Source organism: Stenotrophomonas sp. PD6, assembly GCF_049199305.1.
Classification (GTDB): Bacteria; Pseudomonadota; Gammaproteobacteria; order Xanthomonadales; family Xanthomonadaceae; genus Stenotrophomonas.
The window spans coordinates 61,745-117,977 of record NZ_JBLZQD010000011.1 but is presented as its reverse complement, the minus strand read 5'-3'; the positions used below and the strand labels follow the sequence as shown (position 1 = coordinate 117,977).

49 protein-coding genes, 7 tRNA genes and 1 pseudogene (2 of these 57 cut by a window edge) are annotated in these 56,233 nt (G+C 67.3%); 10 read left to right on the top strand and 47 right to left on the bottom strand.

Features of this window, described 5'->3' with window-relative positions; genetic code table 11:
• The 4 genes from ACOZHM_RS15290 to ACOZHM_RS15275 all read right to left on the bottom strand — a co-directional run.
• Positions 1 to 433 carry the 5' portion of a glutathione S-transferase family protein gene (locus ACOZHM_RS15290; protein WP_421570161.1) on the bottom strand. The gene continues 260 nt to the left of window position 1, outside the view, so only the first 433 of its 693 coding nucleotides appear in the window; the start codon lies at positions 431 to 433; its stop codon lies beyond the left edge, outside the window.
• Positions 434 to 498: 65 nt separating this feature from the next.
• Positions 499 to 585, bottom strand: a tRNA-Leu gene (locus tag ACOZHM_RS15285).
• A gap of 68 nt (positions 586 to 653) precedes the next feature.
• On the bottom strand, positions 654 to 2,063 hold the full coding sequence (gene hemN / locus ACOZHM_RS15280; RefSeq protein WP_421570160.1) for an oxygen-independent coproporphyrinogen III oxidase: 1,410 nt from the start codon (positions 2,061 to 2,063) through the stop codon (positions 654 to 656).
• 44 nt (positions 2,064 to 2,107) lie between these two features.
• On the bottom strand, positions 2,108 to 2,545 hold the full coding sequence (locus tag ACOZHM_RS15275; protein WP_421570159.1) for a group III truncated hemoglobin: 438 nt from the start codon (positions 2,543 to 2,545) through the stop codon (positions 2,108 to 2,110).
• Between the two features lie 104 nt (positions 2,546 to 2,649).
• Between ACOZHM_RS15275 and ACOZHM_RS15270 the strand changes: the two genes are divergently transcribed.
• Positions 2,650 to 2,946 (top strand): hypothetical protein, encoded by a 297-nt coding sequence (locus tag ACOZHM_RS15270; protein WP_421570158.1) that lies wholly within the window; start codon positions 2,650 to 2,652, stop codon positions 2,944 to 2,946.
• Between the two features lie 2 nt (positions 2,947 to 2,948).
• Entirely contained in the window at positions 2,949 to 4,025 is a 1,077-nt protein-coding gene (locus tag ACOZHM_RS15265) for a 4Fe-4S dicluster domain-containing protein (protein WP_421570157.1), read from the top strand.
• 19 nt (positions 4,026 to 4,044) lie between these two features.
• Here ACOZHM_RS15265 and ACOZHM_RS15260 read toward each other — a convergent pair whose 3' ends face one another.
• From ACOZHM_RS15260 to uvrB, 18 genes are all read right to left on the bottom strand, one after another.
• Entirely contained in the window at positions 4,045 to 4,281 is a 237-nt protein-coding gene (locus tag ACOZHM_RS15260; protein ID WP_421570156.1) for a hypothetical protein, read from the bottom strand.
• A gap of 294 nt (positions 4,282 to 4,575) precedes the next feature.
• A complete protein-coding gene (locus tag ACOZHM_RS15255) occupies positions 4,576 to 4,797 on the bottom strand; it encodes a hypothetical protein (RefSeq protein ID WP_421570155.1) in 222 nt (73 codons plus the stop codon).
• A gap of 316 nt (positions 4,798 to 5,113) precedes the next feature.
• Positions 5,114 to 5,187 (bottom strand) — tRNA-Cys (locus ACOZHM_RS15250).
• A gap of 47 nt (positions 5,188 to 5,234) precedes the next feature.
• Positions 5,235 to 5,310 (bottom strand) — tRNA-Gly (locus tag ACOZHM_RS15245).
• A gap of 146 nt (positions 5,311 to 5,456) precedes the next feature.
• A tRNA-Gly gene (locus ACOZHM_RS15240) sits at positions 5,457 to 5,532 on the bottom strand.
• An 85-nt stretch (positions 5,533 to 5,617) separates the two neighbouring features.
• Positions 5,618 to 6,724 carry an NAD(P)/FAD-dependent oxidoreductase gene (locus tag ACOZHM_RS15235; RefSeq protein ID WP_421570154.1) on the bottom strand — a complete coding sequence of 369 codons (1,107 nt, stop codon included), beginning with the start codon at positions 6,722 to 6,724 and terminating at the stop codon, positions 5,618 to 5,620.
• A 137-nt stretch (positions 6,725 to 6,861) separates the two neighbouring features.
• A tRNA-Gly gene (locus ACOZHM_RS15230) sits at positions 6,862 to 6,937 on the bottom strand.
• Positions 6,938 to 6,983: 46 nt separating this feature from the next.
• Positions 6,984 to 7,607 (bottom strand): CDP-diacylglycerol--glycerol-3-phosphate 3-phosphatidyltransferase, encoded by a 624-nt coding sequence (gene pgsA, locus ACOZHM_RS15225; RefSeq protein ID WP_399636812.1) that lies wholly within the window; start codon positions 7,605 to 7,607, stop codon positions 6,984 to 6,986.
• A 9-nt stretch (positions 7,608 to 7,616) separates the two neighbouring features.
• Positions 7,617 to 9,464: an excinuclease ABC subunit UvrC gene (uvrC, locus tag ACOZHM_RS15220; protein ID WP_421570153.1), complete on the bottom strand. Its 1,848-nt coding sequence runs from the start codon at positions 9,462 to 9,464 to the stop codon at positions 7,617 to 7,619.
• A complete protein-coding gene (locus tag ACOZHM_RS15215; RefSeq protein WP_421570152.1) occupies positions 9,461 to 10,876 on the bottom strand; it encodes a hypothetical protein in 1,416 nt (471 codons plus the stop codon). The genes uvrC and ACOZHM_RS15215 overlap by 4 nt, the downstream gene beginning before the upstream one ends.
• Positions 10,877 to 10,956: 80 nt before the next feature.
• Positions 10,957 to 11,730 (bottom strand): 3-deoxy-manno-octulosonate cytidylyltransferase, encoded by a 774-nt coding sequence (gene kdsB / locus ACOZHM_RS15210; RefSeq protein WP_421570151.1) that lies wholly within the window; start codon positions 11,728 to 11,730, stop codon positions 10,957 to 10,959.
• A 44-nt stretch (positions 11,731 to 11,774) separates the two neighbouring features.
• A complete protein-coding gene (gene lpxK, locus ACOZHM_RS15205; RefSeq protein ID WP_421570150.1) occupies positions 11,775 to 12,797 on the bottom strand; it encodes a tetraacyldisaccharide 4'-kinase in 1,023 nt (340 codons plus the stop codon).
• A complete protein-coding gene (msbA, locus tag ACOZHM_RS15200; RefSeq protein WP_421570149.1) occupies positions 12,797 to 14,545 on the bottom strand; it encodes a lipid A export permease/ATP-binding protein MsbA in 1,749 nt (582 codons plus the stop codon). Before msbA ends, lpxK begins: the two co-directional genes overlap by 1 nt.
• Entirely contained in the window at positions 14,542 to 14,964 is a 423-nt protein-coding gene (locus ACOZHM_RS15195) for an ExbD/TolR family protein (RefSeq protein WP_421570148.1), read from the bottom strand. The genes msbA and ACOZHM_RS15195 overlap by 4 nt, the downstream gene beginning before the upstream one ends.
• A 3-nt stretch (positions 14,965 to 14,967) precedes the next feature.
• Complete coding sequence (locus tag ACOZHM_RS15190; protein ID WP_421570147.1) at positions 14,968 to 15,642, bottom strand: MotA/TolQ/ExbB proton channel family protein; 675 nt, start codon at positions 15,640 to 15,642, stop codon at positions 14,968 to 14,970.
• A gap of 3 nt (positions 15,643 to 15,645) precedes the next feature.
• Positions 15,646 to 18,012 (bottom strand): DNA internalization-related competence protein ComEC/Rec2, encoded by a 2,367-nt coding sequence (locus ACOZHM_RS15185; RefSeq protein WP_421570146.1) that lies wholly within the window; start codon positions 18,010 to 18,012, stop codon positions 15,646 to 15,648.
• Positions 18,013 to 18,232: 220 nt separating this feature from the next.
• Positions 18,233 to 18,307, bottom strand: a tRNA-Val gene (locus ACOZHM_RS15180).
• Positions 18,308 to 18,413: 106 nt separating this feature from the next.
• A complete protein-coding gene (gene uvrB / locus ACOZHM_RS15175; RefSeq protein ID WP_421570145.1) occupies positions 18,414 to 20,438 on the bottom strand; it encodes an excinuclease ABC subunit UvrB in 2,025 nt (674 codons plus the stop codon).
• A 153-nt stretch (positions 20,439 to 20,591) separates the two neighbouring features.
• Here uvrB and ACOZHM_RS15170 point away from each other — a divergent pair, with 153 nt between their 5' ends.
• Positions 20,592 to 21,122 (top strand): GspH/FimT family protein, encoded by a 531-nt coding sequence (locus tag ACOZHM_RS15170; RefSeq protein ID WP_421570144.1) that lies wholly within the window; start codon positions 20,592 to 20,594, stop codon positions 21,120 to 21,122.
• Positions 21,123 to 21,163: 41 nt separating this feature from the next.
• On the opposite strand, the gene ACOZHM_RS15165 is transcribed toward ACOZHM_RS15170, so the two are convergent.
• The 14 genes from ACOZHM_RS15165 to grxD all read right to left on the bottom strand — a co-directional run bounded on the left by ACOZHM_RS15165 (position 21,164) and on the right by grxD (position 39,663).
• Positions 21,164 to 21,240 (bottom strand) — tRNA-Asn (locus tag ACOZHM_RS15165).
• Between the two features lie 75 nt (positions 21,241 to 21,315).
• Entirely contained in the window at positions 21,316 to 21,726 is a 411-nt protein-coding gene (locus ACOZHM_RS15160; RefSeq protein ID WP_421570143.1) for a type IV pilin protein, read from the bottom strand.
• A gap of 23 nt (positions 21,727 to 21,749) precedes the next feature.
• The gene (locus tag ACOZHM_RS15155) at positions 21,750 to 26,399 is read right to left on the bottom strand and encodes a pilus assembly protein (RefSeq protein ID WP_421570142.1); all 4,650 of its coding nucleotides are present in this window, start codon (positions 26,397 to 26,399) and stop codon (positions 21,750 to 21,752) included.
• Positions 26,396 to 26,878 carry a pilus assembly PilX family protein gene (locus ACOZHM_RS15150; RefSeq protein ID WP_421570141.1) on the bottom strand — a complete coding sequence of 161 codons (483 nt, stop codon included), beginning with the start codon at positions 26,876 to 26,878 and terminating at the stop codon, positions 26,396 to 26,398. The genes ACOZHM_RS15155 and ACOZHM_RS15150 overlap by 4 nt, the downstream gene beginning before the upstream one ends.
• Positions 26,879 to 26,885: 7 nt before the next feature.
• Positions 26,886 to 28,046, bottom strand: coding sequence for a PilW family protein (locus ACOZHM_RS15145; RefSeq protein WP_421570140.1), 1,161 nt, complete (start codon positions 28,044 to 28,046; stop codon positions 26,886 to 26,888).
• A gap of 26 nt (positions 28,047 to 28,072) precedes the next feature.
• Positions 28,073 to 28,540, bottom strand: coding sequence for a type IV pilus modification protein PilV (pilV, locus tag ACOZHM_RS15140; RefSeq protein WP_421570139.1), 468 nt, complete (start codon positions 28,538 to 28,540; stop codon positions 28,073 to 28,075).
• On the bottom strand, positions 28,537 to 29,055 hold the full coding sequence (locus ACOZHM_RS15135; RefSeq protein WP_421570138.1) for a GspH/FimT family pseudopilin: 519 nt from the start codon (positions 29,053 to 29,055) through the stop codon (positions 28,537 to 28,539). The genes pilV and ACOZHM_RS15135 overlap by 4 nt, the downstream gene beginning before the upstream one ends.
• A gap of 170 nt (positions 29,056 to 29,225) precedes the next feature.
• Complete coding sequence (gene ppnN, locus ACOZHM_RS15130) at positions 29,226 to 30,614, bottom strand: nucleotide 5'-monophosphate nucleosidase PpnN (RefSeq protein WP_421570137.1); 1,389 nt, start codon at positions 30,612 to 30,614, stop codon at positions 29,226 to 29,228.
• Between the two features lie 281 nt (positions 30,615 to 30,895).
• The gene (locus tag ACOZHM_RS15125; RefSeq protein ID WP_421570136.1) at positions 30,896 to 31,024 is read right to left on the bottom strand and encodes a hypothetical protein; all 129 of its coding nucleotides are present in this window, start codon (positions 31,022 to 31,024) and stop codon (positions 30,896 to 30,898) included.
• A 112-nt stretch (positions 31,025 to 31,136) separates the two neighbouring features.
• Positions 31,137 to 32,558 carry an HlyD family type I secretion periplasmic adaptor subunit gene (locus tag ACOZHM_RS15120; protein WP_421570135.1) on the bottom strand — a complete coding sequence of 474 codons (1,422 nt, stop codon included), beginning with the start codon at positions 32,556 to 32,558 and terminating at the stop codon, positions 31,137 to 31,139.
• Positions 32,555 to 34,714 carry a type I secretion system permease/ATPase gene (locus ACOZHM_RS15115; protein WP_421570134.1) on the bottom strand — a complete coding sequence of 720 codons (2,160 nt, stop codon included), beginning with the start codon at positions 34,712 to 34,714 and terminating at the stop codon, positions 32,555 to 32,557. Before ACOZHM_RS15115 ends, ACOZHM_RS15120 begins: the two co-directional genes overlap by 4 nt.
• A 275-nt stretch (positions 34,715 to 34,989) precedes the next feature.
• Entirely contained in the window at positions 34,990 to 38,178 is a 3,189-nt protein-coding gene (locus tag ACOZHM_RS15110) for a TonB-dependent receptor (protein ID WP_421570133.1), read from the bottom strand.
• A gap of 421 nt (positions 38,179 to 38,599) precedes the next feature.
• On the bottom strand, positions 38,600 to 39,346 hold the full coding sequence (locus ACOZHM_RS15105) for an SDR family NAD(P)-dependent oxidoreductase (RefSeq protein ID WP_421570132.1): 747 nt from the start codon (positions 39,344 to 39,346) through the stop codon (positions 38,600 to 38,602).
• On the bottom strand, positions 39,343 to 39,663 hold the full coding sequence (grxD, locus tag ACOZHM_RS15100; protein WP_421570131.1) for a Grx4 family monothiol glutaredoxin: 321 nt from the start codon (positions 39,661 to 39,663) through the stop codon (positions 39,343 to 39,345). The genes ACOZHM_RS15105 and grxD overlap by 4 nt, the downstream gene beginning before the upstream one ends.
• A gap of 119 nt (positions 39,664 to 39,782) precedes the next feature.
• Here grxD and ACOZHM_RS15095 point away from each other — a divergent pair, with 119 nt between their 5' ends.
• A complete protein-coding gene (locus ACOZHM_RS15095) occupies positions 39,783 to 40,361 on the top strand; it encodes a superoxide dismutase (RefSeq protein WP_421570130.1) in 579 nt (192 codons plus the stop codon).
• Here ACOZHM_RS15095 and ACOZHM_RS15090 read toward each other — a convergent pair.
• Both ACOZHM_RS15090 and purE read right to left on the bottom strand, forming a co-directional pair.
• Positions 40,324 to 41,499: a 5-(carboxyamino)imidazole ribonucleotide synthase gene (locus ACOZHM_RS15090; RefSeq protein ID WP_421570129.1), complete on the bottom strand. Its 1,176-nt coding sequence runs from the start codon at positions 41,497 to 41,499 to the stop codon at positions 40,324 to 40,326. The genes ACOZHM_RS15095 and ACOZHM_RS15090 overlap by 38 nt on opposite strands.
• Positions 41,496 to 41,999 carry a 5-(carboxyamino)imidazole ribonucleotide mutase gene (gene purE, locus ACOZHM_RS15085; RefSeq protein WP_421570128.1) on the bottom strand — a complete coding sequence of 168 codons (504 nt, stop codon included), beginning with the start codon at positions 41,997 to 41,999 and terminating at the stop codon, positions 41,496 to 41,498. The genes ACOZHM_RS15090 and purE overlap by 4 nt, the downstream gene beginning before the upstream one ends.
• A gap of 59 nt (positions 42,000 to 42,058) precedes the next feature.
• Here purE and ACOZHM_RS15080 point away from each other — a divergent pair, with 59 nt between their 5' ends.
• The 4 genes and pseudogenes from ACOZHM_RS15080 (at position 42,059) to ACOZHM_RS15065 (ending at position 44,868) form a co-directional block, all read left to right on the top strand.
• A complete protein-coding gene (locus ACOZHM_RS15080) occupies positions 42,059 to 42,328 on the top strand; it encodes a Trm112 family protein (protein WP_421570127.1) in 270 nt (89 codons plus the stop codon).
• Complete coding sequence (nadC, locus tag ACOZHM_RS15075; RefSeq protein WP_421570126.1) at positions 42,325 to 43,182, top strand: carboxylating nicotinate-nucleotide diphosphorylase; 858 nt, start codon at positions 42,325 to 42,327, stop codon at positions 43,180 to 43,182. Before ACOZHM_RS15080 ends, nadC begins: the two co-directional genes overlap by 4 nt.
• Positions 43,183 to 43,264: 82 nt before the next feature.
• Positions 43,265 to 44,329, top strand: a pseudogene (locus ACOZHM_RS15070) (DUF2272 domain-containing protein); the annotation flags it as partial.
• A 182-nt stretch (positions 44,330 to 44,511) separates the two neighbouring features.
• Positions 44,512 to 44,868: a DUF3301 domain-containing protein gene (locus ACOZHM_RS15065; protein ID WP_421570125.1), complete on the top strand. Its 357-nt coding sequence runs from the start codon at positions 44,512 to 44,514 to the stop codon at positions 44,866 to 44,868.
• 32 nt (positions 44,869 to 44,900) lie between these two features.
• Here the strand turns inward: ACOZHM_RS15065 and ACOZHM_RS15060 are convergent, their stop codons facing one another.
• The 6 genes from ACOZHM_RS15060 to ACOZHM_RS15035 form a co-directional block, all read right to left on the bottom strand.
• A complete protein-coding gene (locus ACOZHM_RS15060; RefSeq protein ID WP_421570124.1) occupies positions 44,901 to 45,341 on the bottom strand; it encodes a ClpXP protease specificity-enhancing factor in 441 nt (146 codons plus the stop codon).
• 158 nt (positions 45,342 to 45,499) lie between these two features.
• Positions 45,500 to 46,135: a glutathione S-transferase N-terminal domain-containing protein gene (locus tag ACOZHM_RS15055; RefSeq protein WP_421570123.1), complete on the bottom strand. Its 636-nt coding sequence runs from the start codon at positions 46,133 to 46,135 to the stop codon at positions 45,500 to 45,502.
• Between the two features lie 124 nt (positions 46,136 to 46,259).
• Positions 46,260 to 46,961: a cytochrome c1 gene (locus ACOZHM_RS15050; RefSeq protein ID WP_421570181.1), complete on the bottom strand. Its 702-nt coding sequence runs from the start codon at positions 46,959 to 46,961 to the stop codon at positions 46,260 to 46,262.
• Between the two features lie 37 nt (positions 46,962 to 46,998).
• On the bottom strand, positions 46,999 to 48,258 hold the full coding sequence (locus ACOZHM_RS15045; RefSeq protein ID WP_421570122.1) for a cytochrome b: 1,260 nt from the start codon (positions 48,256 to 48,258) through the stop codon (positions 46,999 to 47,001).
• Positions 48,259 to 48,260: 2 nt separating this feature from the next.
• On the bottom strand, positions 48,261 to 48,881 hold the full coding sequence (petA, locus tag ACOZHM_RS15040) for a ubiquinol-cytochrome c reductase iron-sulfur subunit (RefSeq protein WP_421570121.1): 621 nt from the start codon (positions 48,879 to 48,881) through the stop codon (positions 48,261 to 48,263).
• A gap of 149 nt (positions 48,882 to 49,030) precedes the next feature.
• Positions 49,031 to 49,987 carry a lytic transglycosylase domain-containing protein gene (locus ACOZHM_RS15035; RefSeq protein ID WP_421570120.1) on the bottom strand — a complete coding sequence of 319 codons (957 nt, stop codon included), beginning with the start codon at positions 49,985 to 49,987 and terminating at the stop codon, positions 49,031 to 49,033.
• Positions 49,988 to 50,290: 303 nt separating this feature from the next.
• Between ACOZHM_RS15035 and miaB the strand changes: the two genes are divergently transcribed.
• Positions 50,291 to 51,748, top strand: coding sequence for a tRNA (N6-isopentenyl adenosine(37)-C2)-methylthiotransferase MiaB (gene miaB / locus ACOZHM_RS15030; RefSeq protein WP_421570119.1), 1,458 nt, complete (start codon positions 50,291 to 50,293; stop codon positions 51,746 to 51,748).
• A gap of 147 nt (positions 51,749 to 51,895) precedes the next feature.
• On the opposite strand, the gene ACOZHM_RS15025 is transcribed toward miaB, so the two are convergent.
• Genes ACOZHM_RS15025 through ACOZHM_RS15015 form a run of 3 tightly spaced genes read right to left on the bottom strand, consistent with a single transcriptional unit; the run spans position 51,896 to position 54,977 of the window.
• Positions 51,896 to 53,011, bottom strand: coding sequence for an ABC transporter permease (locus ACOZHM_RS15025; RefSeq protein WP_421570118.1), 1,116 nt, complete (start codon positions 53,009 to 53,011; stop codon positions 51,896 to 51,898).
• On the bottom strand, positions 53,008 to 53,940 hold the full coding sequence (locus ACOZHM_RS15020; protein WP_421570180.1) for an ATP-binding cassette domain-containing protein: 933 nt from the start codon (positions 53,938 to 53,940) through the stop codon (positions 53,008 to 53,010). Before ACOZHM_RS15020 ends, ACOZHM_RS15025 begins: the two co-directional genes overlap by 4 nt.
• Positions 53,941 to 53,990: 50 nt before the next feature.
• Positions 53,991 to 54,977 (bottom strand): HlyD family secretion protein, encoded by a 987-nt coding sequence (locus tag ACOZHM_RS15015; RefSeq protein ID WP_421570117.1) that lies wholly within the window; start codon positions 54,975 to 54,977, stop codon positions 53,991 to 53,993.
• A gap of 408 nt (positions 54,978 to 55,385) precedes the next feature.
• Between ACOZHM_RS15015 and ACOZHM_RS15010 the strand changes: the two genes are divergently transcribed.
• Positions 55,386 to 56,233, top strand: the 5' portion of a protein-coding gene (locus ACOZHM_RS15010; RefSeq protein WP_421570116.1) for a PhoH family protein. Its footprint extends 133 nt past the window's final position; only the first 848 of its 981 coding nucleotides appear in the window; it begins with the start codon at positions 55,386 to 55,388; the stop codon falls past the right edge of the window.

Sequence of the window (56,233 nt, the reverse complement as noted above, 5' to 3'; positions counted from 1 at the left end):
GCCGCTGCAGGTCGACCACCACGTCGGGCTGCTCGCGCAGGACACGCGCGCCGACCTCGGGTAGGCTGGCCTCGATGTTCATCGGAAAGTGCGAACGCAGTGCGCCGAAACCACTGTGCATCGCGGCGGTCGCGCTGCGCGCCAGTGCGCGATCGGCTGCGGTGGCCGGCCACAAGCCGTGCTGGGGAAAACGTTCGGCCAGGTACTCGGCAATCGACAGCGAATCCCAGACCACCAGGCCGTCGTCGACCAGCACGGGCACGGTGCCCGACGGCGACAAGGCCTCGGCGCTGCGCTTGAACTGCGAATCGGGTTCGAAACTGTCGAAGCGCAACATGACGTCGGTGAACGGGATGCCGGCCTCGGTCATCAGCACCCACGGCCGCATCGACCACGTGGAGTAGTTCTTGTTGCCGATATGGAGCGTGAGCATGGTGGGCGCACCGTTGAGGAGGAGCGCCCATGCTAGCGATATCTGTGCGCCAGCCGGATCGGCCGTGGTGCCCGGAGCCGGAATCGAACCGGCATGGAGTTGCCTCCGGCGGATTTTAAGTCCGATGCGTCTACCAGTTTCGCCATCCGGGCCACGGCGCGCATAGGGTGCCTGAACCGGCCGGGTTTGGGAATGCAGGCGGCCGGCGTGTTCAGCCAGCTCAGATCGCCCGCGAATAACGCACCGGCTGCTCCGGCGCGGCCAGGTAGCGGTCGAAACACATGGCCAGCAGGCGCAGCAGCGGGCGGCCGCGTTCGGTGGCGCGCACCACGCCGTTGGCGTACTCGGCCAGTCCGTCGTGCTGCAGCGCCTGCAGCGCGATCAGTGCGTCGCCGAAGTAGGTGTCGAAATCGACGCCATGCCGGCCCGCCAGCGCGTGGCCGTCCACCTCGCCCTGGCACATCAACTGGCCGATCAGGTCGGCGCGCAGCAGGTCGTCCGCGTCCAGGCGGAGGCCTCGCCATACCGGCAGGTGCCCCGCGTCCACCGCCGTTTCCCAGTCCGGCAGATCGCGCGGGTTCTGGCTGTAGCTGCTGCCGATGCGGCTGATCGCGCTGGCGCCCAGCCCGACCAGGTCGGTATTGGCGTGGGTGGTGTAGCCCATGAAGTTGCGGTGCAGCTGGCCGGCGCGCTGCGCCCGCGCGAGGTTTTCCTCCGGCAGCGCGAAATGGTCCATGCCGATGTACTGGTAGCCGGCCAGGGTCAACCGGCGCACGGCCAGCCCCAGCAGCGCCAGCTTCTGTTCCGGGCTGGGCAGCGCGGCATCGGGAATCTGCCGCTGCGCCTTGAACAGGTTCGGCAGATGCGCATAGCCGTAGATCGCCAACCGGTCCGGCCGCTCGCGCAGCACCGTCTCCAGCGTCTGCGCGAAGCCTTCCAGGGTCTGGTGCGGCAGCCCGTAGATCAGGTCGACGTTGACCGAGCGCAACCCATGCTCGCGGCAGGCGCGCAGCACCTCCAGCGTGGCCTCCACGCCCTGCTCGCGGTTGATCGCACGCTGCACCGTGGGGTCGAAGTCCTGGATGCCGAGGCTGGCCCGGTTGAAGCCCAGCGCGCCCAAGCCGGCGATGTCGTCGCGGGTGACGAAGCGCGGGTCCAGTTCGATCGAGAAATCACGATGTGCCGCGTCGCTCAATGAAAACCGCTGGCGCAGCCCGTCGATCAGCGTGCGCATCTGCGCGGCCGCGAGGAAATTGGGCGTGCCGCCGCCGAGATGCAGCTGGATGACCTCGCGCGCGGCATCGAACAACGGCGCCACCTGGTCGGCCTCGCGCAACACGCGCGCCACGTACGCCACCCCCTTGCCGTGGTCGCGGGTGATCACGCGGTTGCAGCCGCAGTAGAAGCACGGGCTGCTGCAATAAGGCACGTGCACGTACAGCGACAACGGCAGCGCGTGTGCGTTGCTGTCCGCAATGGCGGCGCGCAGCCCCTGCTCACCGAACCCGTCGTGGAAGTGCGGCGCGGTGGGATAGGAGGTGTAGCGCGGGCCGGGGCGGTCGTGGCGGCGCAGCAGTTCCGGGTCGAAGTGCCAGGCGAGCCCGGCGGCGGCAGGCGAGAAGGTGTCCATGCCGGCATCGTGCGCGCGGGGGGGGCCGCGCGCATTGAGCCAGATCAATCCGGTCGCGCGGCGCCTACGACCTGCAATGGGGGCCAGCGCAGCATCTGGAAGCGCCGCCAGAACGTGTCGGCGATGCGTTCGGCCACATCGTCGGCCAGCCGCTGCATCGCCGGGTTGCCGCATTCAGCGGTGGTGAGGCGGAACAGGCCCAACCAGCGGTCGAACAGGTCGCGGTCCAGCTCGTCCATGGCCATGTGCTTGGGCATGGGGGCGCCGCTGAACCGGCGGGTGCCGCGCAGCATGGCCGACCAGAAATCCACCAGCTGGGCCAGGTGCGCGTCCCAGTCATGGATGCGCGCGGCGAACACCGGCCCCAACCGCGGCTCTTCACGAACGCGCGCATAGAAGTCATGCACCAGGCGGGTGACGTCCTGCTCGCTGCACAGCGCCAGTGAAGGGGCTGGCAGGGCGGAAGGCGGCGGGGGCAGCATGGAATTCCTCGGCAACGGGGGCGGCACGGTGGCCCGGCCATGATGCAACGCCGCCTTGATCAGGATCAATGTGGCGCGCTGTCGCAGCCCATAGTCTGGCGGCGATGAACGACCTGCATGATCCGCCTGAAACCAGCCGACGCCGCCAGCTGATCCAGCAGTGGGGCGCGATCCTGTGGCCCAGTTTTGTCGCCGCCGGGCTGGCCAGCATGGTGTTCTTCGCCTTCGTCGACCCGTTGCGCCTGCGCGACCTCACGTTCCCGCAGCATGCACTCAGCCGTGAACTGGGGTACACGCTGGGCTTCTTCATGTTCTGGGCCGTGACTGCCGCGTCCAGCGCGATCACCTGGTACCTGTTGCGGCCGTTGCGCCACGACGACGACGAGCTGCCGCTGGGGTGAATATGCCGTCGCATCCGCGCCTGTGCGGGGAGCCGCGCCGCCCGCCGACGCCGCGCCCGCCGCTACGCTGGCGGGCCGTGCTGTCTGCCGCGTTGCTGGCACTGTTCTACCTGTTGCCCTGGCTGCGCTGGAATGGCCACCAGGCGTTGCTGTTCGACCTGCCGGGGCGCCGCTTCGACCTGTTCGGGCTGACCCTGTGGCCGCAGGACCTCGGCGTGCTGCTCGGGATGATCGCCGTGCTGGTCTGTTCGCTGGCACTGTTCACCAACCTGGCCGGCCGCGCGTGGTGCGGGCATGCCTGTCCGCAGACGCTGTGGAGCGGCGTGTTCCGCTGGATCGAAGTGACCTGCGCGCGGCTGCTGCCGGTGCCCGCGCTGGCTGCGGCGGTCAAGCATCTGGCGTGGGCGCTGGTGGCGCTATGGACAGGCATCACGTTCGTGGGGTTCTTCAGCCCCATCCAGCCGCTGGTGGCCGGTTTCTGGCCTGCCGCATGGGGCGGCTGGGAACTGTTCTGGGTGCTGTTCTATGCGGTCGCCACCTGGGGCAACGCCGGCTTCCTGCGCGAGCAGGTGTGTATCGACCTGTGCCCGTACGCACGGTTGGTGCCACTGCTGTGCGACGCGGACACACCGGAGGTCTGCTACGACGCACGCCGCGCCGAACCGCGGGGTGCGCGTCCGCGCGGCCAGGGCGGGGTCACGCAGCGCGGGCGCGGACTGCTCGATCCGGTCAGTGCCAGCGACTATGCCTTCCGCGCCGCGCACCCGGCGCTGGCCGGGGAGATGCCCCGCTTCGCCGATGATCGGCTCGGCGACTGCGTGGATTGCGCGGCGTGCGTGCAGGTATGCCCGATGCAGTTGGACGTGCGTGCGGGCGTGCATGCCGATTGCATCAGCTGCGGCGCGTGTGTGGATGCGTGCGACGCGCAGATGCGCGCATGGAACTTCCCCAAGGGTTTGATCCGCGTGGCCAGCCCACACGCCGTACAGCAGCAGAAGCGACGCTGGTTGCGCCCGCGCACCCTGGCCGCGCTCGCCGCCCTGGGCGTGCTGCTGGGCGTGGGCCTGCACGTTCTGTAGCCCGGTTCCCCAACCGGTATCAGCGCACGCGCGTGCTGCGCGGCGGCACCATCTGCGCACGCCGCACGATGCCCAGCTGTTCGATGATCAAGGCCAGTTCGTTGGTGACCTGGGTCCGGCTCCGGCCCTTGGGCACCAGACGCTCCAGCACCTGCTGGTACGTGGTCCAGAATTCCGGGCCGCAGCCATGCTTGCTGTAGCTGGCTTCCAGCTCGGTGCGCACGCCGTCAGCCAAGTCATTTGCGCCGTATTGCATACGACCCTCCCTTGGACTTGCCTTGCATCGGAACGAGCAGCTCCCCCTGCCAGGCGTAATGCCTGTCAGCCTCGGCTGAATGGACCCAGCCTCGGCTTCACCCGCGGTTCACCTAAAATTTGCACGGTCTTCGCATCAAGTCAATCGATCGTTCCATGCTTCACCAAACATGGGATGAATGATTCAGACAGCGATGCCCGCCGCACGGACAGCATGCACGGTGCCGGGTGACACGATCATGTCAGTCGAAGGCGGCGATCAGGGCGGGCGCGGGAGGGGCCGGCGCCGTCCGGGTCAGCCGAGCATGCGCCAGGCGCCGTAGCCGCAGATGACCAGACCGGCCACCAGCAGTGCCCAGGACAGGCCATTGAAGCGCTTGAATACCTTGGCCAGCGTCAGGGCCAGCCCGATGGTCACCAGCCCCACCCCCAGCAGGATCGCGGCGGTGACGTTGCTCGGCGAATCCCAGAACGAACCGGGCATGCCGGTAGCGGCGAAAAACAGGGCCAGACCCATCGGAACACCTCACGAAAGACGTTCGTGCACAGTAGGCAGGCGTTCGTCCGCGACAGGTGAAGGGAGGGCGGCAGTGACGAAGGGTCCGGTCTCGACGATGCCGTACAGGGCGTCACGCGCAGGGAGATTGATGCTGCAGGGGAGCAGCCAGTGCGCGCCGGAAGCCGGAACCGGGGGAGGTTCCGACCCGGCTACGTTAGGCGCCGGCCGGCGCGGCCACCATAAGACAGGTCTGATTCCGCGCGCCCAGGAGGCTGCGCGTTCAACGACACGCACAAACAGACAACCCCGCCGAAGCGGGGTTGTCTTTTTACGCTGGAGGCCTCGAGCGGAATCGAACCGCTGTGGCGGGATTTGCAGTCCCGTACATGACCACTCTGCCACGAGGCCGGTGACGCTATATAACAAGACCCCGAAAACGGGGCCAGGTCAACATCTGGAGCGGGAAACGAGACTCGAACTCGCGACCTCAACCTTGGCAAGGTTGCGCTCTACCAACTGAGCTATTCCCGCAAAATCAGGCGCGTATGTTACCGAAACCACCGATGACACACCAGCCTTTTCACACTTTTTTTCACATTCACGCCAGCGTTGCCGGTGTGGATGCCCGCGTGCCATCGCGGAGAAAAACAAGGCCCCGTAGGGGCCCTGTCGAAATCTGGAGCGGGAAACGAGACTCGAACTCGCGACCTCAACCTTGGCAAGGTTGCGCTCTACCAACTGAGCTATTCCCGCAGACTTGCTGCCCAACGACGTGTCGTCGAAGGAGCGCTATTGTGTCGGGATTCCTTCACGTCGTCAACATCTTTGATGACCGCCTTCAGCGGTCCATGCGCAGCCCGCGTCGGTGGAAGTAGATCTGCTCGGCGGCGCGGCGCAGCAGAGGGGACTGCAGCAGCAGGTCCATCGGCCAGTCCAGTTGCAGGTGGTCCATCGCCCAGCGCAGCACCCGTTTGCGGCGGAAACTCGGGGCCGCCTCGCGCGCCACCCGCTCCGGCGCCGGACCGCTGCCGCGCAGGTGCAGGCCCACCGCGTCGCCGACCGCCCACCCATGCCGCCAGCTGGCGTGAATGCCTCCGCCCGACAACGGCGACACCACCCCGGCCGCGTCCCCGGTCAGCATGACGCCCTCGCCCGCGATGGGGCCCTGCAGGGGCCCACAGGGAATCAGCCCGGCCCGGGTGGCATCCGGGCGCGGCGACGACAGGCCAATGACCTCACGAACGTGCTGCAGGAAGCGCTGCAGTTCCGGGGGCCGGGCCTGCTCCGGGTCATGCCGCAGCGCCAGCCCAACCTGCACGCCGGTCGGGTTCTGCGCGGCCCAGCCGATGTAGCCGGGCGCGAAGCGGCGGCTGGCGAAACAGTGCAGCGCGCCGCCCTGGGGCAGCTGCGCGCCGGCAAACTCCTGCTCCACCCCATAGAGAAAGTCCTTCACCTGGCCCAGCCCGGTGCGCTGGGCCACGCGCGAGCCGGCCCCATCGGCCCCCACCAGGTAGCGGGTGCGCCCTGCCCCGGCCACCTGCCAGCCATCGCCCTCGCGATGGGCCTGGGTGAACGACTGCTGCAGCCGCAGGGTGACGCCGCTGGCCTGCAGTTCGGCGGCCAGCCAGCGCAGCAGGTTGGGCGTGTCGGTGGTCATGAAGTAGTAGCCCGGGGCAGCCAGCCGCACGCTGCGCAGGTTGGGGGCATACAGGCGCACCTGCTCCACGCGCTGCAGCAGCGCGGCGGGTATGCGCCGCAACCAGGTCTGCTCCACCACCTCCTTCACCAGGATGCCGGTGGTATGCAGGCGTTCGCCGGGGTCGGCCTTGCGCTCCAGTACGCAGACGCGCAGCCCGTACTGTGCAGCCGCCAGTGCGCAGGCGGCGCCGGCAAAGCTGGCACCGACCACGACCAGGTCCCAGTCAAAGGAGGAGGAAGCATTCATTGCGGCACTGCCATTGCAAGGGGACGTGCAGCGTCGACCCGCGACGCGGGCAGGCAATGAAGCGACGGTGAAGCGGATATGAAGCGCGCCGATGCAGAACGAAAAAAGCGACCCGAAGGTCGCTTTTTTCTTGAATCTGGAGCGGGAAACGAGACTCGAACTCGCGACCTCAACCTTGGCAAGGTTGCGCTCTACCAACTGAGCTATTCCCGCTTGGGAGGCGAAATTCTACAGCCAAATGCGGTGCTGTCAACAGCCCTCAGCCCTTCTTTTTCGCACGCGCGGTTTCGCGCGCCGCGCGCTCGTCCTCGCGCAGGCTCGGCCATGCCGCATGCAGGTACTGCAGACCCGAGAACAGCGTCAGCACGGCGGCAATGGCCAGCGTCCAGTCGCCGATGTGGAAGACCGGCTCGCCCATCCAGATGCTCGACACCGGCGTGTTGGGCGCGACCGAATACAGCAGGCACAGCAGCGCCACCATCTGGGCGGTGGTCTTGATCTTGCCGATCAGCGCCACGCGCACCTTGGCCCGCTGGCCGATTTCGGCCATCCATTCGCGCAATGCCGACACCGCGATTTCGCGGCCGACGATCACCGCCGCCCAGAACGCCATCCACGGCGTCGGATGCCCCTGCACGATCAGGAACAGTGCAACGGCCACCATCAGCTTGTCCGCGACCGGGTCGAGGAAGGCGCCGAAGGCCGAGGCAAGGTCGTAGCGACGCGCGATCCAGCCATCCAGCCAGTCGGTCAGCGCGGCCAGGCCGAATATCGCGGCCGAGGCGAAATTGGTCCACGTATAGGGAAGGTAGAACACCAGCACCAGCACCGGGATCATCACGATCCGCAGCAGCGTCAGCCAGGTGGGGAGGGTCAACTTCATTGCGTCTCTCTACTCGCCGGCCGCAGGGGGCGTGGGCAGTCCATGAAGGTTAGCGTAGATGCGTGCAGCGAGGGCGTCATTGATGCCCTCCACCTTGGCGATTTCCGCTTCGCCGGCCGCTTTCAGGCCCACCAGCCCGCCGAAATGCTTGAGCAGGCTGGCACGCCGGCGCGGCCCGATGCCGGGAATGTCCTCCAGCTTGCTGGTCATGCGCGCCTTCTGGCGACGGCCGCGATGGCCGGTGATCGCGAACCGGTGCGCCTCGTCGCGCACCTGCTGGATGAACTGCAGGGCCGGCGAGGCGGCACCCGGGCGCAGTTCGCGGCCGTCGGGCAGTACCAGCGCCTCATGCCCGGCCCGGCGCTCGGCGCCCTTGGCCACGCCTACCAGCATCACCCCTTCCACGCCCAGGTCGGCCAGCGCGGCCTGCGCCTGGGCCAGCTGGCCGGCGCCACCGTCGATCAGCAGCAGGTCGGGCAGCACGCCCTCCTCTTCCACAGCGCGGCGGAAGCGGCGGTCGATGGCCTGGTGCATGGCCGCGTAGTCATCGCCCGGCTCGATGCCGCTGATGTTGAAGCGCCGGTACTGGCTGCGCACCGGGCCGCTGGCGTCGAACACCACGCACGAGGCCACCGTGGCCTCGCCCATGGTGTGGCTGATGTCGAAACACTCCACCCGCTTGACCTGCTCGGCCAGGCCGAGCATCTGCCGCAGGTCTTCGCTGCGCGCATGCTGCGCGCTGCGGCTGGTGAGTTCGCTGACCAGGGTGATCTGCGCGTTGCGGCTGGCCAGCTCGACGTAGCCGGCACGCTCGCCACGCACGTTCCACTTCAGCTGCACCTTGTGCTCGGCCGACGCGCTGAGCGCGGATTCGATCAGGCTGGCGTCCGGAATCTCGCGGTCCAGCAGGATCTCGCGCGGCGGCGCGTGTTCGGCGTAGTACTGCGACACGAACGCGGCCAGCACCTCCTCCGCGCTGTCCTCGCCGTTGGTGCGCGGGAAAAACGGCCGGGTGCCCAGGTTGCGTCCATCACGGAAGGCCAGCAGCATCACGCAGGCGCTGGCGCCCTGCGTAGCGCAGGCGAGCACGTCAAGGTCGGCAGCGCGGCCGTCCACGTACTGCCGGGTCTGCATGCTGCGCAGCGCGGTCACCAGGTCGCGCAGGCGCGCGGCCTGTTCGAATTCCAATGCCTCGCTGGCCGCCTGCATCTGCGTGCCCAGTTCGCGCGCCAGCTGGTCGCTCTTGCCCTCCAGGAACATCGAGGCGCGGCGCACCGATTCGGCATAGTCCTCGGCAGCCACCAGCGCCACGCATGGGGCGCTGCAGCGGCCGATCTGGTATTGCAGGCAGGGCCGCGAACGGTTGCGGAACACGCTGTCCTCGCAGCTGCGCAGCTTGAACAGCTTGTGCATCAGGTTGAGCGTGTCGCGGACCGCAGTCACGCCCGGGTACGGCCCGAAGTAGCGCCCCGGCACCGCGCGCGGCCCGCGGTGCAGCGCGATGCGCGGCCAGTCCTCGCGGGTCAGCAGCACATGCGGATAGGTCTTGTCGTCGCGCAGCGAGACGTTGTAACGCGGCGACAGCGACTTGATCAGCTGGTTTTCCAGCAGCAGCGCTTCCGCCTCCGAACGGGTCACCGTCACGTCCATGCGCGCGACCTGCGACAGCATGGACATGATCCGCGCCGTCTTGGGCGCGCCATTGAAATAGCTGCCGACGCGGTTGCGCAGCGCGCGTGCCTTGCCGACGTACAGCAGGGTGTCGTCGGCGGCGTACATGCGGTAGACGCCGGGCGCGGTACTCAGGTGCGCCGCGAATGCCTTTCCATCAAAGGCCGGAGCGGTGGACGGGGTCATTCGCTGATCGGCACGTCGCTCAATACGCCGCTGACCGGGTCCAAACGCAGCACGGCATGGGCATCGGTCTCGGCGATCCACACCGCGCCGCCGCCCATCGCCAGCCCGGCCGGGCCGTGCAGGCGGCGCGGCAGTTCAACCGTGCTGAGTTCACCGCCGCCCAGGCGCAGCGTGCGCAGGCGGCCGTTGCCGGCGTCGGCAATCCACAGCAGCGGCGCGTCCGGGCTCAGGGCAATGGCCTGCGGGTACTGCAGCTGCGCGGTGGCGCGCGGACCATCGTTGTCGCCGAACGACCACACGCCCTGCCCGACCAGCGTCTGCACCAGGTCGCCGCGCAGCTGCATCGAACGGATCGACGAGCCGAGCGCGTCGCACACATACAGCACCTGCTGCACGGCGGCGAGCGCCGCCGGCTGCGCGAAGGCCGCCAGGTGGCCGCTGCCGTCGCGCTCGTCGATGGCACCGGAGCCTGCCCGCCAGGACAGCGTGCGCTGGCCCAGGTGGTAGCTCCAGATGCGGTTGTCGCCCGCCATCGCAATATGGATCTGGTTGTCGGCCACCACCAGCCCCTGCGGGTGGTTCAGCGCGGCCTGGCGGGGGTCGGACACCACGCCTTCGGCGGGCTCGCCCGGGCGGCCATTGCCGCACAGGGTGTCGACCTGGCCGGTCAACAGGTGGATGCGGCGCAGGGCGTGGTTGCCGGTGTCGGCCACGTACAGCCACTCCCGCTCCAGGGCCAGGCCCTGCGGCCGGTTGAACGCGGCCTCACCCGGACCACCATCCATCATGTCGGCCGTGCCAAGCCCGAACTGGCGCAGCACGCGCCCGCCATGGCTGCATTCCAGCACGCGGTGATGGCCGCTGTCGGCGATGTACAGGCGTTCGGTGGTCACCGCCAGGCCGGTCGGGAACAGCAGCGGCAGGCGCGGCTCCGGGTGCAGCTCACGCTGCCGGGCCGCATCGCCGTCGTTCGCGCGCGCACTCCCCTGGCAGAGGGCGCTCAACGCGCGCTCGAGCTCGTCGCCGAACCCGACCAGGCGGTCGACCTCGCGGCCCTGCGCGTCCAGCAGGACCAGCGTCGGCCACGCGCTGACATTGAAGCGGCGCCAACCGTCCCAGTCCGCATCCAGCAGCGCCGGCGCAGTCACGCCCTGGCGACGCAGCAGCTTCAACGCCTGCTCGGGATCGCGCTCGCAGTCGAAGCGCGGCACCTGCAGGATCAGCAGCTGCAGCTTGCCCGGATTGCGCGATTGCCATTGCGCCAGTTCGGCCAGCCGGTGCGCACACCACACCGAGGCGGCATTGACGAAGGCCAGCACGACCGGGCGGCCGTGCAGCTCGGTCAGGGTGGTCGGGGTGGCATTGAGCCACGTGGCGAATTCCGGCAGGTCCTGGACAGGCTGTACGTTCATGCGCTGATTATGCCGGAGTCGGCGTCATGCAACCGTCGTGCCAACGTCAATTTGGCGACAGCACCGCCCGGCACCGGCCTTCAGCCCTGGGCCGCCAGCCACGCCTCGGCGCGCTCGAGGTCCTCGGGGGTATCGATCCCGGGCGGAAACGCCGCCGGGGTCAGCGCCACACTGATGCGGTGGCCCGCCTCCAGCGCGCGCAGCTGCTCCAGCGATTCGAGCTGTTCCAGGCCGCCCGGCGGCAGCGCGGCGAAACGGCGCAGGAAGCCCGCGCGATAGGCGTAGATGCCGATGTGGCGCAGCCAGTGCGGCCCGGACAGCGTGTCGCGCGACTGCGCGAAGGCATCCCGGTGCCAGGGGATGGGCGCACGGCTGAAGTACAGCGCGTCCAGGTTCTCCTTGCGCACCACCTTGACCACATTGGGGTCGAACAGCGAGGCCGCGTCCTCCACCGGCGTGGCCAGTGTCGCCATCTCGGCACCGCTGTAGACCAGCGCTTCGGCGACGGTGCGGATGCCCTCGGCCGGGGCGAACGGTTCGTCGCCCTGCAGGTTCACCACCAGCGTGTCGTCGCTCCAGCCGGCCTGGGCGGCGCACTCGGCCAGGCGATCGGTGCCGGACGCGTGGCTGGTCGCGGTCATCGCGACCCGCACCGCAGGCAGCCCCTGCAGGGCCTCGGCGATGCGCGCGTCATCGGTGGCCACCCACACCTCGCGCGCCCCGGCCTGCAGCGCACGCTCGGCCACGCGCAGGACCAGCGGGGTGCCGCCCAGCAGGCGCAGCGGCTTGCCGGGCAGGCGCGAGGCGGCGTAGCGGGCCGGGATGGCGACGACGAAATCGACGGTCTGGCTCATGCGGAAACTCTCGACAGTGACGCGGAATGACGGGGATGGAGCGCTCAACGCTTGCCGAGTTTATCGACCCGGTCCAGCAGGTTGACCCAGAACGCGGCAGGCAGATCGGCCGCCAGCGGCACCGCGAAGTGCCATTCGTTGGCAAAGACCTTGCACTTCACCGCGTCTTTTTCGGTCATCAGCACCGGGAGTTCGCTGCCGAAGCGCAGGTCCGACGCCTGGTACGCGTGGTGATCGGCAAAGGCATGCGGCACCACACCGATGCCGTGTGCGCGCAGCATGTCGAAGAAACGCTGCGGGTGCGCGATGCCGGCCACGGCATGCACGCGCTGGCCACGGAAATGCGCCAGCGCACGCGCGCGTCCACCGCTGAGCGGCTGCGCCGTGTCGATGTGCAGCTGCATGGGCCATTCGCCGAAACCGCACGCGGCCAGCGCCGAGGCCTCGGCACTGGCCTGGCCGAGGTTGACGACCCGGAAGTCGCATTCCTGGGCGCGGCTGGCCGGCTCACGCAGCGGGCCGGCCGGTATCAGCCGGCCATTGCCATAGCGGCGCTGCGCGTCGACCACTTCAATTTCGATATCGCGCGCCAGCCGATAGTGCTGCAGGCCGTCGTCGCAGACGATGATGTCGCAGCCCGCTTCGACCAGCGCCCTGCCCGCGGCCACCCGGTCGGCGTCCACACGTACCGGCACCCCGGTCTTCCACGCGATCAGCACCGGCTCGTCACCGCCCAGCGCGGTGGCGGTGGTCGCCTCCACCCAGCGCGGCACGTTGGCCTGCTCGCGCCCGTAGCCGCGGCTGGCCACGCCGGGCTTCCAGCCGGCCTCACGCAGGCGCTGGACCAGGGCGATCGTCAACGGGGTCTTGCCGGTGCCGCCGGCCGTGACGTTGCCGACCACGATCACCGGCACCGGCAGCGCGTGCCGCTTCAGCCAGCGCCGCCGGTACAGCGCGCGGCGCACGGCGACCATCCCGGCATACAGCGGTGCCAGCAGGCGCGCGGCAAACGGAACCGCACTGCCGTCGTACCAGTACGACGGCGTCTGGGACCCCTTGGACGCCATCAGGTCTGCCTTTCGCGGAACTGCATCTTGTGCAGGTGCTCGTACAGGCCACCCAGCGCCAGCAGCTCTTCATGGGTGCCACGCTCGACGATGCGGCCATGGTCCATGACCAGCACCTGGTCGGCGTGTTCGATGGTCGACAGGCGGTGTGCGATCACCAGCGTGGTGCGCTCGGGCATCAGCCGCTGCAGCGCGTCCTGCACCAGACGCTCGGATTCGTTGTCGAGCGCGGCGGTGGCCTCATCGAGGATCAGCACCGGTGCATCGCGCAGGATCGCGCGGGCGATCGCCAGACGCTGGCGCTGGCCGCCGGACAGCAGCGCGCCGTTCTCGCCCACCGGGGTCTGCAGCTGCTGCGGCATGCGTGCGATGAACTCCCAGGCATTGGCCGCCTCGGCGGCCGCGCGGATCTGGTCCTCACTGGCCTCCATGCCGTAGGCGATGTTGGCCGCCACGGTGTCATCGAACAGCATCACCTTCTGCCCCACCATCGCGACCTGGCGGCGCAGGTCGGCCAGCGGGTACTCGTCCAGCGGCACGCCATCCAGGCGGATGCAGCCCCCATTCGGCTCGTAGAAGCGCGGCACCAGCCGGATCAGGCTGGTCTTGCCGCTGCCGGAACGGCCGACGATGGCGGTGACGGTGCCCGGCTTGGCGACGAAGCTGATGTCGTCCAGCGCGATGCCGGTGTCTTCGCGGTAGCGCAGCATCACGTGTTCGAACGACAGCTCGCCACGCACGCGCTGCACGCGCGTGGTGCCCTCGTCACGCTCGACCGGCATGTCGAGGATGCCGAACAGGCGTTCGGCGGCGGCCACACCACGCGAGATCGAGGTCTGCACGCTGGTCAGGCGGCGCAGCGACGGAATGATCGCCATCATCGAGGTCATCAGGCCCATGAACTGGCCGGCGTTGAGCCTGCCGGCGAGCGCCTCGCGGGTGGATACCCAGACAATCACGGCCAGTGCCAGCGCGGCCAGGAACTGCACGGTGCTGGAGGCCAGCGCGCGCGTGGTTTCAACCTTCATGTTCAGGCTGAGCATGCGGTTGGCCAGCCTGGAGTAGCGCGAGATCTCGTGGCGCTGGGTGCCGTGCACCTTCACTTCCTGCTGGGCGGCCAGCGACTGCTCGGCGGTCTGGGCCATGTTGCCCATGCCGTCCTGGATGCCGCGGCTGATCCGGCGATAGCGCTTGCCCACGACGGAGACGATGACGCCGATCAGCGGCACCACCACCAGCATCGCCACGGTCACCTTGACGCTCATCTGCAGCATCACCACCAGCATCGCGATGATGGTGAGGGTGTCGGCCACCAGGGTCTTGAGCGCATCGGCGCTGGCCTGGGTGACCTGCTCGGTGTCGTAGTTGAGGCGGCTGACCATCACCGGCGTCGCCTCGCTGTCGAAATGCGAGGACGGCAGGTGCAGGTATTTTTCCAGGACCTGCTCGCGCAGGTCGCGCACCACGCTGCGGCCGGTGCGGGCCAACGCATAGTCACTGACCAGGGTGGCCAGGCTGCGCATCATGAACAGACCCAGGATGGTCAGCGGCAGGATCACCGCCATGCGCGGCTCGGGGTTGACGAAGCCACGGTTGACCAGCGGTTCCATCAGCTTGGTGAAGTTGTACCCGGCCAAGGCCTCGATCACCATGGCGATCACCGCGGCCACCATGAACACCCAGTAGGCGCGCGTGTAGCCGAGCAGGCGTTTGTAGATCGGCCAGACCGGCGCGTGTTGTTTACTCATGGACGCACCTCCGGCGCGGTAGCGATGGCGATGCGGCGGAAGCCGAGCTGACCCAGGGCATCCTGGGCGGTGACCACGGCCTGGTACGGGGTGCGCGCATCGGCACGCAGCAGCACGGTCTGTTCACGGTCGCTGCCGGCCACGGCGGCGATGGTCTGCTTGACCGACTCCACGTCGGTGCGCAGCACTTCCTGGTCGTTGATGAAGTAACGGCCCTCGGCGTTGACCAGCACGCTCAGCGAGCGCGGCGGCTCGGTGGTGTTCTGTTCGCTGGCGGTGGGCAGCTGCAGCTGCAGCGTCGAGCGCGCGTCGAAGGTGGTGGTGACCACGAAGAAGATGATCAGCACGAGGATGACGTCGATCAGCGGAACCAGATCGATGTGCACCTCGTCCTGGACCCGGTCATTGCGGATGCGCATCCGTCAGCCCTTGACCGTCACGGGCGCGGCGGTCGCCGGCGCGGCGGCAGGCTTGGCCGTGCCGTTCATGACGCCGGGGCGGCCATCCAGCGCATCGAGCAGGGCCGAGGCCTCCATTTCCATCTCGATCACGTAGCCACCGATGCGGCCCTTGAAGTAGCGATGGAACATCAACGCGGGAATGGCCACGATCATGCCGGTCGCGGTGCAGACCAGCGCCTTGCCGATGCCGCCGGCGAGCTGGTTCACGTCGCCCACGCCATGGTCGAGGATGCCCAGGAACATCTGGATCATGCCCACCACGGTACCCAGCAGGCCCAGCAGCGGGCCGGCCGAGGCGATCGTGCCCAACGCGTTCAGGAAACGCTCCATACGGTGCACCAGGTGGCGACCGGCATCCTCGATGCGTTCGCGGATCTGGTCGCGCGGACGGTTGCGCGCTTCCAGCGCGACGGCCAGCAGCGCGCCCAGCGGCGAATTCGCCCGCAGCGACTGGATGTGATTCGGATCGAGCTTGCCGCGCGCGGCCCAGTTGCGCACTTCCTGGCCCAGCCCCGGGGGCAGGACCTCATTGCGCCGCAAGGTCCAGAAACGCTCCAGGACGATTGCCAAAGCCAGTACACCCAACAGCAGCAGCGGCACCATCGGCCAGCCACCGGCCTTGACCAGTTCCCACACGTTTCAACCCTCCGGCCCATTGGCCGCCTGTTTGATCGCCGATAGGATAGCAGCCGGCCGCGCCCGCTCCGCGGCATCCCACCAATGCCGCTCGAAAAGACGCTGTTCACGCACCTGCAGCCCGTCCCGGCCCAGCCAGATGCGCAGCGCGCCGCTGTCGGCGGTGTTCAGGACCTCGGCGCCCACCGCCTGCCAGCGCGCCACCACCTCGCGGCGCGGGTGGCCGAACCGGTTGCCGTGCCCGGCCGAGACCAGCGCCAGCCGCGGCGACACCGCGCGCACCCAGTCCGTACTGGACGACCCCGAACTGCCGTGATGCGGCACGATCACCGCCTCGGCGCGCAGCGCCTGCCGGTCCGCCTGCAGCAGCGCGGCTTCGACCGTGGCGCCGATGTCGCCCGCCAGCAGCACGGCGCCGCGCGGCGTGCCGATGCGCAGCACGCAGCTGCTTTCGTTACCCCGATAGCGCGCCCCCGCCGCCGGGTGCAGGTAACGGAAATCGACGCCATCCCAGCGCCAGCCCTGCCCTGCCGTGCAGGGCGCCTCGATGGCCGGCAACGCCCCGTGCGGCGCCTGCAGCGGCGGCTGGGCGAACGCCTGGCGCACCGCTGCGACGCCGCCCGCATGGTCGCGGTCGGCATGGCTCAGGACCAGCCGGTCAAGGCCTTGCTCTCCCAACGCGTGCAGGGTCGGCACCACGATCCGCTCGCCGGCATCGAAGCCGCCCTCGGCAGCCGGGCCGGCGTCGTACAGCAGCCGGTGGTCGCGGGTGCGCATCCACACCGCCAGTCCTTGGCCCACGTCCATCACCAGCAGTTCCACCTCGCCCTCGCCCGGCCGCTGCCGGGCCGGCCACAGCAGCGGCAGGCACAGCAACAGCGCTGGCAGGCGCGCGCCCGCCGCGCGCGGCAGCAGCAGCCAGAACACGCCCAGCACGGCGGCAAACAGCGCCGCGGCACCCGCCTGCGGCAACCACCACACTGCCAGCGCGCTGCGCGCCACCCCGCCGAACAGCCACCAGCTGGCCTCGAAGCACCACCCCGCCAGCTGCCAGGGCCAGCGCCCCGCGCCCGTCCACATCGCCTCCAGCGCGGTGCCCAGCAGCGCCAGCGGCACCACCACCAGGCTCCACCACGGAATCGCCAGCAGGTTGACCAGCGGGCCCGCGCGTGAGGCCTGGCCGAACAGCGCCACGCTCAGCGGCAACAGCGCCAGCGTTGCCACGCCCTGCGCGGCCAGGAACGTGCGCAGCCAATGCAGGTCGCGTCCTGGAAGGCACCAGACCAGCCACAGCACACCGGCGAAGCTCAGCCAGAAGCCGGGTGCCAGCACCGACAGCGGATCGGCCAGCAGCAGCACCAGTGCGGCCAGGGACAGCGCCTGGCCCACCGTGCACGGCCGCCGTGCGCAGCGCGCCATCGCCACGACCGCGATCATCAGCACGGTGCGCACCGTGGGCAGGGCGAAACCCGCGATTGCGGCATACAGGGCAGCGCCCACGACCGCTGCGGTAGCGGCCGCGAGCGGCCTCGGCAAGGCCCGCCCCAGCCCGGGCAGCACCCGCCAACCCAGCGCCGCCAGCCATGCCGCGAAGCCGGCGACCAGCCCCACATGGAAGCCGGAGATCGCCACCAGGTGGGTCAGCCCCAGCGCGCGCAGATCAGCCCAGTCCTGCGCCAGCAGTCCACGCGTGTCACCCAGCGCCAGCGCCTGCACGAAGCGTGCGCCCTGCCCCTGCACCTGGCGGGCAATGGCCGTCGCCATCCGCTCGCGCCAGGCCGGCAGCCCCACCGGCTCCCCCAGCGCGCTGGCCGGCGCGCGCACATGGCCACTGCCGGCCACGCGCTGCAGCAGCGCATGCCGCTCGGCGTCGAACCCGCCCGGGTTGCGCAGCCCACGCGGCGCGCGCAGCCGGGCCTGCAGCGACCAGCGCTGCCCGGCCCGCACTGTGCGACGGAGGCCCGGCGCCGCTGCGGGGGCCGGGTCGTGCCAGCTCAACTCCACCTCGCGTCCACGCAGCCGCACCGGCATGCGCGGGTCATCGTCGACACGAAAGCGGAACCGCGTGCCCCGCAGTCCGTGCCGGGGCAGATCCACGACGCGCCCCTGCAAGGTGTATTCGACTGCAGCGGGCTGCACCGGAAGTTGCGCGGCCAAGGCCGCGTGTCCGTTCAGGGCCGCCCAACCCGCGCCAACCAGCAGTGCGCCGCACCCGCGTGCGCGCGGCCACAGGCACCACGCGATGCCGCCCGGGATCAGCGCACCCCATGCCGCCCACGGCGGCAACAGCACCGGTGCAAAGACCACCGCGCAGACGCCCAACAGCAGCGCAGCCGCGCAGCCCTTGCCGAACATCGGCACGGCGGGCATGGCGGGCACGCGAAGGGGAGAAGCGGGAGGAAACGAGAGTGGCACGCGGGCAGGCCTGTCGACACAGCCTGCAGCGTTGGCGAGTAGCGCGCGTTGCACCATCGGGCACGTGCGCGTCGGCGCGTCGGGAACGGCCGCGCGGCGCTGAAACGCACATAGCAAAAAAGCCGACCTGAGGGCCGGCTTTTCTGTTGATCCACTGCAGTCGCTGGGACTGGAGTGGTGGGCGGTACAGGGTTCGAACCTGTGACCCCTACCATGTCAAGGTAGTGCTCTACCGCTGAGCTAACCGCCCGTTTGTCTCGCTGCCCCGCTGCAATTGCGTCGGTGCAGGCCGCGTATATTACGGATACCCCGTGTGAAGAGCAACACTTTTGTGAAGGTATTTCACAACGCGTTGTTCAGCCCAGGCTGGCCTCCTTCAGCTGGCGGATCTGGTCGCGCACGCGCGCCGCATCTTCGAATTCCAGATCGCGGGCGTGCTGGTACATCTTCTGCTCCAGCGCCTGCAGGCGCTTGGCGATCTGGGCCGGCTCGAGGGTGCGGTAATCCACCGCCTCTTCCGCGACCCGCCCGCTCTTGCCCTTGCCTTTGCCGCGCGCCTCTTTCTCGGCCGCATCCGAGCGTGCGCCTTCCAGCACATCGGTGATCGGACGCAGCACCGACTTGGGCACGATGCCATGCGCAGTGTTGTATTCCACCTGCTTGGCGCGGCGACGGTCGGTCTCGTCGATTGCCGCCTGCATCGAACGCGTCATCTTGTCCGCATACAGGATCGCCTTGCCGCGCAGGTTGCGCGCGGCGCGGCCGATGGTCTGGATCAGCGAACCGGTGGAACGCAGGAAGCCTTCCTTGTCCGCATCGAGAATCGCCACCAGCGAGACCTCGGGCATGTCCAGCCCTTCGCGCAGCAGGTTGATGCCGACCAGCACGTCGAACTTGCCCAGGCGCAGGTCGCGGATGATCTCCACGCGTTCGACGGTATCGATGTCCGAGTGCAGGTAGCGCACGCGGATGCCGTGCTCGGTGAGGTACTCGGTGAGGTTCTCCGCCATGCGCTTGGTCAGGGTGGTGACCAGCACGCGGTCGCCCAGCTTGATGCGCTCATTGACCTCGCTCATCAGGTCGTCGACCTGCGTGCCGACCGGGCGGATCTCCACCACCGGGTCGATCAGGCCGGTCGGGCGCACCACCAGTTCGGTGATCTCGTCGGCCGCTTCGCGCAGTTCGTAGGGTCCGGGCGTGGCCGACACGTAGATGCTGCGCGGGCAGCGCGCTTCCCATTCTTCGAAACGCAGCGGTCGGTTGTCCAGCGCCGACGGCAGACGGAAGCCGAATTCCACCAGCGTCTCTTTGCGCGAGCGGTCGCCCTTGAACATCGCGCCGATCTGCGGAATGGTCACGTGCGATTCGTCGATGACCAGGAGCGCATCCGGCGGCAGGTAATCGAACAACGTCGGCGGCGGCTCGCCCGGGGCCTTCCCGGTGAGATGCCGCGAGTAGTTTTCGATGCCGTTGCAGAAGCCCACTTCGGCCATCATTTCCAGGTCGAACTGGGTACGCTGGGCGAGGCGCTGCGCTTCCACCAGCTTGTTCTGCTCGTACAGCTGCTCCAGCCGCACCTTGAGTTCGGCCTTGATGGTATCCACCGCCGACAGCACGCGTTCGCGGGTGGTGGCGTAGTGGGTCTTGGGGTACACCGTGTATCGTTGCAGGCGGCGCAGGCTTTCGCCGGTGAGCGGATCGAACATGCTGATCTGCTCGACCTCGCCATCGAACAGCTCGATGCGCACCGCCTCGCTGTCCGATTCGGCCGGGAAGATGTCGATCACCTCGCCGCGCACGCGGAATGTGCCGCGGTGCAGCTCGTACTCGTTGCGCGTGTACTGCAGCTGGGTGAGGTGGTTGATCAGATCGCGCTGGTCGATGCGCTCGCCGGTGGACAGGATCAGGCGCAGCGACAGATAGTCTTCCGGCGCGCCCAGGCCGTAGATTGCCGAGACCGTGGCCACCACGATGGCGTCGGGCCGCGACAGCAGGGTCTTGGTCGCCGCCAGGCGCATCTGCTCGATGTGCTCGTTGATCGAACTGTCCTTCTCGATGAAGGTGTCCGACGACGGCACATAGGCTTCCGGCTGGTAGTAGTCGTAGTAGCTGACGAAGTACTCCACCGCGTTGTGCGGGAAGAACGCCTTGAACTCCCCGTACAGCTGCGCGGCCAGCGTCTTGTTCGGCGCCATCACCAGCGTGGGCTTCTGCACCCGCTGGATGACGTTGGCGATGGTGTAGGTCTTGCCCGAGCCGGTCACGCCGAGCAGGGTCTGCTTGGCGACACCGGCCTCGAAGTTGGCCGTCAGCTTCTCGATCGCCGCCGGCTGGTCACCCGCCGGGGAATACGGAGATACAAGTTCGAAGCGATCGCTCATGGTGCCGCCATTGACTGGGCCTTCCATTATACCGGGGGCCAGAGTGACGGCCGGCTGAGGGGTCTCCCCATGACCTGCGGTGGCAAGCGCCTACGGCGTGGGCGCGCACGAACGTTCAGCCTGTGGATTCGACCGAGCTTCCAGGCCCCTTGCGTGCCCCTCATCGTCCCGTCCCCTGCCCGCCACGCCGGCACCAGCCTGCTGCAGATGCTGGTGGCATTGCTCTTGCTGGCGATCCTTGCCACGCTGGCATGGCCTTCATTCAGCGACGTCCTGGACCGGCTTCGCGCCGAAACCCTGCGCTCGCAACTGGTCGCGCTGCTGTCCACCGCGCGCAGCACCGCCGTCACCCGCCATCAGCACGTGCAGGCCTGCCCGAGCAGTGATGGTTCAACCTGCGGAGACGACTGGAGCCATGGCTGGCTGCTGTTTCCTGCCCCACCGCCGTCGACACCGGAGCTGCGCCCGGTGGCCTGGCTCGCCGAGCAACGGACGCCCGGGCCGGTGCGCGCGATCGGCAACCGGCAGAGGGTGCATTTCAGGCCCGACGGGCGCACCGGCGGCAACAACCTGAGCATCGCCATCTGCGTCGCCGGACGGCTGCACAGCCGTGTGGTGGTCAGCGTGCCCGGCCGGGTGCGCAGCGAGCGCCCGACCGGGTCCGTCTCCTGCCGCGACGACTGAAAAAACAAAGGCCGCGATTGCTCGCGGCCTTTGCAGAATGATGGCGCCCGAAGTTGGACTCGAACCAACGACCCCCTGATTAACAGTCAAGTGCTCTAACCGGCTGAGCTATTCGGGCGGGGTGCGCATTCTACCCAGCTTCCCGTCAGGGATGCAAGGCTTGCCGACAGCCACGCCACCGCGATGATCGACGTTACCAGCAGCCTGCCACGGTGGCGTTGTTGGGTGTCTTGCGACCGGCCTGGTCCAAGGTCATGGTGCCGCACTTGTCCTTGCTCTGCGCGGTATCGGGGGTGACGGTCAGCGTGAACGCGGATGCCGACTGGTTACCCAGGCCCAGCGTGTAACGCGCCGTCCCGTCACGCGGCGACTGCGCGAACGGAAGTGCGAACCCCACGTAGGTGTTCTGCACCGTGTGATACCGCTCCAGCTGCTGCGCCACTTCGACCATGTCGGCCTTTGCCTGGGCCCGACGCGATTTACGCACATGGTCGGCGTAGGACGGAATCGCCACGGCGGCAAGAATGGCCACCACCGCCACCGTGATCATCAGCTCGATCAGGGTAAAGCCGCGCACACGCTGGCGGGAGAACGGTCGCTGCATGGGACACCTCGATACGGAAGTAATCATCGGATCTGCCGCCAGGACTGGCGGCCACACGGACGCGGCAGGTACAGCGGATCGGCACCCTGCGCGCGCATCACGAAGGTGCACTGCTCGGACTTGATCAGCTCATCGGCCGTGCAGGTGGACTGGGTCGGATCGCACGGCGTCAGCTTGGGCACGAAGATGTTGGTGTCCTTCACCGGCGGGCCCTGGTTGGGACCGTTGCCGGAGCCGCCCTTGGTCAGCGCGACACCGCCGCAGTTGCCGCTGCACACCGGGTCGCCGCCCACGGTCGGACTCAGCCCGGACATCGCGCCACCGCCAGTCAGCAGGTTCACCCCGTACAGCCAGTTCACACCGCCGCCAGTACCACAGATCGCCGTACCCGGAATGTAGGTGGTGAAGAACACGCTGCCGTTCTGGATGTTCGGGTTGCCTACGAAGCGCTCGCCCTCGACCGAACTGCCTACGATCAGATCGATGTACCAGCCGCGGGCGCTCGTGTAGGAGACCGCATTGCGGGAAACGTCGCGGACCGAATAGCCATTGCTGGCGGTACCGGTGGTGATCGTCTGCTGCACCAGGTTGGCACGCCCGCCCACTGCCGTGCTCAGGTTGTCCCAGACCCCGTACAGGGTCTGCACCGGCGAGCTGCTGCTGACTTGATTGTCATCGGCAGCGAAGTACTGGCCCGTACCGAAGTACAGGTTGACGCCACCACCCGGACCGGCCGCAACCTCGATGCCGCTCATGATCGGCTGCGCCGCATTGTTGCGGGAGGCGGTGAACAACGGCGCGCCGTTGAGCGCCACGTTCCAGTTGTCCGGATTGGTGTCGGACAGGTCGAACTTCCACAGGTTGCCCTGCATGTCGCCGCCGTACACCGTATCGGTGACGCCGTCGTTGTTGCGCAGCGCGACCGTGGCGATGTTGATCAGGCCATTGCGGTTGGCATAGCCGGTACCGCTCGGCGAAAGCCGCTTGAGCACCTTGCCGGTCTGGATATCCACGACGAACAACGCCGCCTTGCCGCTTGTGGAGTTGACCCCGTTGCCGAACAGGGCAACGAAGCGCGGTGCAGACGTGGCGGAAGCCCCCGTCACCGGCACGATGACCGGCTTGCCCAGCACGAAGCCCAGGTCCGACTCGGTCTTGCCCGACACTTCCCACAGCACACTGCTGGCGCCGAAGCTGGACGGGTTGCTGACGTTCAGGCCGAACACGGAGCCGTTGCCGATCGCCGCTGCGTTGGGTGCCTTGCTGGCGCCGCCGGCGCCGGTGGTACCCACCAGCACGGTCTGCCAATTGCCACCGTAGTACACGTCCGACGAGGTCAGCGGTCCATCCACGTAGTAGCGGTGCCCATACTTGGGATTGGCCAGTTCGGAAATGTGCTGCAGCGCGGCCGACGGGATGAAGGCCAGCTCTTCCCTGCCCCCGGCAGCGCCATCGGAACCATTGAAACCGTGCACCATGCCGTCGTTCGCGCCGACGTAGATCATGGTAGGCGGACCTGCAGCGGCCGTCTTCGAGGTCAGATAGGTCGCATAAGCCGTGCCCAACGTGTTCTTCCAGGTCGTGGCGGACGCCGCCCATGACGCATAACCATAGTTGTCACGATTGGAGACGATCTCGGTGGTCGAATTGACGATGTCACCCAGCGGGGAGGTACGCGTGCGCAGGCCGGATACCGGCGAGCCGCGCAGGAACGTGACCAGGTTGGCCAGCGTCTTGCCGGAGAACCAGGCCGGAGTGGAATCGCTGAAGCCCAGCGCGGAGAGCTTGGCCGCATCGTTCGCGCCCGGCACATTGCCGGCAGTGAACTCGGCCACGGCGGCCGCCGTTACCGTGCCGTTGGCTGCAGTCGAGGTCGGCGCGGTTGCCATGTAGATGTTGCGCGCTGTGCTGCCAATACGGCTGGAGGCGCGCCACAACTCGCCACCGTCGCCGCCGGTGGCCGAGACGCGGTTGGCGACCACGTCGCCGGTCCAGTCGTAGGAACCCTGCGGCACCGTGAAGTGCGAGGTTACCGTGAACGAACCCGTCGTAATGCGCGCGCCAGTGCCGCTACCGCCGACCGGTGCATTGCCTTCGGCAGCGCTGTCGAAGATGCCTTCCAGCGCTTCCTTCAACTTGGTCGGGTTGCGGGCCAGGAAGTAGTTGTCCGGCACGCCGGCGACCTTGGAGTCCCACTTCTTGCCGGCGGTAACGCCATACTTGGCCGCGTACCACAGCGGGCTTTCCAGCTGGCCGGCCGCAGCGCCCGATGCCTTGTACTTCATGACGATCGGCGCCTGCCAGTCCGTCGGCGCGGTGTTGGAGGTGTTCAACACCGAGTTGTTGCTGTTGCCCGGGCGCAGCGTCAGCCGCTGCACGGTACTCGAAGCGTTGGAGCCGGAGATCGTGTAACCGGTCAGCATCGCGTTGCCCGCGTAGGCGGACAGGTTCTCGATGCGGATCAGGACTTCGTCGGCGCCCACGGTACCGTTGATGGTGCCGTTGGTGTTGCAGACCTTGGTGGTGCCATTGGCGGCGACCACGCTCTTGTTCGCATCGGCACGCCAGCAGATGTTGTTGAATCCACCCGTCTCGGTGCAGGTTGCGCCCACGCAGTAGCTGAGCATGGCGACCACGTCGTTGTCATGGTCGTTGCCCCACAGCGAATCCTCCCACACCAGCGAGAAGCTGCCGGCGCTGCCGTCGGCCTTGTACGGGCGGCCATAGACGTTGGCCTGGCTGGTGGTGGAGACCTTGGTACCAATGCCAACCGCGCCCAGGAAGCAGCTGCGCCAGCCAGAGGACGTGATCGCCGCGTTGCCGGTGTTGTTCGCTTGGCACAGCGGAGAGATGCCGATCTTGGCACCGGCAACGTTCACTTCGAACTTCGGCAGGTTTTCCGCCATCGCCACCGTGTACGTGGTGGCGGCCACCTTGTAGCTGGAGGGCTTGCCCTGCAGGCCGGGACGCAGATCGGTTTCAGCCGCCGACTTCGCCAGACCCGCCATCAGGTAGCTGCCTTCCATGGACGGAATATCGGGGCAGATGCCGCGCACCAGGCTCAGGTTGTTGACCAGGTTGCTCTGGCAGATGTCTTCGTGGGTATTGAGCGACGTGTAACGCGGCGTGGCACCGACGCGGCCGACCATGAAATTCTTGCCGGTCATGCCTTCGGCCACACCGATCGCATCGGTGGACGAGGCTGCCGCAGCCAGGCCGGTCACGGAACCGATGTTGTCGCTGTCAAACGACGGCAGGCCCGAGGACATCACCAGGATGTTGCAGGTCGCGCAGTAGGAATTGCCACCATCGGCCGGCAGACGGTACGGGTCTTTCCAGGCAATTGCGGTCGGCAGCCCGGCCAGATCGCCGGTATCGCCGTACACCTTGGCATCCTTGGTCACATAGCGCAGCGCCTCGGCATACATTTCGGCCAGCGGATTGCCCCAGGCGCTGCACTTCTGGCCACCGGTGCCGGGATCGGCCAGATTGCCGTTGCCGCCCTGCCCCTGGCGATTGAGGATGCTGTAGTTGTTGCAGTCGTTCCAGTTGCTGCTCCAGTTCCACTGGTCGATCTTGAATGCGGAGATGGTGTTGATCACACCCTCGGCGCTGGCATTCGCGCCTGCCTTCAAATAGCAGAACTGGCCGGTGGACAGATCGATCTCGTCGCCCGCGGCGCAGAACGCGGTGCCGTTGCCGGCGATCTTGCCGATGTTGCGGCGGAGCACACCACCGTCGCGCGGATTGGCATAGGTACCGGAAATAAGGCCGAAACGCAGACGACCGCTTTCTCCATAGTTCTGCAGCACGCCAACCGGCTTGTAGCGGTCGGTGGCGCCGTCGTTGTACTTGCGGCAATACCCTTCGCGCAGCGCGGTAGCGCCCGAGTCGCACACTTCCACGCGCACGGTGTAGCTGGTGGCCGCGCGCGGAACGTCGCCGCTGCCTTCGCCGCTGCGGTTGACGCCGCACTGGTAGCCTGCGGTGGAGGCCCACTCGGCCCAGGGCCCCGACGCCACCAGCATCTGCGGCACGCCGGTCGCCGAAGTAGTGGCGTTGCAGAACGACTGCGTGCCGCTGAGCGGGGTGAAGCTGCCGATGTCACCGCCCTGGTACACCTTGACCCAGGCGTGCAGATCGTTGGGGATCTGCGCGCGCTCGATCACGGTCTTGGTCAGGCTGTCGGTGGAGCGCTGCCCGCCGTAGAGCACGCTGCGCATCACATCCAGGCGGCTCATGGTCACCCAGTTGAGGAAGTTGCCCGACCACTGGCCGCTGCAGCTGTGGCCGTTGGTACCGGCGGCCTTCGCGGCAGCCTTGAACACACCCGTGGCGCCGGTGCTGGAGCTGGTGTAGCAGAGCTTGGAGTCGAAATACCCGCCGTACTCGAAGGCATCCAGATAGGTGGTGTCGAGGATGCCGTCTTCGTTCAGATCGCTGTAGTCGCTGTAGGCCTTGTTGAACAGCTGCTCATCGCGCGACATCACCATCATCATCAGCGGCGGCTGGCTCTGCTTGGTGTACAGCGGCTCCTGCGAGATATCGTAGTCACCCAGCGCCGCTCGCAGAGGCATCACCAGCGCGACGATCGCGGTGAGCGCCAACACGGCACCGCCGGCACGCAGCCAGTTGGCGGGAGTCATACGGGAGAAACGACGCTGGGTGGTCATGGGATGAAAACCGTGTCGATGACGGCGCTGGCCGAGGCGTTGGTGGCGGTGTCACTGGCCAGAGCCGTGACCTGGTAAATGTTTCCGGTTTCTTCGTTCTGACGCTTGCCCGTCTTGAAGCTGGACGCGGTGAAGCATTTGTCGATCCGGCGGGTGTAGCTGCCCGAGGCAGCGCTGGTGGCGTCCGCCCAGGTCAGCGGGTCGTAGGTGGGGCTGCACACTTCCTGGGTGGCCTTGTACACCTCGCCGCTTGCCAGTTGGGTCTCGATGGCCGTTTCCACCTGGCGTGCGTCCGATTCGGCGTTCTGGAACGCCTGATTGGTGCGCAGGTAGTTGGCGGCCATGCGCTCCTGCATGCCGGTGACCTGCATGCCCGCGATACCGATCAGGGCCAGCAGAATCAGCATGATCAGGGCGACATACAGCACCGCACCGCGCTGGGCGCGTGGGAGGGGCTGGCGGGACGTTCGGATGGCCATGGGAACCTCAGTTGCCATACAGGCGATTGCGGAGCGCGACCGTGCTCTGATACACGGCACGCATGCGCCCATCGGTGGGCGCGGTAAACGTGACGCCCATGGTGGTCAGGGCGGCGGCGCCGTCGGCCTGCCGGGCCGACGCGCGGTCCGGGCTGGACACGATCATGCCCAACTGCACGGCGCCGACGCGGCGCCAGGCGGTCGTTGTATCCGACAGCGATTCCTGGACCTGCTTGGCCGTGCCCTGCCGGTCGATGTAACCGCTTGGCGAGGTCGTGCTCAGCCGGCGATCCTGGCCGTACAGCAACTGCAGGTTCTCCACGCCCTCCACCATCGCTTCGGGTGCGCCCGCCACGAGCGCGCCATTGGGATTGGCGCTGAAGCGCACGCGGTAGAGGGACGACTGCGCGGTAGTCGCGTCGTAGCCCACGTAGAACACGATGCTCTCGGCCCGGTACAGCATGGTCTGGCCGTTGGTGTACAGGCTGGTGAACAGCGAGGTGTTGTTGGGTGCGTCGCCAAAGGTGACCGTACCGGCGGTAGCGTCGACCACGCGCGCCTGGAACAGGGTTGCCGACAGGCAGTCGGCTACACCGTAGAGGCCCGGCAGGGCCACGCCGCTGCGCAGCACGTCCATGCGTGACGCATCGAACGTGAACACCGGCCGCTGCAGGGTGCCACCGATCGCAGTGACGGGAACGCCGTCAGGCATCAGGTAGCGGAGCGAGACGATGTCGCTGCCGTCGACGCGGTTGGTCAGCGCGGCCGCAATCTCGGCCGGAAGCGCCGGCGTGTAGGCGGTGCCGCCCGTGGCCGGCGTGGTGGCCAGCGTGATCGCACTACCCGGCGCGCTGTTCGTCGCCTCGTACCCCTGGATGGACTGGTTGAAGTTGAGCGCCGGATGCGCGGCCGCGTTCAGCGTCGTCTGCAGCGAGCCCGGCGACTGCAGGGTGTGCGCCTGGTCGTTGATGCAGCCGAAGTGGCCGGCCATGCGCAGCTCGCGCTGCAGCGTATCCATCGCGAAGCGGCTGTTCTCCTGGACGCGGGCCAGGCCTTCAGACAGCCGGTAGGATTCGCGCGAGGCCGCGAAGACCTGGACAACGCCCAGCATCACCACCAGGCCAATCACCAGGGCGATCATCAGCTCGACCAGGGACAGGCCGGCCATCCGGCGCATCGGGGGCAGCGAAGGCTTCACAGGCGGGTACTCGCGGTAAAGGTGGTATCGGAGGCGCCCGCCTTCCAGCGCTCATCGCCCCAAGTCACATTGACGGTCACGACGTCACCGGCGCGGGTGACCGACGCGGTGGCGTTCTCGCCCAGCGCTTTGCCAAGGCGGCAACGCCAGTCCTTCATGACCGCATCTTTGCCGAGGCTCGCACCGGTGGGCGACTGGCAGTCATTGGTTGCGGTGGTGGCAGTGTAATTGCCTACGTAAAGCGAGGCGGCAATTCGGTTGATGCGGATCTGGTCCAGCAGTTCGTAACTCAGGTTGGTGGCCTGGGTACGGTAGTTCGCGCTCTGCACGAAACGCACGTTCATGGTCTGCAGCAGCGCGAACCCCAACAGGCCGAAGCCGAGGATCACCACGGCGATCAGCACTTCGATCAGGCTGAAGCCCCCTTGGCGCGCACGCCGGGGAAAAGTGCGACGGCGGGTCATGCGCATGTCTCCTTGGTCATCCGGAGTTGACCGGTCGGCGACACGGTCAGGCGACGCTGCAGCGGCTGGGAGCCGCACTGGTCAGGACGCAGGGTGATGTCCTGCGCCGTGTTGGCGCGGTTGCGGCCACGCCCATCGAAACCAATGGACAACGGCTGGTTCGCCGTCGCCCGCAGATCAGTGCGCCCTTCGGTGAAGCGCAGCACGGTGTCGCCCGAGTCAAAGGTACCGCTGCGGTTGGGGTCGCTCCAGACCATCCAGCCCTGCGTCCAGGCGCTACCATCGCAGCTGGTGCCTGCAGTGGAGGCGCAGACGCCGGCGCCGCGGGTGTTCATGACCGCCTCGGAACGGGCCAGCGACAGCGCCCCGATCAGCTGGTTGGAGGTCGCCGCCATGCGGTTGGAGCGCAGGATGCCCTGGAAGCTTGGATAGGCGATCGTCGACAGGATGGCCACCACTGCAACGGTGGTCATCAACTCGACCAGTGTGAAACCCTTGGATGGGCGCAAAGACATGGGACGCTCCCCAGCGTGATGGAACAGACGATGGACCACCGACTGCCTGGCAGCAAGCGCGGGGCGGACGAACGGTCGCCCGGGGGCGATAGGCGTCAATGACTTGACACAAGCGGCGCCCCGGTCAGCTGCCGTGGGTAGAGCGGCCCGGGCCGCCCTACCCGTTCAGGTCAGGCCAGCACCCGATAGCAGGGCTGGTATTCGCCGGAGATCTTCATGCGGCGCTGCTCGACGAAGGCCCGCAGCAGTTCATCCAGGGCCTGCATCATGTCCGCGTCCCCGTGGATCTCGAACGGGCCGAACTGTTCGATGCGGCGCATGCCGTCTTCCTTCACATTGCCGGCGACGATGCCGGAGAAGGCGCGGCGCAGGTCGGCCGCCAGCGCGTGCGGCGGGCGCCCGTGGTGCAGGTCCAGCGCCGCCATGGCCTCGTGGGTCGGCACGAACGGCTGCTGGTACTCCCACGGAATCTCGATCGACCAGTTGAAGAAGAACGAGTCCTTCTGTACCAGGCGGTGCTCGCGCACGCGCTTGATGCCGGCCGACATCTGGCGGGCCACGGCCACCGGGTCGCCGATGATGATCTGGTAGCGCTCGGCGGCGGCATCGCCCAAGGTCAGGCGGATGAAGCGGTCGATCTGCTCGAAGTACGGCGCGGCTACGGTCGGGCCGGTCAGGATCAGCGGGAACGGCAGGTCCTTGTTCTCGTCCCGCAGCAGGATGCCAAGCAGGTACAGAATCTCTTCGGCGGTGCCCACGCCGCCGGCGAACACGATGATGCCGTGGCCGATGCGCACGAACGCTTCGAGACGCTTCTCGATGTCCGGCATGATCACCAGATGGTTCACGATCGGGTTCGGCGACTCGGCGGCGATGATGCCCGGCTCGGTCAGGCCGATGTAGCGCGTGGTGTGCTTGCGCTGCTTGGCATGGGCGATGGTGGCGCCCTTCATCGGGCCCTTCATCGCGCCCGGGCCGCAGCCGGTGCAGATATCGAGCCCGCGCAGGCCCAGCTCATAGCCGACCTGCTTGGTGTACAGGTATTCGTCACGACCGATCGAATGGCCGCCCCAGCACACCACCAGGTTCGGGTCGCCGGGGTTGAGGATGCGCGCATTGCGTAGCAGCCCGAACACCGCATTGGTGATGCCCTCGGACGACTCCAGCTCGGCCGCATAGGCCGGGCCCATCTCGATGGCCATATAGGCCAGGTCGCGCACGACCGCGAACAACAGCTCGGCCACGCCGCGGATGATCTCGCCATCCACGAAGGCCATCGCCGGCGCGTTGACCAGATCGATGCGGACGCCACGGTCCTGCTGGGCGACCTGGATGTCGAAATCCGGGTACAGATCGCGCGCCGCGCGCGGATCGTCCGAGGCACTGCCACTGGTCAGCACGGCCAGCGCACAGCGCCGCAGCAGCTCATGCATGCCGCCGCCAGAGGCGTCGCGCAGGCGCGCCACTTCGGCCCGGGACAACACATCCAGCCCACCACGCGGGTAGATCCGCGCATCCTGTACCGGCAGCGTGCGCGCCGGCTTTTCGGTGATCGTCATTTCCATTCTTTTCGCTTCCTCAAGGTTGCCGACTGTACCGCTGCCCCCTTAAAAAGCAAAACGGCCGGGAAACCCGACCGTTGGATGCGTTTCTACGCCGGCAGGCCGTTTCGGGCTGCAGCGGTGCGCTTTTGCTGGCGCAACTTTTGAAATATACATGTTCCACATATGTAGAGCAAGGCCTTGACCTCGCCGCCCGGTCGACAATCGTTCCGACCGGGATCGTGGAACATGAGCGTGTCATCTCCCCAACCATCCGCGTTGAGGAAGAGGTCATGGCCTTACCCGACTCGCCATTCGTAAGTGTCGTAGCCATCGCCACCGATCAGCGTGTCATTTCCTAGACCGCCATTCAGGCGGTCATCGCCATAGCCGCCGTAAAGCAGGTCGTTGCCGGCAGCACTGAACATGTCGTCGTAGCCGCCAAGGCCGTAAAGCTCGCACGCGAAAGCGCCACAGCGTCGCTTGGATAACGCAGAAACCTTCTGGCGTACGAAGCAGGAGCCGCAACAGCGCGGCCCATCAACGCTCGCGCAGTGACTCGTCCACATGCTGCTGCAGCGGGCTCAGCAGGTAGTCGAGCACCCGCCGCTTGCCGGTCTTTATCTCGGCGCTCAACGTCATGCCTGCCGACAGGTTCACTTTCACCCCGTCGATCTGCAGCGTGCTGCGTTCCAGATGGATGCGCGCGGGAAACACCAACCCCAGCTGCTCGTCCTGCGCCGCGTCATGCGAAATGCTGGTGACCTTGCCGGTCAAGTAGCCGTAGCGCGTATAGGGAAAGCTCTCGACCTTCACAGTGACCGCCTGCCCAGGCCGGACGAAGCCGATGTCCCTGTTCAGTACATTGGCTTCAATCTCCAGCGCTTCTTCGCTGGGAACCACGGCAAGCAGCACCTGCGCAGGCGTAACGACGCCCCCGACGCTGTGCACGGCCAACTGCTGCACGGTGCCAGCGACCGGGGCGCGCAGGGTCATCAACCGATCACGCTGCCCGGCCTTGGCCAGATCGGGCGCCGCCTGGCCAATCTGCTCCTCGGCGGTGCGCAGGCCATCGAGGGTCTGCTGGCGGAAGTCGGCGACCAACACGCGAAGTTCCTCGCGCGCAGCGACCAGCGACGAGCGTATCTCTGCCGCGCGATTGCGCTGCACCGCAAGATCGCGGTCGGCGGCAATACGCTCCTGCTCACGCAGCAGATAGTCATGTCGCCCGACATAGTTACCCTCTACCAACCGCCCGTAGTCTTCCGCACGCAGGCGGGTAATCCGCGCCGACTCGGCCATCGGTGCAATCGCCGCCTCGGTCGTGTGCAGCTCCGCCTGGCGCTGTTCGATCACCGCCAGCAGGTTCTGCCGGCGCGCCTGCAATGCGTCATATTGGCTGCGTGCCAGGGCCAACTCTGCGTCGACCCGTGCGGGTGGCAGCCCTTCCGTCGCGCCAAAGGTCGGCGCATGCCCATCCTGCACTGCCAGAGAAAGCGCGCGCAGACGCAACGCGGCCAGCTGCGCATTGAACAGCGTCTCCCCCGCTTTGTCGTGATCGGCAGCGGTGCCGGTCGTATCCAGCTCGACCAGCGGCTCACCCGCCGCGACGACCTGCCCATCGCGAACGAGGATGCGGCGCACCACGGCAGTCTCACTCGGCTGCACCACCTTGGTCCGCGAGTCGACCACCGTGCGGCCCGATGCCACCGCGACAATATCGACGTGCCCCAGGAAGGACCACAGCAGCGCGATGCAGAAGAACGCAATCAGCACCGCCATCGTCCACCGCGCGGTCGGCGAGACGGGGCGTTCGACCAGCTCCAGGTGCGCTGGCAGAAACTCGCGGGCCTGTTGCTCCCGCACCGGCTGCTGAAGCCGATGCCGCTCCTTCCAGGCAAGGCGGGTGACGACCGCATAGCGACGTGCAAACGCGCCCAGCGCCTCGATGACGTGCTTCATGGCGTGCCCTGCTGCAGGCGGTTGAGGCGGGCGTAGTGGCCGTCCACGCGATCAACCAGCTCTGCATGGGTGCCGCTTTCGACGATGCGCCCCTGCTCCATGACCACGATGCGGTTCGCATTGCGAACGGTCGACAGTCGATGGGCGATGATCAATACGGTTCGCCCGGCGCAGATGCTGCGCATGTTTGCCATCACGGCGTGCTCGGACTCGTAATCCAGTGCACTGGTGGCCTCGTCGAAAATGAGGATGCGCGGATCGCCTACCAGCGCGCGCGCGATGGCCACGCGCTGCCGCTGGCCGCCGGACAGACCGGCACCCTGCTCGCCAACGCGGGTGTCGTAGCCCTCAGGCAAGGCCGAAATAAACTCATGGGCGCCGGCCAGGGTGGCAGCCTTGATCACCCGTTCAAGGGGCATGCCAGGATCGCCCAGCGCAATGTTGTCGCGGACCGAGCGGTTGAACAGGAAGTTCTCCTGCAGCACCACGCCCAGTTGCCGGCGCAGCCATGCCGGGTCGGCAAGCGCCAGGTCCTGCCCGTCGATCAACACCCGGCCGCGCTCGGGCACGTACAGGCGCTGGACCAGTTTGGTCAGCGTGCTCTTGCCAGACCCCGAGCGCCCGACGATACCGATGACTTCGCCTGCCTGGATATCCAGGTCGATGCCGGCCAGTACCTCCGGGGCGTCCGGACGGTAGCGGAATACGGTTTTCTCGAACCGCACCGCGCCCCGGATAGGGGGGAGTGCCATCCGGCTGCCCGGCAGTTCGGTTCGGGTATTGAGAATGTCGCCAAGGCGGTCGACGGAGATGCCCACCTGCTGGAAGTCCTGCCACAGTTGCGCCAGGCGGATGATCGGTGCGGCCACCTGCCCCGACAGCATGTTGAATGCAATCAACTGGCCCAGGCTGAGCTTGCCATCGATGACCAGCCGCGCTCCGAAAAACAGAATGGCAATCGCCACCAGCTTCTGGACCAGTTGTACGCCCTGCTGACCCAGCGTAGCGATGCGGGTCACCGAGAAGCCGGCATCGACATAGCCCGCGAGCTGGTTGTCCCAGGTACGGGTGACGCGGGGATCCACCGCCATCGCCTTGACGGTACCGATGCCGGTGACCGTCTCCACCAGGAACGCCTGGTTGTCGGCGCTACGCGCGAACTTGTCGTTGAGCCGGCGCCGCAATACCGGGGTAATGCCCGCAGAAATCAACGCATACAGCGGCAGTGAGATGACCACGATCAGGGTCAACCAGCCGCTGTAGTGGAACATCACGGCAAGGAAAACCACGGTAAACAACAGGTCAAGCAGCGACGTGAGCGCCTGTCCGGTAAGGAATGTGCGAATGTTCTCCAGCTCGCGGACACGAGCAATGGTGTCGCCTACCCGACGCGATTCAAAATAGGCCAGCGGAAGCGCCAGTACATGGCGGAACAGGCGCGCGCCGAGCTCCACGTCGATCTTGCTGGTGGTATGCGACAACACGTAGGTGCGAAGGCCGCTGAGCACCACCTCGAATACCGCCATGCACACCAGGCCGATGGCGATGACATCCAGCGTGGTCCATCCACGGTGCACCAGCACCTTGTCCATGACCACCTGGTAGAACAGCGGCGTGACCAAGGCGAACAACTGGATGAAGAAGGAAACGATCAATACCTCGACCAGCAGCCGGCGGTATTTGATGACCGCCGGAATGAACCAGCTGAAATCAAAACGCGCAAGGTCGCCAAGCACCGAGGCCCGCGAGGCGACCAGCAGCACCTGTCCGGTGTAGCGGGCAGCAAGCATCTCCAGCGTTATGGTGCGAGGGCGCCGTTCGCGCAGGTCATGGATGAGTGCCTTGCCCTCGCCGATACGGCCGATGATGAAGGCGTCGCCGTCACCCAGCGCCATCGCCGGCAAGGCCAACTGGCCGAGTTTCTCCAGCGATACGCGCGCGATCTTCGCCTTCAGCCCCAGGCCGCGCGCGGCCAGGATCAGCGTTGCATCATCCAGCTCACCGGCAGCTTGGCCAGTCTGGTGAAGCAGCTGCGTTTCGTCCGCAGCAATCCCATGGAACTGTGCAAGCACCACCAGCCCGCGCAACCGCAGGTCGCCGGACATCGTTACCGACGCATCATCCACCACGGATAAAGCCGCATTCCCTTGTGGCATCTTCACTCTTGAGCGCGCCCTGCTGATGTGCGCGCATCCCCTTGTCGCGGATTCTGGAATCGCCCCGAATCACTGTCAACAGGTATTTGGCCCGTCCGCCCAGCTGGATTCAAACAGCTGGCCGACCCCGTCAGAGCATGACGCCACCCACAGTATTGAAGCAGCTTTTCGTTCAGAACTGTTCTTGCAGCGGACCTGGCGGCACGCCATTGCGCAAAAAAAAACGGCCGGGTTTCCCCGGCCGTTCCTTTATGCCTTACCGCACACTCAGTTCATCAGAACTGGTAGCGGAAGCCCAGCTGCACCGACCACTGCGACACACCGACGTCGAAGCCGTCTGCGTCGTTGTTGGCGACTGCCGGAGCATCCGCACCGCGGTAGTTGTACACGTACTTGCCGTCGTAGATGCCCTGCAGGGTGGCCACACGCGCATCGGCGAAGAAGCCGTAGTCGTAGATGTTGCCCCAGTCCTTGTTGATCATGTTGCCGATGTTCTGGACGTCCAGCCAGATCTCCGACTTGTGACCCTTCATGAAGCCCGGCAGTTCCTGGCTGACGCGCAGGTCGAACGTGTTGATCCAACCGGTACGGAAGCCGTTGGCCGGAGCCGCCTGACCAGCGTACTTGGCCAGCTGCGGATTGTTCTTCAGGTACTCGAAGAACGACTTTTCCATGGCCGCGTCCGCGGTGAACTTGTTGCCCACCAGGCTGCCGAACAGCACGTCGCCCGGGCCGGTCGGCACGTAGAACAGGTCGTTGGCGGAACGGCTGTCGCCGTTGGCGTCGTTCACGTAGACGTAGCTGTACGGACGGCCGCTACGGCCTTCATAGACCAGGCCAACGCGGGTTTCGTAGTCACCGAAGAACTTGTGCTTCCAGTTCAGCGCACCCGACAGGCGGTCGCGGATCTGGTAACGCGAGGTGTTCTCGACGTTGTCGTTGGCGTTGAAGGCGTACTGGTAGCCCCAGCCCGAGCTGGCGGTGGAGCTGGTCAGCGAGCCGACTTCGGTGGCATCGGTGTAGGTGTAGCCCAGGTTCCACGACCAGTCGCTGGCGGCATCCCACGGCTTGCTCAACGACACGGTGAACTGCGAGGTACGGCCCTTGTCGGTGTTCGCAATCTCGTACACGGCGTCGTACGCCTGGTTGCGTCCGACGCGGGCATCATTGGTCGACCAGGCGTTGCCGTTGCGCGACTGGGCGTAGTACATGTCACGGCCGTCCGGACCCTGGTACTGCACCGGACCCAGGTTCAGGTTCTTGTAGTACAGGCCGTCCTTGACCTTGGTGACCAGCAGCTCGGCCGAGGCCACGATGCCGTACCACGGGGTCTCGTGGTCGAGGGCCAGGTTGGCCTTGTACACCGACGGCATGTTGAAGTCACTGCCGACGAAGTTGACGTTCTGACGGTTCGAGCCCGGGGTGGTCGGGACCGGCTGGCTGTCCTTGCTCGGGCTGAACGGCAGCGCCGGGTTGTAGGCGTTGTTGGTGTAGACCGAGTTGTTGAAGCCGGTCGCCGAGTAGCTGTTGCTCAGCCACACCTGCGGGGCGTCACCCTGGAACAGGCCCACGCCGCCGCGCAGCTGGGTCTGGCGCTCGGTGTCGAAGGTGTAGTTGAAGCCCGCGCGCGGCTGGATCAGGAACTTGTTGCTCAGCACTTCGCTGTTGTCGAGGCCGAAGAACGTCGAGGCCGCGGCATTGTAGGCCGGCGCCGGGGTGGTGTCGGCACGGTCGGCACGCAGGCCCAGGGTCAGGGTCAGGTTGTTGTTGACATACCAGGTGTCCTGCACGAACAGGGCCAGGTTGCTGTACTTGTAGTCCGCCGGAATCGAACCCGGGGTGCGTTCCGGCGTGTAGTTGTAGGTGCTCCAGCGGCCGGCAGCGAAGTTGTCCAGGCCGTAGAAGGTGTAGGCACCCCACGAGTTGGCGCCGAAGTAGTTGTAGATGTCGTTGGTGTCGTACGACGCACCGAACTTGACGTCGTGGTCACCCAGGGTCCAGGTGCCGGCGGCGTAGTAGTTCCACGCCTTGGTCTGCAGGATGTTGTTCTGCGAGTTGACTTCGGTACCGAGGTACAGCGAGTCGCCGGTCGGCGAGGCCTGGGTACCCTGGAAGAAGATGCGGATGCTCGGCGCGTCGGTCGACACGTTGCGAATCGCGGAGTACTCGCGGTACGAGGCCTTCAGTTCGGTCGAGAAGTTCGGGGTCCAGTCGCTGAACAGCTGGGCGACGTAGCTCTCGTTGGTCTTGTCGTGCTGGTACCAGTACGAGCTCAGCGAGGCCGAGCTGGTGGTCATGCCGTTGATGCGCAGCTTGCTCTGGTCGATCTTGCTGTAACGGATGTTGGCACGCTGGTTGTCGCTGATGTTCCAGTCCAGCTTCAGCGCGTACTCTTCCATCTCCGTATCGCCGTTGCTTTCCAGGCCACCGGCGTTGATGCCGTAGCCCTGCGCGATCTGCTGCGCACGGGTCACGTCGGCCAGGGTGAACTGCGGGTTGGCCTTGCCCAGCGCGGTGCCGCTCAGGTCGGCGCCCGGGGCGGCCTGCTTGAACTTCTCGTAGTTGGCGAAGAAGAACAGCTTGTCCTTGATGATCGGACCGCCCACGGTCATGCCGTAGGTTTCTTCCTTGGTGAAGCCGTTGAACTTCTTGCCTTCCGGGTTGTCGCCGAACCAGTCGCCGTCACGGTAGGTGCCGTAGACCGAGCCGTGGAATTCGTTGGTACCGGACTTGGTCACCGCGTTGACGGTGGCACCGGCGGCGGCAGCGATGCTGACGTCGTAGTTGGACAGGTTGATGTCCAGTGCTTCGATGGCTTCCATGGCGACCGGCTGGCGGCGGGTCGGCATGTTGTTGCCTTCCAGGCCGAAGGTGTCGCTGGCGGACACGCCGTCGATGCTGATCGAATTGAAGCGCGGGTTCTGGCCACCGGCCGAGATCGAGCCCGAGGCGCGGTCGATGAAGGTCACGCGCGGGTCAAGACGCATCAGGTCCTGGATGTTGCCGCCGATCGACGGGGCCATCTCGATCTGCTGCTGGCTGATGTTGGTGCCCGAGCCCATCTTGGTCGAGGTGAACACTTCCGAGCCGCCGGCCACGGCAACGACCTGGACCGCATCCAGGTTGGTGGCAGCCACGTCGCCGGTCAGGGCGGCGTTGACGGTACCGGTCTGGTTCACGCCCAGGTACACGCCTTCTTCGGTCTTGGTGCCTTCACCGGACTTGGTGATGGTGATGGTGTACGGACCACCCACGCGCAGGCCGCGCGCGTTGTAACGACCCGCAGCATCGGTCACGGCGCGGCTGACGGTGCCCGACTCGGTGTGCGTGATGGTGACTTCGGCGCCAGCAACAGGCTGGCCAGCGGCAGACATGACCTGACCGCCGACACCGGCAGAGGTGCTCTGGGCGAAGGCGGGGGCGGCAGCAAGTACTGCCATGAGGCCAAGGGTGAGCTTGGACATCCGGAGACAGCGTGGGTCGATCATTGGGATTTGCCTCGATGCGAGTTGGCGATGGCGGAAAAAAAACGCGCCCAAGCAGCCATTCAGCCGGCTGTCTGGACTTTTATCTGGGTTCCCATGCCGCAGGCTGGTTTCAGCCGCAACGGTTAACACTAGATTAACACGATAAGCCCGCTATATGACCGTTTGGCGACAAAACACACGCCATCACAACGCAACCGTGACAAGGACTTCACATTTAGCTGAATGAGGCTGTGAAGGGGGGTTGGCTGGCGGTTCAGGGGGCGGCGCGGCAGGGCTGTGCTTGATGGGGGCACAAGCAGGCGGGCAGAGCCGGTAGACCAGCCGGGCAGAGACCGTATACCAGCCGGGCAGAGCCCGGCTCTACGCCGCGGGATTATCGGGGTGGTGCGTTGCGGGGTTATGACGCCAGGTCGAGAACCTGGCCCCGATAGGCGGCGCCGGCGGGCGACAGCAACGTCACGGCGGCGGCGGCGCACAGGGCCGGATCGCGGGCGGTGCCATCCTCGTCGATCGAGAAGGCCCGGGCCCGCAGGGCGGTACGCATGGGGCCGGGGTGCAGGCCGCAGACCCGCACCGGGCCGCGGGCAAGTTCGTCGTCCAGCGCGCTGATCAGCCCACGCAGGCCGTGCTGGGCGGCGCCATAGCCGCCCCAGTAGGCCTTCCCTACCCTGCCCGGATCGTCCACGGTGAACACCAGCGCGGCATCGTCGCGCTGGCGCAGCAGCGGCAGGCAGGCCTGGGCCAGCCAGGCCGGAGCGGTCAGGTTGACGTGCACCGCGCGGGCAAACGCCGCCGGGTCGGCCAGCTCGAACGGGGTCAGGCCGGCGAAATCGGCGGCGCAGTACAGCACCCCGTCCAGCCGGCCGAGTTCGGACTGCAGGCGCTCGGCCAGGGTGGCGTAGTCGTCCGGGGTGGCCCCTTCGAGGTCCAGCGGATACAGCAGCGGCTCCGGCCCGGCCGCCTCGACCGCGGTGTAGACCCGGTCCAGCCGGCGCGGCTTGCGCCCGAGCAGGACCACGGTCGCACCGGCGGCGGCGCAGGCGACGGCGGCGGCACTGCCGAACCCGCCCCCTGCCCCGGCGATAAGAATGACGCGATCGACCAGCGATCCGGTCCCGACCACGACGGACGGGACCGCACTCATGGCTGGGAGGCCTCTTCGACGATCCGCTTGAGTTCGCCGGACTCGAACAGCTCCAGCACGATGTCGCAGCCGCCGATCAGTTCGCCGTGGATGAACAGCTGCGGGAACGTCGGCAGGTTCGAGAAGCGCGGCAGGTTGGCGCGGATCTCCGGCTCTTCCAGCACGTTCACGGTGCGCAGCGCGACGGCGCCGGCGGCCATCAGGGCCTGCACGGCGCGGCTGGAGAAACCACACATGGGGTACTGCGGGGTGCCCTTCATGAACAACACGAGGGGGTAACGCTCCACTTCGGTCTGGATCTGCTGCATCACCGCCACCACGTCTCTCCCTGCACTGGGGACAACCCGGCCTCGCCGGTCGGATAGACTTCCCTACACGGCCATTGTAATCCTACTGGCCCTGCCTCCGGCGCCCCGTCTCCAGCCCGCAGCGACCCATGCCCCTCGAATTGCCCCGCCTGCCCTACGACCGCACTGCCCTGCAGCCCCACTTCTCGGCACCTGCGCTGGACCTGCACCTCGCCCGCCACCGCGCCTGCGTGGAGGCGGTGAACGCGCGCATCGAGGGCACCGAACTGGCCGAGCTGGGCCTGGACGAGATCGTCCGGCAAAGCCAGGGCAGCCTGTTCGACATGGCCGCCCAGGCCTGGAACCACGCCTTCTATTGGCAATGCATGCATCCGCGCGGGGGCGGCGATCCGGCCGGCGCGCTGGGTGAACTGACCGGACGCCATTTCGGCGATGGCAAGCGGCTGCGCGAGGAATTCGACCGGGTGGCGCTGGCCGTGTTCGGCTCCGGCTGGGTCTGGCTGGTGCAGCACCCCAGCGGCGCGCTGGCGATCCAGTCCACGCGCAACGCAGGCACGCCACTGACCGGCCAAAGCACGCCGCTGCTGGGCTGCAACGTGTGGGAACACGCGTATTACACCGACTACCAGAACGCGCGCGGGCGTTACCTGGAGGCGTTCTGGAAACTGGTCAACTGGGACTTCGTGGCCGCGCAGCTGCGCGATTGAGGCTGGCGACCGCCGGACCCACCTGTTCGGCACGATCCAGCTGCTGCCCCACGGCTTCCAGTGCGGCAGCCAGCGCGCCTGCCTGATCGTCGCGCAACGTGGCATGCCCCACCTTGCGGCCATCACGCGGCTGCTTGCCGTAGTCGTGCCAGTGGCCACTGGCCTGCGCCAGCACCGCCGCAGGGTCGGGCATTTCCCCGATCCAGTTGAGCATGCAGGCATGGCCGAGCATGCGGGTGTCGCCCAGCGGCAGACCCAGCACGGCGCGCAGGTGATTCTCGAACTGCGAGGTCTCGCTGCCTTCGATGGTCCAGTGGCCGGAGTTGTGCACGCGCGGCGCCATCTCGTTGGCCAGCAGCTCGTCGCCACGGCAGAACAGCTCCAGCGCGAACACGCCCACGTAGTCCAGCCGCTCGGCCAGCGTCTGCGCGTAGCCGATGGCCGCGTCGTGCTGTGCGGCGGTGAGCTGGGCCGGGGCCAGGCTGGCCGACAGCACCCCCTCCACATGCCAGTTGCCGGTGACCGGCCAGGCACGGAACTCGCCATCCTGGCCGCGCACGGCGACCACGCTCACTTCGCGCTCGAAGGCCACGAAGCCCTCCAGGATCAGTCCGGTGCGCTCCACCTGGCCACCCAACGCGGCCCAGGCGGCGTCGATGTCGGTCTCGCTGCGGAGGCGGAACTGACCCTTGCCGTCGTAGCCGAAGCGGCGCGTCTTGAGAATGCAGGGCAGGCCGAACCCGGCCACGTTCGCGGCCAGCTCTTCGCGGCTGCGGATATCGGCAAACGCCGGCAGCGGAATGCCCAGTTCGCGGAACAGGGTCTTCTCGCTCAGGCGATCCTGCGCCACGGCCAGGGCATCGGGGTTGGGATACACCGGCACCCGCTCGGCCAGGAACTGCGCGCTGCGCGCCGGCACGTTCTCGAAATCGAAGGTCACCACGTCCACCCGTTCGGCGAACGCGGCAAGGGCGACCTCGTCCTCGAACGCGGCCACCTGCAACGGCGCCAGCTGCCCGCCGCAGGCATCCGCAGCCGGGTCGAACAGTTCAAAGCGCAGCCCCATCGGCGCACCGGCCAGGACCATCATGCGGGCGAGCTGGCCGCCGCCCAGGATGCCAACGGTCAACGGGGTCATTGGCGCGGGTCGTCGTGGGCCATGACATCTTCGGTCTGGCGGGCGCGGAAGCCCTCCAGCGCCTGGCCGATGGCGGGCTGTTCCGGCGCCAGCATGGCGGCAGCGAACAGCGCGGCATTGGAGGCTCCGGCATTGCCGATGGCGAAGGTGGCCACGGGGATGCCGGCCGGCATCTGCACGATGGAGAGCAGCGAATCCATGCCGTTGAGGGCCTTGGACTGCACCGGCACGCCCAGCACCGGCACCGCCGTCTTGGCGGCGATCATGCCGGGCAGGTGCGCCGCGCCGCCGGCGCCGGCGATGATGGCGCGCAGGCCGCGCGGACCGGCCTGTTCGGCATAGGTGAACAGCACGTCGGGCGTACGATGCGCCGACACCACTTTCACTTCGTAGGGAACACCGAGCGCATCGAGCTTCTGCGCGGCGTGCTGCATGGTCTCCCAGTCGGAGCGGGAACCCATGACGATGCCGACGAGCGGCGCGGATTGGTTGAGGGTCATTGGCCGTCACCTGCCTTAAAGACGTATTCTAGCCGCCTTCCACGCAAGACGAAGAATTCATGGATCGCAAGCTGATCGACCTGCTGTGCTCGCCCGACACCCGCCAGCCCCTGTCCCTGCTCGATGCCCGGGGCCTGGACGCGCTCAACCGCGCCATCGGCGCCGGTGGCGTGGTCAAGGCCGACGGCAGCGCACAGGCCCAGACCCTGCGCGAGGCGCTGCTGACCCGCGACCGCAAGCAGGTGTTCCGCGTCGACGACGGCATTCCGGTGCTGCTGGCCGAAGAGGCCATTGCCACCGCGCAGATCGCCGATTTCCCGGAAAAATGAGCCCCGCCCCGCTGACGGCCCCGGCGGCCGACCAGGTCCAGGGCGATGTGGCACGCGCCCTGGCCGAGGACATCGGCAGCGGTGACGTGACCGCCGCCCTGCTCCCCGACCGGCCCGAACGTGCCTACCTGCTGTGCAAGCAGGACGCGGTGATCGCCGGCCGGCCCTGGTTCGACGCCACCCACCGGGCGCTGGATCCGGACGTCACGATCGACTGGCGCGTGGCCGAAGGCGACGCGGTACGCGCGGGCACCGTGCTGGCGATCCTGCACGGGCGCAACCGCAGCCTGGTCAGCGCAGAGCGCACCTCGCTGAATTTCCTGCAGACCCTGTCCGGCACCGCCACCACCACGGCGCGTTACGTGGCTGCGGTGGCCGGCACCGGCACCCGCATCCTGGACACGCGCAAGACCCTGCCCGGCCTGCGCGTAGCGCAGAAGTACGCGGTGCGCTGCGGTGGCGGCGACAACCATCGCCAAGGCCTGTTCGATACCGTGATGCTCAAGGAAAACCACATCCGCGCGGCCGGCTCGCTGACCGCGGCCGTGCAGGCTGCGCGCACGCAGTGGCCGCAGTTGCCGCTGGTGGTGGAAGTGGAAGACCTCGACCAGTTGCGCGAGGCGCTGGCGGTGGGCTGTGACCGCATTCTGATCGACGACTTCGACGCGGCCATGCGCCGTGACGCGGTGCGCATCGCCGCCGGGCAGATCCCGCTGGAAGTGTCCGGCAGCGTCGACCTGGCCGGGTTGCGCGCGATCGCCGAGGACGGCGTGGACTGCATCTCCATCGGCGGCCTGACCAAGCACGTGCAGGCGATCGATCTGTCGCTGAAACTGGGCGACCCGCCGGGCTGAAACGCCCCGGCGCTACCCGGGCTTCACGGTATGGGCAGACGTTGTCTGCGAGGCTTTGCCTGCCCCCCTCCGGACACCGCGCATGCGCCCCCTGCTCCTGCTCGCCTGCCTGTCACCCCTGGCCACCCTGCTGTTGCCGGGTAGCGCCGCCGCCGCCGAAGTCTGCGACATCCCTCCGCGCTATGGGCTCAGCCCGCTGGCGGTGAGCATCGTCCGCACTGCGTGTAACGAGCACCGGCTGTGGTACCGGCCCTTCATCGACGGCGAAGGCCGCGCCGCCAACCTCGGCGTCAGCGAGGCCGAACGCGAGTACCTGGCCGACAACGGCATGGTCGCGTGGCAGCGTGTCGTAGGCTACTGGCGCGATAGCGGCACCCTCGGGCCGATGGGCAGCCAGCCCGGCGCAGCCAGTTGCATGGAGCCCTTTGGCTCGCGCTACACCGACAGCGATTGCCGCGCATTCCTGATCGACAACCCCTGGTCGGCCGCCTTCATCTCCTGGGTGATGAGCCGCGCCGGCGTGCCCGGCTTCACCCGTTCGCCGCGCCACATCGACTACATCCGCGCGGCGTACCAGAACACCGGCCCGTACCGGATGACCGACCCCGCACAGGAGAAGCCCGCGCCCGGCGACCTGCTCTGCTACCTGCGCGACCGCAGCGAAACGCTGAGCTACGCCGGGCTGGTGCAGCAGTTCAGCAGCGGCAAGGTGGCCAACTGGAAGTCGCACTGCGAAGTGGTGATCGCGGCCAACATGGGCGGTGACCACACGCTCTACCTGATCGGCGGCAACGTCATGAACACGGTGGCGATGCGCAAGCTGTCGCTGGATCGAAATGGCCGCATCGAACTGCCGCCGGCCCGCTCCAACGATCCGTATGACGTGGGCTGTACGCCCGGGCGCGAAGACGAGTGCAACTTCAACCGCCAGGACTGGGCGGCGCTGTTGAAGCTGGTGGCTACCACGCCGATGGGGTCATCCAGCACCCCGGCACCGGCCGCGCCGGCAACCGTACCCCCCCCCCCGCCCGCGCCCACCCAGCCCGGCGCACCCGCCACGAATCCCCAGCCCAAACTCACCTTCCCGCGCGTTGTGCCACCGCGGCCGACCCCGTCGCCCCCACCGCAACAACAGCAACAGCAACAGCAACCGCAGCCGCAGCCGCAGCCGCAGCCGCAGCGTCAGGATCCGCCGCCGCGCACGTCCTGAGCAGCGTGGTCGGCTCACGACCAACGGTCGTGAGCTACCGGCAGGTGCAATGGCTTGATCCCGGGCCGGTTCGTCGCCATCTTGGTCGTTCCTGACCCCGATTTCGCACCGAGCCGCCGATGCCCAGTTTGATCCTGATCATGATTGCCGGCGCGTTTGTCTACGCCTTCTGGAATTCGTCGCGCGCCGCGGCCGAACGCGCCATCGAACTGGGCCGCAATGCCTGCCGCGCGGCCGACGTGCAGTGGCTGGACCAGGCCGTGCACGCCAGCGGCATCCGCGTGTGCCGCAAGGACAACGGCTGGCTGGGCTGGGAGCGCACCTACCGCTTCGAGTATTCGTATGACGGCATCGACCGCCATACCGGCCGCATGGTGCTGCGTGGCGACCAGCTGATCGCCTTCGTCGGTCCGTCGGCGGCGCGGATCAGCGAGATCCGGCGCAGCGTGGATACCAACGGCGCCGAGGATGTGTAAATAAACACGCCGCCCGAAGGCGGCGTTGTTTTTTATTTCACGACCCGCAGATGCGGACGGCCGCTGGGCTTGGGCGGGGTGTCGTCCGGCGTCGGCGTATCGTCGGGCGGCAGCTCGTCGTCCGCGCTCGGCTCGTGGCCCGGAATATCGTCGGGCAGCGCCATGCCCTGCCCCGTCTCGCGCGCGTACACGGCCAGCACGGCCGAGATCGGCACCTGCACCGGGTAGCTGGTGCCGGAGAACCGGGCCGAGAAACTCACGGTCTCGTTGTCGATGTGCAGCCGGACCACCGCGCGCTCGGCGATGTTCAGGACCACCCGACCGTCCTTCACCGCGCTCTGCGGCACCTGCACGCCCGGCATGCCGGCGTCGACCAGGATGTGCGGGGTCAGTTCGTTGTCGTTGATCCATTCCACCAGGGCCCGCAACAGGTACGGACGGTGGCTGGTCATGCGGAAAGTGTCTTCAGTCATTATGTGGCGCCGCGTATCGCTAGACGGCTCTGGATTCTGGTTGCCTGGTGCAAGTGTACGCGCCCGCCCGTGCAGCGGTCAGCATGCGGCCACCCGGACGTAAAGCGTCGATGCAGGCAGGCCGTTGCGAAACCCCGCAGCGGCCGCCCCTGCATCGTTCAGACCGGCAGATCGCGCAGCTTCTTTTCCTGGTCGGTCAGGCTGCGGATGAAACCGGGGTGGCGGAAAATGCGGTTGCCATAGTCTTCGATGGATTTGCCATCCTTGGGCAACGGCACGTCCAGCGACTGCAGGCGCCAGATGATCGGGGCCATCGCGCAGTCGGCCAGGCTCATTTCCGGATTGAGGAAGAACTTGCTGGCCTTGAACAGCGGCACCGCGCTGGTCAGCAGTTCCTTCAACCGCTTGCGCCCGGCTTCGGCCTGGGCCTTGTTGCCCAGCTGGATGGCCTGCACCTGCGGCACCCAATCGTGTTCGATGCGCAGCATGGCCAGGCGGATGCGCGCGCGTGACAGCGGGTCGACCGGCATCAGCGGCGGGTGCGGGTAGCGCTCGTCCAGGTATTCGCTGACCACCGACGCCGCGTACAGCACCAGTTCGCGCTCCACCAGCGTGGGCACCGAGTGGTACGGATTGAGGTCGATCAGATCCTCGGGCGGGTTCTGCGGGTCGACCGGGACGAAGTCATAGGTAACGCCCTTGGCAGCAAGCACCAGGCGCACGCGATGGCACAGCACGTCGTCGTTCGAGGAAAACAGCGTCAGGGTATTCCGCATGCGTACGCTCGCCGCCATCAAAGGCTCTCCAGCGACCGATATCCGCCGGCCGCGTCGGCGCCGCCGGCCCATTGCCGACGGTCGTCACAGTACCCGAGTGTGCAACTGGGCCTCACAAAAGCCAATAGGCCATTCGGCGACCTCAGTGCACGTCCCTCCAGTACTCCTTCTTCAACAGATACGCCAGGAAGGTCAGCAGGGCCAGGAACAGAATCACCCATACGCCCAGCTTCTCCCGCTTCAATGCCGCCGGTTCGCCCGCGTATTCCAGGAAGTTGGTGATGTCACGCACCGCCTGGTCGTACTGCGCAGGAGCAAGCGTGCCCGGCTGGGCCAGCTGCAGGCCGATCACCGGCGCGTCGGCACCCGGGCTTTCCGGCTTGCCGTGCACGGCGTGCTGCAGTCCCTGCATCTCCCACAGCGGGTTGGGCATGGAGGCATTCGGGAACAGCGTGTTGTTCCAGCCCAGCGGCCGGCTGGGGTCGAGGTAGAACGACTTGAGGTAGGTATAGATCCAGTCGCTGCCGCGTACCCGCGCAATCAGGCTGAGGTCCGGCGGCATCTTGCCGAACCACTTTTCCGCCTGCGCCTTGGGCATCGTCACCGGCACCGGCTCGCCGATCGGCACGCCGGTGAAGTTGAGGTTGTTCATGACCTCTTCTTCGCTCAGCCCCAGGTCTTCTGCCATCCGTGAATAGCGCAGGTATTTGAGCGCGTGGCAGCCCGAACAGTAATTCATGTAGAGCTGCGCACCGCGCTGCAGCGAGCCGCGGTCGCCAAGATCATTGCCCGCCTGCAGGGTCTTGCCGCCTTCGGCGGCGCCGGCCACGGCGCTGGCGAACATCAGGGCGGCCGCACAGGCCAGCCGGACAATCCAGTGGTCAGTCATGCGTGGTCACCCGGTCCGGTACCGGCAAGGTCCTGTCCAGCTTGGTCCATAGCGGCATGGTGATGAAGAAGGCGAAGTAGAGGAAGGTCAACACGCGCCCGATGTAGGTCTCATGCACATCGGTACCGGGACCGGAACCGATCACCCCGAGCCAGACGAAGCACACCGCGAACACGCCCAGCAGCGCGCGCGACAGCCAGCCCCGGTAGCGGTAGGACTTGACCCGTGCCCGGTCGAGCCAGGGCACCAGGAACAGGATCGCGATGGCCGAGAACATCACCAGCACACCGCCGAGCTTGTTGGGCACCACGCGCAACATGGCGTAGTACGGCGTGTAGTACCACACCGGCTTGATGTGCTCCGGCGTGACCAGGCGGTTGGCCTCGGTGAAGTTGTCGTGCTCCAGGAACAGCCCGCCGAACCCCGGTGCGAAGAAGATGATGAACGCGGCGATGATCAGCAGGAAGCCGGCGCCCACCCCGTCCTTGAGCGTGTAATAGGGATGGAACGGGATGCCATCGGTCGGCGCCGTGGCCGACCAGCGGTTGCCCTTCGGGCCCTTCTTGATCTCCACGCCGTCGGGGTTGTTCGACCCCACCTCGTGCAGCGCGCCCAGGTGCAGTACGACCAGCAGCAGGATCACCAGCGGCAGCGCGATGACGTGCAGCGCGAAGAAGCGGTTGAGGGTGGCATCGCTGGGCAGGTAGTCGCCCATGATCCATTCGGTCAGCCCGTTGCCGATCACCGGAATGGCGCCGAACAGCGAGATGATCACCTTCGCGCCCCAGAACGACATCTGGCCCCACGGCAGCACGTAGCCCATGAAGGCTTCGGCCATCAGCACCAGGTAGATCAGCATGCCCAGGATCCACACCAGCTCGCGCGGCTTCTGGTAGCTGCCGTACATCAGGCCGCGGAACATGTGCAGGTAGACCACGATGAAGAACAGCGAGGCGCCGGTGGAGTGCATGTAGCGGATCAGCCAGCCCCACTCCACATCACGCATGATGTATTCGACGGAGTTGAAGGCCTCCAGCGCGCTGGTCTTGTAGTGCATCGTGAGGAAGATGCCGGTCACGATCTGGTTGACCAGAATCAGCAGCGCCAGCGAACCGAAGTAGTACCAGAGATTGAAGTTCTTCGGCGCGTAGTACTCGCTCACGTGCTTGCGGTACACCGGCATCAGGCCGGGGGCGCGTGCATTGACCCAGTCGGCGACGCCGGTGGCGGTGCGGGAAAGGATATTGGCCATGATCAAGCCGCCCCCTGCGGATCAACGCCGATGATGATGGTGTTGTCGTCCTGGTAATGGTGCGGCGGCACCAGCAGGTTGATCGGCGCCGGAACATCCTGGAACACGCGACCGGACATGTCGAAGCGCGACTTGTGGCAGGGGCAGAAGTAGCCGCCCTTCCACTGGGGGTCGAACGGCTCGGGGCGGATTTCGCCGACCATTTCCGGCGAACAGCCCAGATGGGTGCACAACCCGACCAATACCGAGATCTCGGATCGGATCGCGCGGAATTCGGGATTCTGCTTGAGCACGTAGGCCGGCTGCTGGTCCACCACGGTGGACTCGGGGTCCTTCAGGCGTCCGTCCAGTCCATGCAGCGCATCGAGGATGGCCTTGGAGCGTTTGACGATCCAGATCGGCTGTCCACGCCACTCCATGACCAGTCGCTGGCCTTCCTGGAGCGCGCTGATATCGGCAAGCACGGGAGCACCGGCCAGTTTGGCGCGGGCGCTGGGATTCCAGGACTTGATGAACGGAACTGCTGCGAAACCGACGCCGACTGCGCCCACAACTGCGGTGGTTGCTGAAAGAAATCGTCGACGTCCAGTGTTGACTGGATCGTTTACCCCATCGTTGGCCATCCGGCACTCCGATATTGATTTAGGTAGCTTGAGGCTGCCAGTAGACCGGTGGGGGCCAGTCCACAATGAATCCTGATCGACTATAGCGGAACCTGACTCGGCGACACAATGGTGGTCGCGCAGCTGCCTGCCGCGCAGGCGAGTCGGGCTTATTGCGATGACGCAGTAGCACCCCGGTAGCGGTCGGCGAGCAGCGCGACGCGCTTCACGTAGTACTGGGTCTCGCTGTAGGGCGGCACGCCGCCGTGGCGGTCCACCGCGCCCTCGCCTGCGTTGTAGCCGGCGGCCGCAAGGGTGAGGTTGCCGTTGAAACGCTTGAGCAGCCACGACAGGTACTGCACGCCGCCGCGGATGTTCTGCGCGGCATCGTACGAGTCGGTCACGCCGAAACGCCGCGCGGTCGGCGGCATCAACTGCATCAGGCCCTGGGCACCGGCGCGACTGAGCGCGGTGGGGTTGTAGGCCGATTCGGCATGGATGATGGCGCGAACGACCGCCTCTTCGACGCCGAACTCGCGCGCGGCGGCGGCGATCTCGCTCTGGAAGGCGGTGGTATTGAGCCGCACCGAGCCGAAGTTCACGCCGGGATTGGCGCCGCACGCGTAGCAGCGCTCGATGAAGCTGTAGTGGATGGTGCGGACCTGGCCCAGGCTCGCCAGCTGCGCCGGGCGGCTGCTGGTGTAGTGGCGCACGCCGTCCTTCATATAGGAGTAGACCTGCCCGCTGACCACCCGGCCGGCCTTGCCGGTCCGCGCGGCCGGCGCCGGGGCGGCGGTAAGTACCGTGGCGGCCTGGGCCGGGGCGGGCGTCGGGGCGAGCGCGGTGCTGCCGCCATCGACCGGGGCCGGGCCGGCAACCGTCGCGGCCACGGCGGCGGGCGTCGCGACGGGCGCGGGCGCTGGGGCCGGTGGCGGGATATAGCGCCGCGGCGCGTTGCGGTCGGGCCGGTAATTGCTGACCACGCTGCAGCTGGCACCGGAGACCCGCTTGCTCACATAGCTGGGGATGCCGTCGGCGCCGACACACTTGTACAGGGTGCCCGCACTGGCCGGCAAAGCGGTCAGCGCAGCCAAGGCCAGCGCAGCGATCCCCAAGATCCCCTTCATGGGGCGGAGTGTCCCTGTTTCGCGCGCCCTTGCCAACCCTTTGACGCGCTACCCACACCGGACCGTGTCCTCCGTCTCGGATCGGTGCGCCTGACGGCAGCCACGCATGGCGTGGCTCTACCCCCTGCTGCCCTCGGCCGTGCCGCGTATCGGCCCGTTCCGCGTATCGGCCCGTCCCAGGTATCGGCCCGTCCCACCGTAGAGCCACGCCATGCGTGGCTGGGCCGCCGACCACGCTACAATTGCCGGCTATCCGCAGCCCTCCGGGACTGCCTGCCCGCCCACCCGACTGGAATAAGCGCCATGACCGGGACGCCAGCTTCGACCCTGCCGACCTCGGCCGGCACCCCCGTGCCCGCCACCCCTGACACCACCTCGCCCCGCCCCGACCTGCTGCCCCTGCCCGGCACCCGGCCGCAGGTGGCCGGCCCCGTGCGCGGCAAGCTGTACATCAAGACCCACGGGTGCCAGATGAACGAGTACGACTCGTCCAAGATGGCCGACGTGCTCGCCGCCGAGGAGGGCCTGGAGCTCACCGACGACCCGGCCGAGGCCGACGTGCTGCTGATGAACACCTGCTCGATCCGCGAGAAGGCGCAGGAGAAGGTGTTCAGCCAGCTCGGCTACTGGAAAGCGCTGAAGAACAACGGCCGTGGCGTGATCATCGGCGTGGGCGGCTGCGTGGCCTCGCAGGAAGGCGAGGCGATCATCAAGCGCGCCCCGCACGTGGACCTGGTATTCGGCCCGCAGACCCTGCACCGCCTGCCCGAGCTGATCCGCCAGCGGCGCGAGTCGGGCAAATCGCAGGTCGACATCAGCTTCCCGGAAATCGAGAAGTTCGACCGCCTGCCCGAGCCCCGTGCCGAGGGCGGCTCGGCCTTCGTGTCGATCATGGAAGGCTGCTCAAAGTACTGCTCGTTCTGCGTGGTGCCCTACACCCGCGGCACCGAAGTCAGCCGCCCGTTCGAGGACGTGGTGGTGGAAGTGGCCCAGCTGGCCGCGCAGGGCGTGCGCGAGATCAATCTGCTGGGCCAGAACGTCAATGCCTACCGTGGCCCGTATGGGGAGGGCGAACTTGCCGACCTCGGCCTGCTGATCCGCACCATCGCCGAGATCGACGGGGTGGACCGCATCCGCTTCACCACCTCCCACCCGCTGGAGTTCAGCGATTCGCTGGTGGATGCGTACCGCGATGTGCCGCAGCTGGCCAACTTCCTGCACCTGCCCGTACAGGCGGGCAGCGACCGGGTGCTGTCGGCCATGAAGCGCGGCTACACCGCGCTGGAGTTCAAGGCCAAGATCCGCAAACTGCGTGCGGTGCGCCCGGACATCTCGATCAGCTCGGACTTCATCGTCGGCTTCCCCGGCGAGACCGAGGCGGACTTCGAGAAGACGATGAAGCTGATCGAGGATATCGGCTTCGACCACAGCTTCTCCTTCATCTATTCGCGTCGCCCGGGCACGCCCGCGGCCGACCTGGAAGACACGATCAGCGACGCCGAGAAGCATGCGCGGTTGGCGCGGCTGCAGGCACGCATCAACGAACAGGCCGCGGCCATTTCGCATGGCATGGTCGGCACCGTGCAGACGGTGCTGGTGGAAGGCCCCTCGCGCCGCGATCCGAACGAGCTGACCGGCAAGACCGAGAACATGCGCTCGGTGAACTTCCCGGGGCAGGCGCGCCTGGTGGGCCAGCTGGTCGATGTGGAGATCACCGAGGCGTACAGCAATTCGTTGCGCGGGCGGTTGGTGGTCGCCTGACCGGACGCCGCGCAGCCACGCAGGGCGTGGCTCTACGGCAGCCAGCATGCGACGTGACGCGCGGCCGGCCGGCGGTGGTGGCACCGCGCCGTGGCACGCGGCCAACCGGGGGTAGAGCCATGCCCTGCGTGGCTGCGCGATCCATGATCAATCCAACCGTTTGCGGAACCGCGAAATCGCCAGGGTCATCATCACCGCGATGAAGGCCAGCAGCGCCAGCACTTCCGGCCACAGCTCCCACCAGCGTGCGCCGCGCAGCATGATGCCGCGCACCAGGCGCAGGAAATGGGTCAGCGGCAGCACCTCGGCCAGCCACTGCACGATGCGCGGCATGCCCGCGAACGGGAACATGAAGCCCGACAGCAGGATCGACGGCAGGAACACGAACATCGTCATCTGCATGGCCTGGAACTGCGATTGCGCCTTGGTCGAGATCAACAGGCCCAGCGACAGGTTGGCGGTGATCAGCAGCATCGCCGCCAGGTAGACATCCAGCACGCTGCCGCGCACCGGCACGTCGAACAGCCACATGCCCAGCACCAGCACCAGGGTGGTCTGGATCAGGCCGATCGCCGCATACGGCAGCACCTTGCCCACCATCAGCTCGCTGCGGCTCAACGGCGTGGCGATCAGCAGTTCCATGTTGCCGCGCTCGCGTTCGCGCACGATCGCCACCGCGGTGAACATCACCATGGTCATGGTCAGGATGATGCCGATCAGGCCCGGCACGATGTTGACCGCCGAGCGCCGCTCGGGGTTGTAGAACGCCACCACGCCGATCTGCCCGGCGGCGCCGGACGGACTGGCGCGCAGGGGGCGGTCGTTGCTGAGCGGCTGGCTGTTGAGCGGCACCTGCGCCAGCTGCACCGCCGCGCTCTGCACCACCGTGTCGCTACCATCCACCAGCACCTGCACCGCCTCGCGGCCCTCGAACCGGCGGCGCTCGAAATCGGCGGGAATCACGATGCCCACGCTGATCTTTCCTCGGCGCAGCGCCGCCATCAGCTGCTCGGGCGTGTCCGCCTGCAGGGTCGGCGTGATCACGCCGGTGGCGACCATGTCCATCAACAGCGCGCGCGAGGCCGAGGTACCCGCCTGGTCGGCGATACCAGTGTCCAGGTGGCGCAGGTTGAGGTTGATGGCGTAACCAAACAGCACCAGCTGCATCACCGGGATGCCGACGATCATGGCCAGGGTGACGCGGTCGCGGCGCATCTGCCGCAGTTCCTTCAGCACGATCGCCCAGAGCCGGCGCAGGTTCATGCCGCGTCTCCGTGCTCGGGCGCGTCACGGCCGCGCGTGGCAGACACGAACACATCCTCGAGATTGGGCGCGCTGCGCACCACCTCCGCGCCCTGCCCCGCCGTACGCAGGGCCTGCTGCAGGCGATCCTCGGCATCGTCGGCGCGGTCCAGCAGCACCCGCAGCGTGTTGCCGATCTGCGCCACGCTGAGCACGCCCGGCACCGCCGTCAGCGTGCGCTGGGCCTGGCGCGGCTGCGTCGCGTGCACCTCCAGGGTACGCCCCTGCAGCGCAGCGGTCAGCTCGGCCGGACTGCCGTCGGCGACCAGCACGCCGCGATCCAGAATGGCCAGCCGATGGCAGCGTTCGGCTTCGTCCATGTAGTGCGTGGATACCAGCAGGGTCGTGCCCGCATCGGCCAGATCGAACAGTTTTTCCCAGAAGTCGCGACGCGATTCCGGGTCCACCGCGCTGGTCGGCTCGTCCAGGAACAGCAGTTCCGGCTCCTGGATCACCGCGCCGGCCAACGCCAGGCGCTGCTTCTGGCCACCGCTCATGGTGCCGGCCAGCTGCTTCTGGCGGTCCTGGAAATGGTACTGCTCGAGCAGCGCATCGATGCGTTGCGCCGCCTTCGCACGCGGAATGTCCTGCACCGCGGCGAGAAATTCCAGGTTCTCGCGCACGGTGAGGTCCTCGAACAACGAGAAGCGCTGGGTCATGTAACCGATGCGCCGCCGCAGCGCCTCGGCCTGCTCTGGGATGCGCAGCCCGAGCACATCGATCTCGCCCTCGCTGGGCGTGAGCAGTCCGCACAGCATGCGGATGGTGGTGGACTTGCCCGAACCGTTCGGACCGAGGAAGCCGTACACGTTGGCGCGCGGCACGCTCAGATCGACATGGTCGACCGCGACCAGTGCGCCGAAACGCTTGGTCAGCCCGCGCGCACGGATCGCCAGTTCGGTCTCGGGCGCCCCTGCGGGCGCAGCCGGCGCCACCGCGTTCAAAATTCGACCCGCACCGGCACGCCGGCCGGCAGGTCGGCCATCCGTGCCGGCGGGTCGCCGGGATCCAGCTCCACTTCGGCCAGCCAGCTCAGCCGTGATACGTCGTTGCCACTGAGCGCGTAGTACGGGGTAAAGGCGGGGTCACTGCGGATGCTGCGCACGTGCCCGGGCAGGCTGCCCTCGCGCCCTTGAAGGAACACCCGGGCCGCCTGACCGACCCGGACCTGCAGCCGCAGCGGCTGCGCCAGGTACACCCGCGCATAGGGACGTTCGCCGACCAGCAGCACCACCAGCGGCGCTCCCACGGGGGCCTGGTCGCCGAGCTTGTAAGGCAGCGCGTCGACACGGCCGGCGCGCGGCGCGACCAGGTCGAGCTTGCGCAGCGTCACCGCCTGCGCGGCGGCCTGGGCCTGGGCGGCCTGCAGCGCGGCCTGGCCCTGCGCGACCTGTTCGACGCGGGTGCCATGCTCCAGCGCCAGCAGTGCCTGCTCGGCGGCGCGCACAGTACCCTGCGCGCTGCCCGACGCCGCCCGCGCGCGGTCGACGTCGGCCGCCGCCACCAGTTGCTGGCGCCCGAGGGGCTGCAACCGCGCGTAGTACGCCGCGGCATCGACCGCCTGCGCGCGCGCCGAGGCCAGCGTGGCCCGGGCCTGGTCGATATCCTCCCGGCGCGGACCGTGCTGCAGTTCCTGCAGGGCCTCGCCGGCCTGGCGGGTCTGCGCGTCCAGTGCCTGCAACTGGGCGGCCGTGCGGGTCGGTTCCAACTGCAGCAACGCCGTGCCGGCGGCCACCTGCTGGCCCTCCTGCACCTGTACCGCGACGATGGTTTCCGCGGCCGGCGCCGGCACGGTGACGCGATCCCATTCCAGCGTTCCCAGCGCAGGCTCGACCGCGGGCTTGCAGCCACCTGCCAGCAACGCAGTGACGCCCAGCGCTATCGCCCGCAGCCGTCCCTGCACGACCCTGTTGTTGGCTGCGGACATCGGATCGACTCCGGTGGAAAGGTCGCGGTGGCGGGAGCCGTCACCTTGCGCACACAGGCGTGAAGGAGCGGTCAGGCCGGACCTGCCCTGGTCATGAAATGATCACGCCTGCGCAACCGTTGCCGGCATTGGCGTGCGGCGGCTTATCCACATGTTTCTCCCGCAACCGCCCACAGCGCGTGTGGAAAACCGGGGCGGTCTTGACGCTTTTTTGACCACGCCTGCACAGTCGTTGCGGCACTAAGGCCGGCGCCGACTATCCACAGGTTGCTGCACCGACGCTGCACAGCCGCTGTGGAAAAGCGCCGCGTGGCCGGCGGCTGTGGCGGCGCCCGGGTGTGCGCGCTACCCTGTGGTTCCTTTCCCAAGCTCGCGGCACGGTCGTTGCGACCGCGGCCGCCGAACGCAATGACAGCACTGGCACATCGCGACTTCACCCTGGCCCCGGAAGACAACGAACGCCTGGCCAACCTGGCCGGCCCCTTCGACGAGCACCTGCGCCAGATCGAACTCAAGCTCGGCGTGGAAATCGCCAACCGCGGGCACGTGTTCCGCGTGACCGGCCCGGCGGCCGTGGCCGAGGAAGCGCAGAAACTGATCGAAGCCCTGTACATCGAAGCGGGCGAAGCGGCGTTCGACAGCCACGCCATCCACCTGCGGCTCAACCAGGCCAACGTGGAGCACCTGGTGGAGCGCAGCTACGAGGCGCAGGAAGTGGCCATCAAGGTCAAGCGCGGCACGGTGCGCGGGCGCGGCGCCAACCAGGCCCGCTACCTGCACCAGATCACCACCCACGACATCAACTTCGGCATCGGCCCGGCCGGCACCGGCAAGACGTTCCTGGCGGTGGCCAGCGCCGTGGATGCGCTGAACGAATCGCGGGTGCAGCGGCTGATCCTGGTGCGGCCGGCGGTGGAAGCCGGCGAGAAGCTGGGCTTCCTGCCCGGCGACCTGAGCCAGAAGGTCGACCCCTACCTGCGCCCGCTGTACGACGCCCTGTACGAAATGCTGGGCGTGGAAAAGGTGATCAAGCTGCTGGAGAAGAACGTCATCGAGATCGCGCCGCTGGCCTACATGCGCGGACGCACGCTCAACGATGCGTACGTGATCCTGGACGAGGCGCAGAACACCACCGTCGAACAGATGAAGATGTTCCTGACCCGGCTGGGCTTCGGCTCCACCGCCGTGGTCACCGGCGACCTCACCCAGACCGACCTGCCCAAGCACGTGAAGTCCGGGCTGCGCGATGCCATCGA

Coding starts and splice junctions, on each gene's coding strand:
- ACOZHM_RS15060 (WP_421570124.1), bottom strand. CDS start 45,341: ATGACTGAAGACACTTTCCGCATGACCAGCCACCGTCCGTACCTGTTG.
- petA (WP_421570121.1), bottom strand. CDS start 48,881: ATGGCCAACGATGGGGTAAACGATCCAGTCAACACTGGACGTCGACGA.
- ACOZHM_RS15110 (WP_421570133.1), bottom strand. CDS start 38,178: ATGTCCAAGCTCACCCTTGGCCTCATGGCAGTACTTGCTGCCGCCCCC.
- ACOZHM_RS15215 (WP_421570152.1), bottom strand. CDS start 10,876: ATGAACGTACAGCCTGTCCAGGACCTGCCGGAATTCGCCACGTGGCTC.
- ACOZHM_RS15145 (WP_421570140.1), bottom strand. CDS start 28,046: ATGGCCGGCCTGTCCCTGGTCGAGCTGATGATCGCCCTGGTGATTGGC.
- ACOZHM_RS15135 (WP_421570138.1), bottom strand. CDS start 29,055: ATGTCTTTGCGCCCATCCAAGGGTTTCACACTGGTCGAGTTGATGACC.
- ppnN (WP_421570137.1), bottom strand. CDS start 30,614: ATGACGATCACCGAAAAGCCGGCGCGCACGCTGCCGGTACAGGATGCG.
- ACOZHM_RS15050 (WP_421570181.1), bottom strand. CDS start 46,961: ATGTTCGCCAGCGCCGTGGCCGGCGCCGCCGAAGGCGGCAAGACCCTG.
- ACOZHM_RS15095 (WP_421570130.1), top strand. CDS start 39,783: ATGCCCCTCGAATTGCCCCGCCTGCCCTACGACCGCACTGCCCTGCAG.
- ACOZHM_RS15105 (WP_421570132.1), bottom strand. CDS start 39,346: ATGAGTGCGGTCCCGTCCGTCGTGGTCGGGACCGGATCGCTGGTCGAT.
- purE (WP_421570128.1), bottom strand. CDS start 41,999: ATGACCCTCAACCAATCCGCGCCGCTCGTCGGCATCGTCATGGGTTCC.
- ACOZHM_RS15150 (WP_421570141.1), bottom strand. CDS start 26,878: ATGGCCATCCGAACGTCCCGCCAGCCCCTCCCACGCGCCCAGCGCGGT.
- msbA (WP_421570149.1), bottom strand. CDS start 14,545: ATGAGTAAACAACACGCGCCGGTCTGGCCGATCTACAAACGCCTGCTC.
- nadC (WP_421570126.1), top strand. CDS start 42,325: ATGAGCCCCGCCCCGCTGACGGCCCCGGCGGCCGACCAGGTCCAGGGC.
- ACOZHM_RS15090 (WP_421570129.1), bottom strand. CDS start 41,499: ATGACCCCGTTGACCGTTGGCATCCTGGGCGGCGGCCAGCTCGCCCGC.
- ACOZHM_RS15270 (WP_421570158.1), top strand. CDS start 2,650: ATGAACGACCTGCATGATCCGCCTGAAACCAGCCGACGCCGCCAGCTG.
- ACOZHM_RS15195 (WP_421570148.1), bottom strand. CDS start 14,964: ATGCGCATCCGCAATGACCGGGTCCAGGACGAGGTGCACATCGATCTG.
- miaB (WP_421570119.1), top strand. CDS start 50,291: ATGACCGGGACGCCAGCTTCGACCCTGCCGACCTCGGCCGGCACCCCC.
- ACOZHM_RS15025 (WP_421570118.1), bottom strand. CDS start 53,011: ATGAACCTGCGCCGGCTCTGGGCGATCGTGCTGAAGGAACTGCGGCAG.
- ACOZHM_RS15155 (WP_421570142.1), bottom strand. CDS start 26,399: ATGACCACCCAGCGTCGTTTCTCCCGTATGACTCCCGCCAACTGGCTG.
- hemN (WP_421570160.1), bottom strand. CDS start 2,063: ATGGACACCTTCTCGCCTGCCGCCGCCGGGCTCGCCTGGCACTTCGAC.
- ACOZHM_RS15055 (WP_421570123.1), bottom strand. CDS start 46,135: ATGGCGGCGAGCGTACGCATGCGGAATACCCTGACGCTGTTTTCCTCG.
- ACOZHM_RS15185 (WP_421570146.1), bottom strand. CDS start 18,012: ATGCCCGCCGTGCCGATGTTCGGCAAGGGCTGCGCGGCTGCGCTGCTG.
- pgsA (WP_399636812.1), bottom strand. CDS start 7,607: ATGAAGTTGACCCTCCCCACCTGGCTGACGCTGCTGCGGATCGTGATG.
- ACOZHM_RS15015 (WP_421570117.1), bottom strand. CDS start 54,977: ATGTCCGCAGCCAACAACAGGGTCGTGCAGGGACGGCTGCGGGCGATA.
- ACOZHM_RS15120 (WP_421570135.1), bottom strand. CDS start 32,558: ATGAAGCACGTCATCGAGGCGCTGGGCGCGTTTGCACGTCGCTATGCG.
- lpxK (WP_421570150.1), bottom strand. CDS start 12,797: ATGGCGTCCAAGGGGTCCCAGACGCCGTCGTACTGGTACGACGGCAGT.
- ACOZHM_RS15265 (WP_421570157.1), top strand. CDS start 2,949: ATGCCGTCGCATCCGCGCCTGTGCGGGGAGCCGCGCCGCCCGCCGACG.
- kdsB (WP_421570151.1), bottom strand. CDS start 11,730: ATGAGCCAGACCGTCGATTTCGTCGTCGCCATCCCGGCCCGCTACGCC.
- ACOZHM_RS15275 (WP_421570159.1), bottom strand. CDS start 2,545: ATGCTGCCCCCGCCGCCTTCCGCCCTGCCAGCCCCTTCACTGGCGCTG.
- ACOZHM_RS15080 (WP_421570127.1), top strand. CDS start 42,059: ATGGATCGCAAGCTGATCGACCTGCTGTGCTCGCCCGACACCCGCCAG.
- ACOZHM_RS15035 (WP_421570120.1), bottom strand. CDS start 49,987: ATGAAGGGGATCTTGGGGATCGCTGCGCTGGCCTTGGCTGCGCTGACC.
- ACOZHM_RS15260 (WP_421570156.1), bottom strand. CDS start 4,281: ATGCAATACGGCGCAAATGACTTGGCTGACGGCGTGCGCACCGAGCTG.
- ACOZHM_RS15125 (WP_421570136.1), bottom strand. CDS start 31,024: ATGTTCAGTGCTGCCGGCAACGACCTGCTTTACGGCGGCTATGGCGAT.
- ACOZHM_RS15160 (WP_421570143.1), bottom strand. CDS start 21,726: ATGCAGCGACCGTTCTCCCGCCAGCGTGTGCGCGGCTTTACCCTGATC.
- ACOZHM_RS15255 (WP_421570155.1), bottom strand. CDS start 4,797: ATGGGTCTGGCCCTGTTTTTCGCCGCTACCGGCATGCCCGGTTCGTTC.
- uvrB (WP_421570145.1), bottom strand. CDS start 20,438: ATGAGCGATCGCTTCGAACTTGTATCTCCGTATTCCCCGGCGGGTGAC.
- ACOZHM_RS15045 (WP_421570122.1), bottom strand. CDS start 48,258: ATGGCCAATATCCTTTCCCGCACCGCCACCGGCGTCGCCGACTGGGTC.
- ACOZHM_RS15065 (WP_421570125.1), top strand. CDS start 44,512: ATGCCCAGTTTGATCCTGATCATGATTGCCGGCGCGTTTGTCTACGCC.
- ACOZHM_RS15235 (WP_421570154.1), bottom strand. CDS start 6,724: ATGAATGCTTCCTCCTCCTTTGACTGGGACCTGGTCGTGGTCGGTGCC.
- pilV (WP_421570139.1), bottom strand. CDS start 28,540: ATGACCCGCCGTCGCACTTTTCCCCGGCGTGCGCGCCAAGGGGGCTTC.
- uvrC (WP_421570153.1), bottom strand. CDS start 9,464: ATGACCCCGTCCACCGCTCCGGCCTTTGATGGAAAGGCATTCGCGGCG.
- ACOZHM_RS15115 (WP_421570134.1), bottom strand. CDS start 34,714: ATGCCACAAGGGAATGCGGCTTTATCCGTGGTGGATGATGCGTCGGTA.